Source organism: Actinoplanes sp. NPDC049548, from assembly GCF_040676695.1.
In the GTDB taxonomy this organism is placed as follows: domain Bacteria; phylum Actinomycetota; class Actinomycetes; order Mycobacteriales; family Micromonosporaceae; genus Actinoplanes.
This window is the reverse complement of sequence record NZ_JBFAPM010000003.1, coordinates 114,230-171,900: the sequence shown is the minus strand read 5'-3', so window position 1 is coordinate 171,900 and position 57,671 is coordinate 114,230. Positions and strand designations below refer to the sequence as shown.

Genomic DNA, 57,671 nt, shown 5'->3' with positions numbered 1-57,671 from the left:
GCGGCACGACGGGATGCTCACCGCCGCCGCCATCGCCGAGCGGGTGCGCTGGCAGCTCGACGGCTGGCTGACCGGTGCCCGCCGGGGCGCGCCCGCGCGGCCGACCGCCGGGCTGGTGCGGTTGCGGCTCGTCCCGGACGGGGTGCTCGTCCACCTCGGACTGCAGCCGGGGCTGTGGGGTGATGCGGGCGCGGAACGGGAGCGGGCGCATCGCGCGCTGAGCCGGATCCAGGGGCTGCTCGGCCCGGACTCGGTGGTCACTGCGGTCGCGGGTGGCGGCCGGTCCGCCGACGACCAGGTCCGGTTCGTGCCGTGGGGTGACGAGCGGGAACCGGCCCGGCCGGCCGCGGCGCCGGTGCGGATGCAGGAGCCCGTGGTGGTCGCGGTCAGCAACCCACCCCACGCGAGTCCGGAGACCGGAGAAGCGGGTGGGAAGGAGGGACCGGCCGGGAAGGAGGCCGCGAAGGAGGGATCGGCCGGGAAGGAGGCCGGGAAGGAAGGGGCGAGGAGAAGCGGAAGGCGCGCAGGGAAGGAGGCGGGTGCCAGCAAGCTGCCGCCCTGGCCGGGCCGGCTGCCGGCGCCGGCCCCGGCCCTGGTGCTTCCGCAGCCGGCGCCCGCGGTGGTGCTGGACGGGACGGGTACGCCGGTCGGCGTCAGCGCCCGCCTCGAGCTCACCGGCAGCCCGGCGGTGCTGGTGGTGGGCGACGAGTCCGCGGCGATCACCGGGTGGGCCGGGCCGTGGCCGGTGGACGAGCGGTGGTGGGCGCCGGGCGAGTCGCGGCGCCGGGCCCGGTTCCAGATGGCCGTCGCGGACGGGCGGGCGTTCCTGCTGTCGCTCGCGGCCGGGCACTGGGCGATCGAAGCGATCTACGACTAGGCGGGGGAGATGGGTTTCCACAATCCGCGGATGCCGTGGGGCGAGTTGGAGAAGACGCTGACGGGGGAGCGGCACCTGCATGTCGTCGACCCGCTCGCCGTCGACGGGGACGGCGGTGACTCGCCCGCCTGGAGTCGCAAGCGGGAGCCGTACGAGGCGCCCGCGTTGATCCGTACGGCCGCCGAGGTGCCGTACGCCGAACTGCACTGCCACACCAACTTCAGCTTCCTGGACGGCGCGAGCCACCCCGAGGAGCTCGCCGAGGAGGCGGCGCGGCTGGGGCTGACCGGGCTGGCCGTCACCGACCACGACGGCTTCTACGGGGTGGTGCGTTTCTCCCAGGCCGCGCGGGAGCTGGGGCTGCCCACGATCTTCGGTGCCGAGCTCTCCCTGGACCTGGCGAAGCCGCAGAACGGCGAGGCCGACCCGGAGGGCCGGCACCTGCTCGCCCTGGCGCACGGGCACGAGGGGTACGCCCGCCTCGCCCGGGTCATCTCCCGCGGCCAGCTCGACGGCGCGGAGAAGGGCAAGCCGGTATACGGCGACCTGGAGCAGATCGCCGAGGTGCTGCGCGACCACGTGCTGGTGCTGACCGGCTGCCGCAAGGGCAGTGTCCCGCTGGCGCTGGCGACCGAGGGGGTGCACGCGGCGGCGCGGGAGCTGGACCGGCTGGTGGAGCTTTTCGGCCGGGGCAACGTCGCCGTCGAGCTGACCGATCACGGGGACCCGTACGACGACGACCGCAACGACGTGCTGTTCGACCTTGCGAGGGGCCGCGGGCTGGAGGTGGTCGCGACCAACAACGTGCACTACGCGACCCCGGGGCGGCGCCGGCTGGCCACCGCGCTGGCCGCGGTCCGGGCCCGGCGCAGTCTCGACGAGATCGACGGCTGGCTGCCCGCGGCCGGCACCGCGCACCTGCGCAGCGGCGCCGAGATGAAGCGGCGGTTCGCCGCGTATCCGGGTGCGGTGGAGAACTCGGCGATGTTCGGTGAGGACCTGGCGTTCGACCTGAACCTGGTGGCGCCGCGGCTGCCGGACTTCCCGATCCCCGAGCCGGGGCACACGGAGATGAGCTGGCTGCGGGAGCTGACCATGCGCGGCGCCCGGGAGCGGTACGGGCCGCCGCAGGCGCATCCGAAGGCGTACGCGCAGATCGAGCACGAGCTGCGGATGATCGAGGAGCTGAACTTCCCCGGCTACTTCCTGGTGGTCTACGACATCGTGCGGTTCTGCCGCGAGGAGAACATCTACTGCCAGGGGCGGGGGTCGGCGGCGAACTCCGCGGTCTGCTACGCGCTGCGGATCACCAATGTGGACGCGGTCGAGTACGACCTGTTGTTCGAGCGGTTCCTGGCGCCGGAGCGGGACGGGCCGCCCGACATCGACGTGGACATCGAGTCGGACCGGCGCGAGGAGGTGATCCAGTACGTGTACCGCACGCACGGCCGGGAGCACACCGCACAGGTCGCCAACGTGATCTCGTATCGCCCTCGGTCCGCCGTACGCGACATGGCCAAGGCTTTCGGGTTCTCACCCGGGCAGCAGGATGCGTGGAGCAAGCAGATCGACCGGTGGGGGAGTGTCGCGGCGATCGACGTGGACGACATCCCCGAGCAGGTCGTGGCGTTCGCGAACGAGGTGCAGAACTTTCCGCGGCATCTCGGGATCCACTCCGGGGGCATGGTGATCTGCGACCGGCCGATCATCGAGGTGTGCCCGGTGGAGTGGGGGCGGATGCCGGGGCGCACGGTGCTGCAGTGGGACAAGGACGACTGCGCGGCGATCGAGCTGGTCAAGTTCGACCTGCTCGGCCTCGGGATGCTGTCGGCGCTGCACTACGCCTACGACATGATCGAGTCCGATCTGGACATCGGCACCATGCGGCTCGATGACCCCGAGGTCTACGCGATGTTGTGCAGGGCCGATTCTGTCGGGGTTTTCCAGGTGGAGAGCCGGGCGCAGATGGCCACCCTGCCGCGGCTCAAGCCGGACAAATTCTACGATCTGGTCATCGAGGTCGCACTGATCCGCCCGGGACCCATCCAAGGCGGATCAGTTCACCCTTATATAAGACGGAAAAACGGACTTGAGGAGCCGTCGGTTCCGCACCCGCTCATGGCCAACGCCTTGGCCAAGACCCTCGGTGTGCCGCTCTTTCAGGAACAGCTCATGCAGCTCGCCATCGACGTGGCGGGATTCGATCCGGCCGAGGCGGACCAGCTGCGGCGGGCCATGGGATCGAAGCGCTCGATGGAGAAGATGGAGCGGATCAAGAAGCGGCTCTACGAGGGGATGGCCGAGCGCGGCATCACCGGAGACCTCGCGGACGACCTGTTCCTGAAGCTGTCCGCGTTCGCCAACTACGGCTTCCCGGAGAGCCACGCGATGAGCTTCGCCTACCTCGTGTACGCGAGCGCCTGGCTCAAGCGCTACCACCCGGCTGCCTTCTGCGCGGCCCTGCTCAACGCCCAGCCGATGGGCTTCTACTCGCCGCAGTCGCTGGTGGACGACGCCCGGCGGCACGGCGTCGAGGTGCGCCGCCCGGATATCAACCTCAGCGACGCCGCCGCGACGCTGGAGTCGACGGCGGCCACCCGGTGGGGCTCGGCGCCCGGGGAGCCGCCGCACGCGTGGGGGCTGGGCGGCCCGGCCGTACGGATGGGGCTGTCGAGTGTCCGTACCCTCGGCGAGGAGCTGGCGAAGAGCATCGAGCAGGAGCGCCGCGCGCACGGACCGTACCGGGACATGGCGGATCTCGCCCGCCGGACCGGATGCTCGACCGCCCACCTGGAGGCCCTCGCCACCGCCGACGCCTTCGCGGGTTTCGGTCTCTCGCGCCGGGAGGCGCTGTGGGCGGCAGGGGCCGCCGCGCAGGACCGGCCGGACCGCCTGCCGGGCACGGTCACCGGCACCGAGGCGCCCACCCTGCCCGGCATGGGCGATGTGGACAAGCTGGTCGCGGACGTGTGGGCGACGGGCCTCTCCCCGGACTCGCACCCGGCGCAGTTCATCCGCGACGAGCTGACGCGGCAGGGCGCGCTGCCGATCGCGAGGCTGGGCCGGGTCGAGGCCGGCACCCGGATCCGGGTGGGTGGCATCGTCACCCACCGGCAGCGGCCGGCGACCGCGGGCGGGGTCACGTTCGTCAACCTGGAGGACGAGACCGGGATGCTCAACGTCACCTGCTCGCCGGGGCTGTGGCAGCGCTACCGCCGGGTGGCCCGGACCAGTTCGGCGCTGGTGGTGCGGGGGCGGCTGGAGAAGGCCGAGGGGGTGCTGAACCTGGTCGCGGACCGGCTCGACGCGCTCACCCCGCCGGTCACCCCCGCGTCCCGCGACTTCCGCTGAACGGACACTATATTTCCGATCTGCGCGTACGGCACCTTTTGTGGCGTACACCGGATGCGCACGGAAACGTACGACGGGGGAGCGACATCATGATCCGTACCATCGGCCTGTCCGCGGTCCTGGTGCTCGCCGCGGCGAGCCCGGCCGCCGCCGCGACGAAGAAGACCGAGCTCGAGCTCAGCTACCTGGCCGACGCCGGCTACGCGGCCGCCGTCGTGCTGCGCTGCGACCCCGCCGGCGGTCCGCACCCCAAGAAGGGCAAGGCGTGCGCCGCGCTGGCCAAGGCCGGCGGCGACCCGGCGAAGCTCAAGCCCGCGTCGGGGATCATGTGCACGATGGAGTACGCGCCCATCACCGCCGAGATCACCGGCCGCTGGCACGGCAAGAAGGTCGACTGGTCGCGGACCTTCGGCAACCCGTGCGACATGGCCCGCGCGATGGGCGTGGTCATGGCCTTCTGAGAACTGTCGGGTTCCGGTCAGTCATGCCCAGGACCCTTCGTCGATTCGCAAGCGTCTATGTAGCGCCGGGGTCGGGCCCGGCGTACATGGGGAGGACGCATGCGCAGACGAAGGTTGCCCGCCCTGCTGGTGGGCATGGTCACGATCATCGCGGGCGCGGCCGTCGCCGGGGCTCCGGCGGCACACGCGCTGCCCGCCAAGGTCCTCGCGGACCGGCCCGGTTCCGGCACCGCCACCTCGGTCACGTTGATCACCGGCGACCGCGTCACGCTGCTGGGCGACGGGAGCGCCGCCGTGCAGGCCGGGCCCGGGCGCAAAGGCATGCGGTTCATCAGCGAACGCACCGCGAAGGGCCGGACCGTCATCCCGTACGACGCGCTGCCACTGGTGCGCGCCGGCCGGCTCGACGCGCGGCTGTTCGACGTCACGGCGCTGGCCGCGAGCTACGCCGACGACCGGCTGCGGGAGTTGCCGCTGCTGGTCGCGTACCCGAAAGGAAACGCCCGGCAGGCCCGGACCGCGACCCTGGCGGCGGGCGCGCGGGTGACGCGCGACCTGCCCGTCGTGGGAGCGGTCGCGGTCCGTGCGGACCGGTCCGGCCGGTCGTCGCTCTGGCAGGCGCTGACCGGGGGTACGCCCACCGCCCGCAACCTGCGCCCCGGCATCGACCGGATCTGGCTCGACGGCACCCGCAAGGTCAGCCTCGACCGCAGCGTGCCGCAGATCGGTGCGCCCGCGGCCTGGCAGCGGGGCCTGGACGGCACCGGCGTCACGGTCGCGGTGCTGGACACCGGCATCGACGCCACCCACCCGGACTTCGCCGGCCGGATCGCCGAGGCGCGGAACTTCACCGACACCGCGAGCGCGGACGACGAGGTGGGGCACGGCACCCACGTCGCGTCCACCATCGCCGGCAGCGGCGCCGCCTCCCAGGGGCGTTACCGCGGCGTCGCCCCGGGCGCGCAGCTGCTCATCGGCAAGGTGTGCGGCACGGAGTTCTGCACGGAGTCCGACATCCTCGCCGGGATGTCCTGGGCGGCTCCCCGCGCGCCGGTGGTCAACATGAGCCTGGGCGGCACCGACTCCCCGGGCATCGACCCGCTGGAGGCAGCGGTCGGCGAGCTCACCGAGCAGTACGGCACGCTGTTCGTGATCGCGGCGGGCAACGACGGCGAGTACGGCACGGTCGGCTCGCCGGCCAGCGCCGACGCCGCCCTGGCCGTGGGCGCGGTGGACCGCGACGACCAGCTCGCGTTCTTCTCCAGCCGTGGCCCGCGCGTCGGTGACAACGCCATCAAGCCGGAGATCACCGGGCCGGGCGTCGAGATCGTGGCGGCCCGCGCCGCGCACGACGTGATCGGTGGTCCGGCGCCGCTGCCCGCGTACGCGAGCCTGTCCGGCACCTCGATGGCGACCCCGCACGTGGCCGGCGCCGCCGCGATCCTGACCCAGCAGCACCCGGGATGGACGCCCAGGCAGCGCAAGACCGTCCTCATGGGAGCGGCGCAGCCCACCGCGGGCGTCGACGTCTACGGCCAGGGCGCCGGCCGGGTCGACGTGGCCCGCTCGATCAGCCAGTCCGTGGCGGTCGACGAGGGAACCGTCGGCTTCGCCGGACAGCCGTGGCCGCACGACGACGACACCCCGGAGACCAGGACGGTCACCTACCGCAACGACGGCACCCAGTCCGTCACGCTGTCGCTGGCCCTGAACGGGCCGGCCGGCGTCTTCAGCGTGGCCGACGACACCGTCACCGTGCCGGCCGGCGGGACCGCCACCACGACGGTCACCGCGGACACCGGCGCCGACGTCGCCGACGGCTACCACAGCGGATACCTCACCGCTACCGCGGCGGGAGTCCGCGTCGAGACGCCGGTCGGCGTCTACCGCGAGCCCGAGAGCTACGACCTCGCGCTCGAGCCCATCGACCGGGACGGCACCCCCAGCGACACGATGTACGCGGTGTTCTTCAACCTCGCCACCGGGACGAGCTACGACGCGGCCGGCGGGGCCACCACCCGGCGGTTGCCCAAGGGCGAGTACGGCTTCTTCGCCTACATCGGCGACGACGAGGTGTCGATGCTGGTCCAGCCGCGGCTCGTCGTCGACGGCCCGGCCCGGATCCGGCTGGACGCCCGGTCCGCGAAGCCCCTCTCGGTCACCGTCCCCACCGCGGGCGCGGCGCCGACGCTGGCCGCCGCGAACAGCGACTGGACCGCCGACGAGTACGCGGTCACCGTCAGCATCGTCGGCGACGGTTTCGACGGGCTCTACACCGGACAGGTGGGCTCGCGCACCCCGGTCGCGAACTTCACCGGCTCGATCAACGCGTCCTTCGCGGCGCCCGGTGCGGACGGCCGGTTCCACAACAGCCCCTACACGTACGACCTCGGCTGGTTCTCGCCCGGCGTCATGTACACCGGGTTCACGAAGACGGTGCGGGCCCGTGACCTCGCGACGATCAAGGCCGCGTACGCCACCGAGGCCACCGGCGTGCAGGGGGTCAAGGGCAACTCCGCCCGGTACGGCGACAACGGCTACTGGTCGGTGTTCGTCCCGTTCGAGCTGCCGTTCCGCCGTACCGAGTACGTCAACGTCGACGGGCGCGCGCAATGGTCGAGCACCTTCGAGCAACAGGTGCCGCCGCACGGTGACGAGTGGCCGGTCGCGGTGAGCGCCGCCGGGACGCCGCCGGCCACGCTGCGCGCCGAACGCACGTACCACCAGGAGTGGAACCGGGCGGTGTTCGCGCCCACGGTCGCCGCGCCGGAGTACCCGTTCGACTACGTGACCCGCCTCGGCGACAGCATCGTCGTCCTGCTGCCCACGCACGGCGAGGGGCCGGGGCACCCCGGCTACAGCACGCTCGAGTCGGCGCGGCTGGCGCTGTACCGCGACGGCACGCTGGTCGGCGAGTCCGCCGCCGAGCAGGCGGAGTTCGAGGTCCCGGCCGGCACTGCCGACTACCGGCTCGAGCTGTCCGCCACACGCGGCGCGCCGCACACCCTGTCGACCCAGGTCAGCGGCGTGTGGACGTTCCGGTCCGGGCACGTCGACGGGGACGACCCGCAGAAGCTGCCGGTGTCCGCCGTGCGGTTCCGCCCGGCGCTCGACGAGCACAACGCGGCCCCGGCCGGGCGGGTGCTCGCCGTGCCCGTCACCGTGGACCGGCAGGTCGCCACGCCGGTGCGGAAGGTGACGGTGCAGGCGTCCTTCGACGACGGGCGCACCTGGCGGGCCGTGCCGGTCCTTGGGGCCGGCGCGCACCGGGTCGCCGCTGTCCGGCACCCGGCCGGTGCGGGATACGTCTCGCTGCGCGCCACCGCCACCACCGGTGCCGGCACGGTCACCCAGACGGTGATCCGGGCGTACGCGATCCGCTGACGGCGAAGCTCGGGAGTGGCGGGCATCGGCTCGCCGCTCCCGAGCTGCCGGGGGCGGATACGCTGCGCAGGTGGACACCGCATCGACGCGTACCCCCCGACCTCCCGTCACCGCGCGCACGGCCGCCGTCTGGGCCGTGCTGCGCCGCGAGCTGGACCGCCACGCCGGGCGGGAGCTGACCGTGCTCGACGTGGGCGGCGGCACCGGCGGGTTCGCGGTGCCGCTGGCCGAGGCCGGGCACCGCGTCACGGTCGTCGACGCGAGCCCGGACGCGCTCGCGGCCCTCACCCGCCGCGCCGCCGACGCCGGCGTGGCCGACCGGGTCAAGGCCGTGCAGGGTGACGGCGACGCGCTCGCCGGCCTGGTCGCGCCGGGCAGCGCCGACCTGATCCTGTGCCACGCCGTGCTCGAGGTCGTCGACGACCCGGCCGAGGTCATGGCCGCCGTCGCCGCTGCGCTGCGGCCCGGGGGAGCGCTCAGCCTGCTCGTCGCCGGACGCGCCGCCGCGGTGCTCGGCCGGGCCTTCAACGGCCACTTGGACGCCGCGTCCGCGCTGCTCGACGACCCCGACGGCCGCGCCGGCCAGCGCGACACGCTGCGCCGGCGCTACGACGCGGAGACCGCCGCGGCGCTGCTCACCGGGGCGGGGCTCACGGTCGAGGAGACCCACGGGGTACGGGTGCTCACCGACCTGCTGCCCGCCGCCGTGGTCGAGGCGGACCCCCGCATGATGGTCGACCTCGAGCTCGCCCTGTCCGCCCGGCCGCCGTTCCGCGACATCGCCGCACAGCTCCACGTCTTCGCCCGGCGCCCGTGAGCGCACTCGACGTCGTCCGGCCCGCGTACGGCTCCGGCAGCCTCGCCGACCTGCTGCCCAGCGTCGGCGCGGTGCTCGGGGTGCCCGGTGCCACGGACGTGCTGGGGCTGGGCGCGCGGCTGGGGGACGTCGACAGGGTGGCGGTGCTGCTGGTCGACGGGCTGGGGGCGTACCAGATCCCGGTCGCGGCCCCGCACGCGCCGATCCTGACGCAGCTCGCCGGCGGCACGCTGACCTCGGGTTTTCCCTCCACGACCCCGGTCAGCCTGGTGACGCTGGGCGCCGGAACCGCGCCCGGCGCGCACGGCATCCTCGGCTTCACGACCCAGCGGCCGGACGGCGGCGTCGTCAACCACATCAAGTGGGACAACGACCCCGATCCCGCCACCTGGCAGCCGGTCCCGACCTGGTTCGAGACGGCGAAGGTCCGCACGACCCTGGTCACGAAGCCGGAGTTCGAGGGCACCGGCCTGACCGTCGCGGCCTACCGTGGCGCCGGGTTCGCGGGGGCCGCCGACCCCTACGCCCTCTCCACCGCCATGGTCTCGGCGCTGGCCGAGCCCGGCGTCGTGTACGGCTACCACCCCGACCTCGACCACCACGGGCACGGCTCGGGGATCGACTCGCCGCCGTGGCGCGATGCCGCCGTGGCGGTCGGCGAGCTGATCACGCGCCTGGTCGAGGGGCTGCCGCCGCGGGCCGCGCTGCTGGTCACGGCCGACCACGGGCAGCTCGACATCCCGCCGGACACCCGCGTCGACCTGTCCGCCGATCCGGCGCTGAGCGCGGGCATCACCGGGGTCGCGGGGGAGCCGCGGGTGCGCTACCTCCACACGCGGGAGGGGGCGGCGGGGGACGTCGTGGACGCGTACCGGTCGGTGCTCGGATCGTCGGCGTGGGTGCTGACCCGCGAGGAGGCGGTCGACAGCGGCCTCTACGGCCCGGTGCCACCCGCGCATCTCGGCCGCATCGGGGACGTCGTGGTGATCTGCCTGGACCACACCGTGGTGCTCGCGAGCGGGTGGGAGCCGCCGTCGGTCGGCGCGCTGGTCGCCTACCACGGTTCGGTGACCGCCACGGAGATGACCGTTCCGCTGCTCAGTTTTGTCAGACCCCCTGGCTAGGCTGCCGGCGTGGGACGCAGCCAGGCCATCGGACGGGGGCGGGACCCGCGCTTCGGGCCGGAGGCCGACGACGCGGGCTGCCCGATCCTGCACGTCGACATGGACGCGTTCTTCGCCTCCGTGGAGATCCGGCGCCGCCCCGAGCTGCGTGGCAAGGCCGTCGTGGTCGGGGGAGCGGGCCCGCGCGGCGTCGTGAGCTCGGCCAGCTACGAGGCCCGCAGGTACGGCGTCCGCAGCGCGATGCCGGGGATGCGGGCCCGGGCGCTCTGCCCCCACGCCGTCTTCCTGCCCCCGGACTTCGCGGCCTACTCGGCGGCCTCCGACGCCGTCATGCGGATCTTCCGCGACGTCACCCCGCTGGTCGAGCCCTTGTCGCTGGACGAGGCGTTCCTCGACGTGGCGGGCGCCCAGCGGCTGCTCGGGCGGCCCGCGGCGATCGCCGCGGCGATCCGCCGGCGGGTGTTCGAGGAGCAGCGGCTGACCTGCTCCGTCGGGGTCGCCGCGACCAAGTTCGTGGCCAAGCTCGGCTCCACCCGGGCCAAACCCGACGGCATGATGGTCGTCCCGGCCGGTCAGGTCCTCGACTTCCTGCATCCGCTGCCGGTCGACGCCCTGTGGGGAGTCGGCGAGAAGGCGGCCGCCCAGCTGCACCGCCTCGGCCTGAGCACCGTGGGTGACCTGGCCCGCGCGCCGCTGAGCATGCTGCGCGGCGCCCTCGGCGAGGCCTCCGCCGCCCACCTGCACGAGCTCTCCTGGGGCCGCGACCCACGCCGGGTCGTCGCCGAGCAGGAGGAGAAGTCGATCGGCGCCGAGATGACCTACGACACCGACGTCACCGACCCCGCGGCGATCCGGCGCAGCCTGCTGGCCCTCGCCGACAAGACCGGAGCCCGGCTGCGGGCGGGCGGCAACGTCGGCCGGACGATCTCCATCAAGATCCGCTTCGCCGACTTCCGCACGGTCAGCCGGTCCCGCACGATGCAGACGACCACCGATGTGGCACGCGAGATCTTCGAGATCTCCTGGGCCCTGTTCCAGGCGTTGGGCCCGGCCGAGCCGATCCGGCTCGTCGGCGTCCGGGTCGAGGGCCTGGCCGCCGCGGCGACCGCATCACGGCAGCTCACGCTGGGCGAACCCGAGCGCGGCTGGCGCGAGGCCGAGGCCGCCGCGGACGCCGTAGCGGCTCGGTTCGGCCGCTCCATCGTCGGACCGGCCAGTCTTTTGGGACGAACTGATCTGCGCCGGACCGAAAATCACCCGCACTCGACGGTCGTCCCGCTTTCCGACCCGCCAACCCCCTCGTAGACTTGCGGTAAGGCAGCCGGTCGGCTGCCTCGCACCATCGGCCCGCCCGCATCCCGCCGGAGGGCCGGACATGCGCCCGGGGAGGAATGCCGTGCCGCTCTCGGAGCACGAGCAGCGGCTGTTCGATCAGATCGAGCGGTCGCTTGCCGAGGACCCCAAGTTCGCCTCGGCTGTGCGCAACAGTGACCCGCGTTTCCACGCCCGTCGCCGGCTGGTCGTCGCGGCGTTCGTGATCGTCCTGGGTCTCGCGCTGGTTGTCTTCGGCACGGTGAGCAGCAATACGCCGCTCGGCGTGGCCGGTTTCGTGGTCATGCTGGCCGCGGCCGCCTTCGCGATGCAGAGCCGCCGCAAGGGCCAGGCCCCCGACCTGCACGCCGTCGGCGGCACCGCGACCCGGCGCACCCGGCAGACCCGCAAGGCCGGCTTCATCGACCGGCTCGAGGACCGCTGGCGTCAGCGCCCCGAGGGTCACCGCTGACCCGGACAACCCACGGCGACAAGATGGCGGCCACCCGGCCGCCATCGCCGTATCCGCCCGCCGGTCACGCACGATAAGCCGGGCACCACGCAGCGGCGTCGTCCGCGTTCCGGCGCGTCGAGCGACGCCGTTGACCGCTGCGGCTCAAGGCGCGTCTCCGCAGGCCAAGGCGTGGCCTGCTTGTGCGGCTCCGCGCAGGATCGCGTCATTCCAGATCGAACGCCGCCAGGATCGCCTGGGTCAGCTCGGTCTCTTGCTCGGGCCTCAGCCGCCCGATGACTCGTCCCAGGGCGTCCGCAGGAACGGTGACGATGTTGTCGCAACTGACCACGCACTCCTTGTCCACGCCGTTGCGCTCCGGATCGAGTGCGACCTCGGTGGACAAGCCTCGTATCGTGCCGGTGATCGGTGCGACTGTGACCCGCGTCACGTAAGGACGCACCGCCTCGCGAGTCAGCACCAGAACGGGACGGGTCTTGTCCAGTCGTGCCAGGTGAATCGGACGCATCAATCGATGTCCATTGGCTGGGCCGCCGCGTAGGACGCAAGGGCGTCGGCGTCCGGGTCGGCTGAAGCTGCAGCGTAGATCTGCGCGTCACGTCGTGCCGCGATGGTGCGTTGCTCCCGCCGCAACGCAGCCGTGATGGCGGCGGCGCGGCTCTCGGCCGTTCCCTCCGCGACCTGACGGTCGACGAAGGCGGCAACGTCGTCCGGTAGGCGGACGGTCATCTGAACACTCATACCGCCACTATACCGCTTCGGTATGGCACCGGTATGGCATCGGTATGGCTCGAGGGTCAGCGGGCGCGGCCCGCCAGGAGGCGGCGGGGGCTGAAGCGGACCAGGACGTCGCGGCCCCGGCTCAGGGTGGTCATCCAGCGGGCCGACCTGTCGCCCAGGCTCATCCGCCAGCGCAGCATCACCGACGGCGGCAGCAGGACCGCGGTGAGGCGGGTGCGGCGGGTGGCCGTGCGGGCCAGGCCCTTGCGGACCTGGGTCAGCGCGTCGGTCAGGCCCTCGCCGCGGAGCGGGCTGCGGGCGTACCGGGCTCGTTCCTCCGCGTGGCCGAGCAGGGCGGCGCTCTGGGCCGGGGCGTCCGTCAGCTCGGCCTCGCGGACCAGGCGCTGGGCGGTGTGGCGGGGGGTCTCCGTGGGGTCGATCGGGACGCGGTAGTCGACCATCGTGTCGACGAGCTCGTCCCAGGCGGCGTGGGCGTCCTCGCGGGCGCGGGCCGATTCCGTGGTCACGGTGACCTCGCGGGTGCCCGGTGGTGACGGGCCCGAGGCCGTTGCCACCGTGACCGGGGCGGTGGCCGCGTGGCGGCGCCGGCGGAGCAGGATGCGGCGCAGGGCCGGGACCAGGAGCAGGGCTATCACCAGCGCGGCGATGCCCGTGGCGAGCAGGCCGGTGGAGGAGCCGTTCGACGGGGTGGCGGCGCCGGGGGCGCCGAGGTTGTCGGCGCCGGGGTCCCTGTCGGGGCGGTTGCTCGCTCCGGGGCCGGCCGAGCCCGCCGCGCCGGGGGCCACGGACGCCGTCGACGACGATGTCGGGGTGTCGACGCGGTCGTTGTCGGGGGCCCACTCGGAGCGGCTCGAGCCGACGACCGCGGCGGCCGGGGTGGCGTCGAACGGGATCCAGCCGAAGCGGTCGAGGTAGACCTCGGTCCAGGCGTGGGCGTTGCGGTTGGTGAGGATGTACGTGTTGCCCTCGCGGCCGCTGCCCCGGGTGAAGCCGAACGCCACCCGGGCCGGGATGCCGGCCTCGCGCACCATCCAGGCCAGCGCCGCCGCGTACTGCTGGCAGTAGCCGGTCTTGTTCTGCAGGAACGCCGAGATCGCCGAGGCGCCGGCCTTCGGGTCGGCCGCCTGCAGGCTGTACGAGAAGCCGTTCTCGCGGGAGAAGTAGCCGTAGAGCGCCGCCACCTTGTCGTACTCGGTGTCCTCGCCGCGGGTGAGGCGGGCGACCAGGGCCGCGACCTTGGGGTCCTCGGGCACGGTGGTGAACTGCGTGCGGATCGGGTCGTCGTCGGCGAGCGGTTCGGCCTGGCGCAGCTGGCCGGGCGTGAACTTGGCCCGGAGGTAGTCGAAGGAGTACTTCTTGCCCTTCGTGGTGGTGCGGTTGGAGAAGACCACCTGGGCGCTGGGGTCGTACGACCAGGCGCCGTCGAGGCCGTCGATGTCGATGGTGGAGGAGTAGATCGGGGCGAGGGTCTGGCCGAAGTCCTGAGTGATCTCCACCTCGGCGTGGTACTGCTGGAAGCTCCCGCCGTTGGTGTTGCCGCTCAGCCGCGGGTCGTTGATGCCGCGCGACAGCGGGCGCCCGGTCGGCGTGCGGTTGCTGAACCCTTCGGCGCTGAGCACGTCGGCCGTGCCGAAGCGCAGGTAGAACGGGTCCGGCTCGTTGGTGGTGACGCGGACGTAGTCGGTGGTCTGGCTCTGGTTGAGCTGGCCGCTCAGCGAGGCGAAGAGGTTGATGCGCCCGTTGCCGCCGCTGCCCGTACCGTTGCCGCCGCCGCCCGTGCCCACCTGGGTGAGCTGGTTGAGCAGCCCGGTGTTGAGGCCGGGAACGATCAGCGGGAGCAGGACCGCGGAGGCGACGCCGATGACGGCGAGCCGGCGGCCGGCCGCGGCCAGCGGCGACGGCTCCCACACGTCGACGTCGCGCCCGTCGCCGGTGAAGCGGCGGCCGAAGCGGCGGACCCGGTCGACGTTGTCGGCGACCAGCAGCCACAGGAAGCCGACCGCGCCGACGATGAACGGGACCACCGGGACGCTGTCGATGTAGACCGCCACCGGCACCGAGTAGATCGCCAGCATCGGCAGGCCCGCCAGGGCCGGGCGGCGGGCGACCACGGTGAGCAGGTCGACGGCGATCGCGACCGAGCCGATGCCCAGCGTGGCGATGAAGAGCAGGCCGTCGCGGTCGGGGACCGGTACGCCGTACGACCGCGTGTCGGTACCGGCCTCCACGAACAGCTCGCCGAAGTGGTTGAACGTCGCCGGTGACGGGATGAGCGACAGCAGCTCGTCGCCGCTGGGGAACATCCACGTCAGCGTGAGCAGCAGGGTGATCGCCATGCCGGCCGCCTGGGCCCAGGTGGGCAGGCGCAGGCTGCGCGTGAGCACCGCCGCGCCGGCGACCAGGCCGACGGCGAGGATGCACTGCAGCAGCCACGTCCAGGTGTCGAAGATCGCCGACAGTGGCGCCGCGGACAGCAGTGTGGCCGCGGCCGCCACCAGTCCGAGCCGTCGTCTCCCGGTCACAGCGGAACTCCCGTCACTACATGCCTGCCACGGTCTCGGCCATCGCCGCCCGGTAGGCGAAACCCTGTGATCCCCGCGCCGCCGCCGGCCAGAGCGCCGGCAGCGAGTCGCCGTGCGCGACCGGCACGGACCGCCAGCCGCTGCGGACCAGGGCCAGCGACGTCGCCGCGTGCTGCCGGTCCGCCTCCTGCCGGTCGGCGGGCGCCACGGTCATCCACGTCGAGCTGTCGATCGCGAACCCGATGCAGGTGGCACCGTTGCCGCGCAGCCCGGTCAGTACCTCGGCCTCGGCGACCGTCAGCGCCCCGAACAGCCCGATCACCAGCCCGCCGTCGGAGCGGCGGCGGACCATGTCGACCAGCCCGGCGATGTCGCCGGCCTCGGTCAGCTTCACGTCGGCGAGCGTGTCCAGGATCGCGCCCTCACCGCCGGCCTCGATGGCGTCGAGGTCGATGCCCGTACCCGTGACCAGGCGCAGCTTGTATCCGGCCTGGCGCAGGTGGACCGCGATGCTCGCGCAGGCCGACACCGCCCACTCGAAGCTGGCCGCCGGGCCCTCGCCGCGGTGGGCGTGGAGCCGGGTGTCCAGGACGACGGTGGCTCGCGACTCCCAGGGCTGCTCCTCGCGGCGCACCATCAGCTCTCCGGTGCGGGCGGTCGAGCGCCAGTGGACCCGGCGCAGGTCGTCGCCGCGGCGGTACTCGCGGGTGGCCGCGTCGTCCTCGCCGTGCACGGCCACCGAGCGGGCGCGGCTGTCGCCGGTGCCCGCGTACTCGCCGGCCAGCCGGACGGAGGGCAGCGGGACCACCTGCGGGATGACGGTGAGCCGGTCGACGCTGGGGAACGAGCGGGTCAGCTCGCACAGGCCGAACGGGTCGGTCAGCCGGATGACCAGCGGGCCGACCGGGTAGCGGCCGCGGACGTCGGCGCGCACCGTGTACGCCACCGAGCTGGCCATGTGCGCGCCCAGCCGCTCGAGCACGACGCGGGGGCGGCTGCCGAGCGCGTACGGCAGACGGTCCTCCAGCAGCAGCGTGCCGGTGGGCAGCCGGGACAGGTTCTGCAGGCGCAGCACGACGCGGGCGCTGGAGCCGACCGGTGCCCGGCCCGGTTCCAGCGTCCGCGTGCAGGCGAGCTTGTAGCGGCTGCGCCCCACGTACGCGGCGGCCAGCAAGGGCAGCGCCGCGAGCAGGATCGCGACCCGCAGCAGGTCCTTCTCGCCCAGGATCACGGCGGAGACCGCGGCGGCGGCCCCGGCGGCGAGGAAGGAGCGGCCCCGCGTCGTCATACCCCGCAGGGCTTCCCGCATGTCAGCGCCCCCGGGACTCGAACTGCGCGCGGCCGTCGCCGGTGGCGCGGGTGTCGTACGGCGAGCGGCTGCGGTCGTGCGGCAGCGGCAGCCGGTGCACGATCTCGGCCACGATCGCATCCGTCGTGCGGCGGTTGAGCTGCGCGTCGGCGGTCGGGATGATGCGGTGCGCGAGCACCGGGACGGCCAGCGCCTGCAGGTCGTCGGGGAGGACGTAGTCGCGGCCCTCGAGCGCCGCCACCGCCTTGGCCGTCCGCAGCAGCTGCAGCGTCGACCGCGGGGAGGCACCCAGCCGGATCTCGGGGGCCTCGCGGGTCGCTGTGACCAGGGCGATCGCGTACTGCTGGACGGCGTCGGCGGCGTGCACGTCACGGACCGTGGCGATCAGCCGGCGGACCAGCGCCGCGTCGGCGACGGCCCGCAGGCTGTTCAGCGGGTCCACGGCGCCGTGCCCGCCGAGCATGGCCAGCTCCGCGCGCGGGTCGGGGTAGCCCATCGCGATGCGCGCGGTGAACCGGTCGCGCTGCGCCTCGGGCAGCGGGTACGTGCCCTCCATCTCGATGGGGTTCTGGGTCGCGATGACCATGAACGGCGACTGCAGCTCGTACGTGGTGCCGTCGACCGTGACCTGCCGCTCCTCCATGCACTCGAGCAGGGCGGACTGGGTCTTCGGCGAGGCCCGGTTGATCTCGTCGCCCACCACCAGGTTGGCGAAGACGGCGCCCGGCTTGAACTCGAAGTCGCGCGTCTCCTGGTTGTAGACGCTGACGCCGGTCACGTCGCTGGGAAGCAGGTCCGGCGTGAACTGGATACGGCGCACGGAACAGTCGATCGAACGTGCCAGCGCCTTGGCGAGCTTGGTCTTGCCGACGCCGGGCACGTCCTCGATGAGGAGATGGCCCTCGGCCAGGAGCACGGCGAGCGCCAGCCGTACGGTCGCGCTCTTGCCCTCGATGACCTGCTCGATGTTCGCGATGATCGCCTCGCTGGCGGCGCGGAAATCGTCGTTCGGCAGCGGGCCGCCGGGCTCGTCCCAGGTGGGGGTTGTCACGGGCCTCCTCCATGTCGTTCAAGCGAAGGTTCGCGGGCGGCCGGGGTGTCCGTGGGCCTCCGGCGCCGCCGCCCGTTCCCCACAGGTTAGCCCGGTCACAGCAACTCGCCGAGTGGGGCGATGACCACCAATACGACACGTGGTCAACCAGACACACATATCGGATGCGTTACGAATAGCGGAGGGGTGATACCGGTCGCCGCGGCTCAAGCGGGGCGGGTACCATGCCGGTATGGCCCGTGCCTTCCTGCTTCTCGGCTAGCCGCGCTGCTCCACTACCAGCGCGGCGCCCCCTCCTGTGAAGGGGGCTTTTTTGTGTCCTCAGGAAGACGACGAGCAGGCAGGCCGAACGAGATCGAGATGGTGACGATGAGCGAGCCCGAGACCAACGCGGACGTCCCGCCGTACCGCTACACGGCGGCGATGGCCGCCGAGATCGAGCCCCGCTGGCAGGCGTACTGGGCGGAGAACGGGACCTTCCACGCGCCGAACCCGGCCGGCGAGCTGGCCGACCCCTCGCACCCGCGCGCGGGCGCGCCGAAGCTGCACGTGCAGGACATGTTCCCGTACCCGTCGGGTGCGGGGCTGCACGTCGGGCACCCGCTCGGTTACATCGGCACCGACTCCTACACCCGCTACAAGCGCATGGCGGGCTTCAACGTGCTGCACCCGATGGGCTTCGACGCGTTCGGCCTGCCCGCCGAGCAGTACGCGGTCCAGACCGGCACGCACCCGCGCACCACCACCGAGGCCAACATCGAGCGGTACCGGGGCCAGCTGAAGCGGCTGGGACTGGCGTACGACGACCGCCGCTCCTTCTCCACCACCGACCCGGAGTACTACCGCTGGACCCAGTGGATCTTCCTGCAGGTCTTCAACTCCTGGTTCGACCCCGACCTGCGCAAGGCGCGCCCGATCGACGACCTGGTCGCCGAGTTCGAGGCGGGCACCCGCGCCGTGCCGGACGGGCGTGACTGGGCCGGCCTGTCCCCGGTCGAGCGGCGCAAGGTGATCAACGAGTTCCGGCTGGCGTACGTCAGCGAGGCGCCGGTCAACTGGTGCCCCGGGCTGGGCACGGTGCTGGCCAACGAGGAGGTCACCCCCGACGGCCGCAGCGAGCGGGGCAACTACCCCGTCTTCCAGCGCTCGCTGAAGCAGTGGATGATGCGGATCACCGCGTACGGCGACCGCCTGGTCGAGGACCTGGACGCCCTGGACTGGCCGGAGCCGGTCAAGCTGATGCAGCGCAACTGGATCGGCCGCTCCCGTGGTGCGCACGTCGACTTCCCCATGGACGGCGATGACATCATCTCCGTCTTCACCACGCGCCCCGACACGCTGTTCGGCGCGACGTACATGGTGCTGGCGCCTGAGCACGCCCTGGTCGAGGCGATCGTGCCGGCCGCCTGGCCCGAGGGGACGAAGGACGCGTGGACCGGGGGGCACGCGACGCCGTCCGACGCCGTCGCCGCCTACCGTGCCGCCGCGGCCGCCAAGACCGAGGAGGAGCGGACCGCCGACGCCAAGGTCAAGACCGGCGTCTTCACCGGCGCGTACGCGACCAACCCGGTCAACGGCGCCCGCATCCCCGTCTTCATCGCCGACTACGTGCTGGCGGGCTACGGCACCGGCGCGATCATGGCGGTGCCCGGCCACGACGAGCGGGACTGGGACTTCGCGCAGGCGTTCGAGCTGCCGATCGTGCGCACCATCGAGACGCCGGAGGACTTCGACGGCGCGTACACCGGTGACGGCCCCGTGATCAACTCGGAGTTTTTGAACGGCATGGGCATGGCCGATGCCAAGGCGTCGATGATCTCGTGGCTGGAGGAGAAGGGGCACGGTCGCGGCGCCACCACCTTCCGGCTGCGGGACTGGCTGTTCAGCCGGCAGCGCTACTGGGGCGAGCCCTTCCCGATCGTGTACGACGAGACGGGCCTGCCGGTCGCCCTGCCCGAGTCGATGCTGCCCGTGGAGCTGCCGGAGGTCGACGACTTCTCCCCGCGTACCTTCGACCCGGACGACGCCGACAGCGAGCCGGAGACGCCGCTGTCGCGCAAGAAGGACTGGGTGCAGGTCGAGCTGGACCTGGGCGACGGGCCGAAGACCTACATCCGCGAGACCAACACCATGCCGCAGTGGGCCGGCTCCTGCTGGTACGAGCTGCGCTACCTGGACCCGCACAACGAGAAGGTGCTGGTCGACCCGGAGAACGAGGCGTACTGGATGGGCCCGCAGGGTCCCGGCGACCCGGGCGGCGTCGACCTGTACGTCGGCGGGGTCGAGCACGCCGTCCTGCACCTGCTGTACGCCCGCTTCTGGCACAAGGTCCTGTACGACCTGGGCCACGTGTCGTCGTTCGAGCCGTTCCGGAAGCTGTTCAACCAGGGCTACATCCAGGCGTACGCGTACCGGGACGCCCGCGGCGTCATCGTGCCCGCCGAGGAGGTCGTCGAGCGCGACGGCAGGTACTACTACGGCGACCAGGAGGTGGCCCGGGAGTACGGCAAGATGGGCAAGTCGCTGAAGAACGTCGTCACCCCGGACGAGATGAGCGAGCAGTACGGCGCCGACACCTTCCGCGTGTACGAGATGGCGATGGGCCCGCTGGACGTCTCCCGGCCGTGGGAGACGCGCGCGGTGGTCGGCTCTCAGCGCTTCCTGCAGCGGGTGTGGCGCCTGGTCGTCGACGAGGAGACCGGCGAGGTGCGGGCGACCGACGCCCCGCTGGACCCGAAGACCCGGCGGGCGCTGCACCAGACGATCGCCGGCGTCCGCGAGGACATGGACGAGCTGCGGTTCAACACCGCCATCGCCAAGCTGATCCAGCTGACGAACACGCTGACGCCGCTGGAGACGACGTCCCGCGAGGCCGTCGAGCCGCTGGTGCTGATGATGTCGCCGTTCGCCCCGCACCTGGCCGAGGAGCTGTGGCGCAAGCTGGGCCACGACGGCACGCTGGCGTACACGGAGTTCCCCGTGGCCGACCCGGCCCAGCTGGTCGCCGAGTCGGTCACCTACCCGGTCCAGGTCAACGGCAAGGTCCGCGGCCGGGTCGAGGTTGCGCCCGACACGGCGGAGGATGCCGTACGGGAGGCCGCGCTGGCCGCCGTCGCCGAGGTGCTGGCCGGCCGCGACCCCCGCAAGGTGATCGTGGTCCCCGGCCGACTGGTCAGCGTCGTCGTGTGATCCACCTGGTGGAACAGGGCCCGCCGCGAGTGATCGCGGCGGGCCCTTCGCCGTCAGAATGACCCCGTGCCTGATCTTCCGGATGTGCTGCCCGTCGCCCCGCTGAGCTCGCCGCTGGACGCCACGGTGCGTCCGCCGGGCTCGAAGAGCATCACCAACCGCGCGCTGATCTGCGCGGCCCTCGCGCCGGGCACCTCCACACTGTCCGGAGCGCTCTTCGCCGACGACACCCGCGCGATGATGGGCGCGGTGGCCGCCCTCGGCGCGCGCGTCGAGGGGGACGAGGACGCGCGGACGATCCGGGTGACGGGCATCGACCCGGGGACCGCGCCGACCTCCGGCATGATCGATGCCCGGCAGTCCGGCACGACCTCCCGGTTCATCCTGCCGGTGGCGGCGCTGCTTCCGGTGCGGACGGTCGTCGACGGCACCGCTCAGCTCCGGGCACGCCCCAGCGGCCCGGTTCTCGAGGCGCTGCGCGAGGTCGGTGCCGTGGTGGAGGAGCTGGACCAGCCCGGTTACCTGCCCGCCGCGGTGCGCGGGCCGTTGCGCGGGGGACCCGTCGAGATCAGCGGGCACATCTCCAGCCAGTTCCTGTCCGGCCTGTTGATGGCGGGGCCGCTGATGCGCTCAGGGCTGTCGGTGTCGCTGACCTCGCCGCTGGTGTCGGTGCCGTACGTGGAGATGACCAAGGCGGTGATGGCTGCGTTCGGGGTGCGGGTCGACGGCCTCTCGGTGGCCGCCGCGAGCTATCGCGCTGTCGCTTACGAGGTCGAGCCCGATGCGAGTGCCGCCTCCTACTTCCTCGGTGCCGCGGCGGTGGCCGGCGGGCGGGTCACCGTCGAGGGGCTGGGGACCGCCAGCCTGCAGGGCGACGTGGGCTTCGCGGACGTGCTGGAGCGGATGGGTGCTTCGGTGACCCGCACCGCCAGTTCCCTCACCGTGCGGGGGACCGGCCGGCTCACCGGCGTAGACATCGACATGTCTGATATTTCGGATACCGCGCAGACGCTCGCCATGGTCGCGGTGTTCGCCGACTCGCCGACGCGGGTGCGGGGCATCGGGTTCATCCGGCGCAAGGAGACCGACCGGCTCGCCGCCGTGGTGACCGAGCTGCGCAGGGCCGGGATCGACGCCGTCGAGGACGAGGACGGGTTCACGATCCACCCGGGGCGGCCCCGGCCGACGCGGTTCGCGACGTACGAGGACCACCGGATGGCGATGAGCCTGTCTCTGCTGGGGCTGCGGGCGCCCGGCATCGAGATCGAGGACCCGGGGTGCGTGGCGAAGACGTACCCGGACTACTTCCGGGACCTGGCCGCGCTGGCCTGAACGATCAGGCGGCGACCACGGCAGCGGCGCGGCGGGCGGCCAGGCGCCAGCGCAGCACGATCGCCGTGGTGAGGGCGAAGCCGATGACCGCGGGCGCGAGCGTCATCGGGCTCATCTGACCCGGGGACGTCACGGCGGCGCCGATCACGGCGTAGGACACCGCGGACGGGATCGCGGCAAGGGTGGTCCCGAGCAGGTAGCGCTTGCGGCAGACCGACGTCGTCCCGTACGCGTAGCCGATCAGGCCGTACGGCGCGAGCGGCAGGAACCGGACCAGCAGCACGGCCGCGAGACCCCGCCGGTTGAGCCACTCGTCGAGCCGGGCCATCCGGCCCCCGGCCTTGGCGCCCAGGGCACCCCGGCCGGCCCAGCGGCCCGCGTAGTACGTGGCGATGGCGGCGATCACGGCGGCGGCGAGGGCGGTCGCCGCTCCCGTCGCCGGCCCGAGCAGCATGCCGCAACCCATGGTGACCGCGGTGCGGGGCACGAGAACGGACAGCAGCAGGCCGCCCACCACCGCGATCGCGACCGCGGCGGCGGGGCCGAGGCTCACGACGGAGTCGGCGATCGACTGGATCGGCAGGACGGCGGCCGCGACGCCGAGGCCGGCGACGACCGCCGCGAGAATGCCGAAGCGGATGAGGCGGCGGCGCCACCCGACCGGAGCGTGGGTCTGCTGGCTGGCCTGAGGGTCCGCGGCGGGGGAGTTCGCGCCCCGCGGGGCGATCAGGGTGTCAGTCATGCAGGCGTACCGCCCCTACGTCTCGTCGGTCCAGGAAGGTGGAGGTCGTCTCGGGTCACGCGGCGCCCGCGGCGGCGAGCCGCTCGCCGCGGAGCCGGTCGGCCCAGGTGTCGTCGAGCGGTGCAAGCCTATCCGCGCCGGTCGCCCAACTCAGTAGCAGATCGGCTATCGCTGGGTTGCGGGCGAGCGCGGGCCCGTGGGCGTACGTGCCCAGGATCTTCCCGTGCCAAGCGCCCTCGGTGTGCCCGTCATTCCCGATGCCGGCGGTGACCCTGGCCAGCGGCGCCACGCCGGGGCCGAGGTGGGTGCGTCCGCCGTGGTTCTCGAAGCCGGTGAGGGGCGGCAGGCCCAGCCGGGGATCGATGTCGCCGCGGACCTCGCCGACCGCGCGCGTCTCGCCGCGGTCGGAGGTGATGTCGAGCAGGCCCAGGCCGGCGCACTGGGCGCCCTTGGCGAAGAAGGAGGCGCCGAAGAGCTGGTAGCCGGCGCACACGGCCAGGACCGCCGCGCCCTGGGCGACCGCCCGGTGCAGGCCGCCGTCGGCGATCAGCCGCTGGGCGGCCAGGGCCTGGGGGCCGTCCTCGCCGCCGCCGATGAGGTAGATGTCGGCGGTCGCGGGCATCGCCTGGTCGGAGCGGACCGAGTAGGTCTCCACCGGGATGCCCCGCAGCGCCGCCCGGCGGGCCAGGATCAGCATGTTGCCCCGGTCGCCGTACGTCGACAGCAGGTCCGGATAGATCCAGACGACCCTCAGGGTCTCAGTTGACACGGTCCAACTCCGCTCGGATGTCCTGGAACGCCGTGTAGTTCGCGATCACTTCGAGCCGGCCCGGCGGGGTGGCCCGGATCGCTTCCTCGAAAGTCTTAACGTGCCGGAAGGGCACATCGTTCACCTCGAGGCGTACGGCGAGGTCGTAGGCCCGGTCGCCGGTGATCAGGACGGGCCGGCCGCGCAGCGGCGAGAAGTCGACGTCGTAGAGCCAGGAGGTGTCGAACCCGTCGGGGTCGCGCGCGTTGATGGAGAGCAGTGTCGGCGCCACCTCGGCCATGTCGAAGGCCTCGAGCCAGCTCGCGGGGTTCTTGGCCAGCAGCAGTCGGATGTTGCGGCCGTCGCGGTCCACCTGGGCGTAGCGGCCGGCCACCGAGGCCACGCCCGCGAGCCGGGGCACCCCCTCGATGGGGCGTACGCCGAACTCGGCGGCCACCGCCAGCGCGGTGGCCGCGTTGCCGAGGTTGACCTGACCCGGCAGCTGCAGCTTGACCAGGTGCCAGTCGCCCTTCGGGTCGAGCACGCCCTCGTCCTCGACGGTCCACTGGGCCTGCGGGCGGCGCAGCGGGCATCCCGTGCACCACCAGTCACCCTGGGCGCGGTTGATGGGCGAGCCGCACTCGGGGCACACCCACGAGTCGTCGGTCCACCGCTGGCCGGCGCTGAACCAGACGACCTGGGCGGTGTTGACGGCCGCCCAGACCACCATCGGGTCGTCGGCGTTGGCGACCACGTGCACGTCGGGGTGGGCGGCGAGGGCGGTGCGCCACATCTGCGCCATCATCGCCACCTCCTTGGCCCGGTCGAGCTGGTCGCGGGAGAGGTTGAGCAGCGCCACCACCCGGGGGTTCGTCTCCTCGATGACCCGCGCGAGGTAGTGCTCGTCGACCTCGAGGACGGCGAACGGGGTGGCACCCGCCTTCGCCAGCGCGGAGGTGTGCCCGGAGGGCATGTTGGCGCCGAACGAGTTGGTGGCCACCGGGCCGAGGACGCCCAGCGCCGCGGCGGTGAACCGGGTCGTGGTGGTCTTGCCGTTGGTGCCCGAGACGAGGGCGATGGCCCGGCCGGCGGCGAGGTTGCGCAGCAGGTCCGGATCGATCTTGAGGCCGATCCAGCCGCCGATCACCGAGCCGTCGCCGCGTCCCGCGGCCCGCGAGAGGGCCGCGGCCGTGCGCGAGACGGAGCTCGCGACCTTGGCCCGCAAGGGCATCTTCCCGTCCGTCACGGCGACGAGGGTACCGGAAACGGACACTACGTCGAGTGGCGCCGGGTGCGGCGGCGGCACCGGGTTCGGGCGGCGTCGATGCCTCGGCCGAACGGATGATCAGGGTTCGTCGTCCGTCGCCGTGTTTGCGCCGGTCAGAATGTTTGCGAAGGCTTTCGCCCGATCTCGGAACGTCCCTCGATCAGCCCGCCTGCGGCTTTTTATGTGTTCTGTTTCACCCGTAACCTTCAGCTCTGAGTGATCGTCAAGGTGCATATCGTGGCGGCATTTGTCACGCGGTGGTAACAAACCGGACACCGTCCACTGTGCCAAATACGAAGAGTGATCGAGGGGGGTCCCACGGTGGATCGAGAAATCGGGTAGGCAGGGTGTGCCGGTGAGCGACCGCCCACCGCTCGTACCGCACGGACCACGCCGAGCCCTGCCCCGGTCCGGACGGGACGACCACGAAGCACGTGAACGACCACAAAGGCATATGGGGGCAGGGACGGGGGACCCATTTCCGGTCCGCCACCGGGTCGCGAGACCCGGCGGACCTCGGGGTGAAGCCGCCACGGCGGCCGGGCAACCTTCCCGCCCGAACCCGACAGCTAACCTCGCAGGCGTGCCGGAGGGATATCTCTACCGTGCACGAACGCAGTTCGAGCCGGGGCCGCCGCATGTCCGTCGGCACCGGAACCGTCGCACTGTCCCTGGGTCTCTGCCTCTGCGCCGGCCAGCTGGTCGCGACGCCGGCAGCATCCGCCGCTCCCGTCACCACGGCGGCCGCGGTCAAGACCGTCAAGCCCAAGCAGTCCGTCTCGTACAACAAGCGGACGGTGCTCTGGGGCTCGAAGGTCCGGGTGACCACCAAGCTGACCGACCCCAGGACCGGCAAGAAGGTCGTCAAGGGCTACGTCCGGCTGCAGTCCAAGATCAACGGCAAGTGGAAGACCTGGCAGAAGAAGCCGGTGCGAAGCGGCGCCGTCGTCTTCAACACCAAGCCGGGCCGCACGGTCTGGTTCCGGACCTACTACGGCGGCTCGTCGGGGCTCGCGCCGGCCGCGACCAAGAGCGTCAAGATCACGGTCAAGGCCAGCGGAGCGAAGATCCTCGCCGAGGCCAAGAGGCACAAGGGCGCGCTCTACAAGTTCGGAGCGGCCGGCCCGAAGCGCTTCGACTGCTCGGGTTACACGCAGTACGTCTACAAGAAGGCGGCGGGCAAGAAGCTGCCGCACAAGGCGAACTCGCAGCAGCACTACGGCAAGAAGGTCGGCAAGGGCAGCAAGAAGGCCGGCGACCTGCTCGTGTTCCGGTCCGGCTCGTACGGCACCCACGTCGGCATCTACGCGGGTGGCGGCTACATGTGGGCCGCGCCGCACACCGGTGCGCGGGTGAAGAAGCAGAAGGTCTACAGCAGCAACTACGTCGTCCGGCGCATCGTCTGACGCCTCGGCACGGCAGTGCTGTAGACAGCGGTACGACAGTTCAGTGGGGCGCGACCCGGTTCGGGTCGCGCCCCACTGTCGTCTGCGCCTGTGCGCGATTTTCCTCCACTTCGCTCCCGGCGATCCCTCCACTTCCCTCCCCGAGGCCCTTCCGGCCCGGGGAATTGCCCTTTTTCGGGGGAGTTTCGTGCCCGCCTGGGCGGCATGTCGGAAAGTGGACCTTGATCGGAGGCCCTCGGCCCTCCACTCCGGCCCCACCGTGTCTGACGTGCGCATTCATCCGCGAAAAGGGTTCATGGACGGGCCGATTCCGGTTGCGGGTGGAGGGAAGTGGAGTAGAGTGGAGCGCAGTGGCAGGCCGGATCGGACCTGCCGGCCCGAGCGAACCGGCGGACCGCGAAACCGCCACAGGGCAGGGGGGTTTGGCCGATGTTCCTCGGCACTCACACCCCGCGCCTGGACGACAAGGGCCGGCTGATCCTTCCGGCGAAGTTCCGGGACGAGCTGGCGGGAGGTGTCGTGATCACCAAGGGGCAGGAGCGTTGCCTGTACGTGTTCCCGATGCCGGAGTTCCAGCGGATCGCGGGGCAGCTGCGGGACCAACCGGTCACCAACAAGGCCGCCCGGGCCTACAGCCGGGTGTTCTTCGCCAGCGCGCACGACGAGATCCCCGACAAGCAGGGCCGGGTCACCATCCCGGGGCACCTGCGGGAGTATGCGGCACTCGACCGTGAGCTCGTGGTGATCGGTGCGAGCACGCGGGTGGAGATCTGGGACAAGCAGTCCTGGGAGCAGTACCTCTCGGCGAGCGAGGACGACTTCGCCGACATCGAGGAGGGGGTGCTGCCCGGCGGACTGTAGGCCCGGCTCAGCTGCCTGCCGGCCGCCGAGGTGGTCCGGACGTCGCTGCCGCCGTACTGCGAGATCTCCAGCCGCTCCCGCTCCTGGCGCCTCTTCCCCGGCGCCAGGCGTGTGTCCGGTGGGGCGCGCCCGATGGCAACGGGCACGAGCGGATGGGGATCTGGCGGTACGGAAGACGACCGGACGCCGATCGCGAACAAGCGGCCGGGTGGCGCGCGGGAAAGAGCAGGCGATGGGGGTCGACATGGGGGAGCTTCGCGGCACGCACGTGCCGGTGCTGCTCGAGCGCTGCCTCGAGCTGCTCGCTCCCGCGCTGGACCGTCGCGGTGCGGTGCACGTCGACTTCACGCTGGGCCTGGGCGGGCACGCCGAGGCCGTGCTCGAGCGGCACCCGGACGTGGTCCTCGTCGGACTCGACCGGGACCCGGAGGCGCTCGCGCACTCCCGGCACCGGCTCCAGCGCTTCGCCGATCGCATCCACCTGGTCCACGCGGTCTACGACGAGCTGCCGGCGGTCCTCGCGGAGCTCGGCTTCACCGAGTTCCACAGTGGGCTGTTCGACCTCGGAGTGTCCTCGTTGCAGCTCGACGAGGCGGACCGGGGCTTCGCGTACGCGAAGGACGCACCGCTGGACATGCGGATGGACCAGTCGCGGGGGATCACCGCCGAGGAGGTCGTCAACGGCTACGAGCCGGGCGAGCTGGTCCGCATCCTGCGGGTGTACGGCGAGGAGAAGTTCGCGCAGCGCATCGTCTCGGCGATCGTCCGGGAGCGGGCGAAGGCGCGGATCGTGTCCTCCGCCCGGCTCGCGGACCTGGTCCGGGACGCCATCCCGGCCGCCGCGCGGCGAACGGGTGGAAATCCCGCGAAAAGAACGTTTCAGGCGCTACGTATTGAGGTAAATGCGGAGCTCGCCGCGCTCGAGGCTGCGGTTCCGTCCGCTCTGGACTTCCTGGCGCCGAAGGGGCGCCTGGTCGTGATGTCGTACCAGTCGTTGGAGGATCGGATCGTCAAGCGCGCCCTGGCCGCGAGGGCGCGCAGCACCGGGCCGGTCGATCTGCCGGTCGAGCTGCCCGGGACCGGTCCGACCCTGCGCCTGCTGACGCGGGGATCGGAGCCGCCCACGGCGGCTGAGGTGGCGGAGAACCCGCGTGCGGCCTCGGTGAAGCTGCGCGCGGCGGAACGGATCGACGAGCAGGACCAGGGACGAGGGGCCGCCCGCGAACGGCCCCGGATGTCCGCGCACGGGGGACGAGGGCGGCGACGCCCGGGGGAACACCAGGAGGGGGAGGGGCATTGAGCGAGCGCATGACCACCGCGCCGCGGTCGGGGGGCCGGACCGCGGATCGGGCGGAGAAGGGCCGGCGCACGCCGGCCGGCACGAAGGGGACGGCGCGGGGGGCGCGCCAGTTCCCGATCCAGGGCACCACCGCGCTGAAGCTCAACTCCGAGCAGCAGCGGGAGACGGTCGCGACGCCGCGCCTGCGGGTCGCGCCGCCCGCGCCGGTCAACGCGCCGCGGGCGCCGTTCATCGCGCTGGTGGTCGGCGTCGTGGTGGCCGGGGTGCTGGGCATCCTGCTGATCAACACGAAGACGGCGGAGAACTCGTTCGAGCTGGACTCGCTGCAGAAGCAGCAGGCCGATCTGGACGCGCGCCAGCAGTCGCTGGAGAACGAGATCGCCGCCAGGAACATGCCCGGCAGCCTGGACGCGGCCGCGCGCCAGCTGGGCCTGGTCAAGGCGGACTCGCCGGCGTACATCCGGCTGCCCGACGGCAAGATCATCGGTGTGCCGAAGCCCGGCCGCGGCGAGCCGGCCGTGACCGCGCAGGACCCGGCCGAGACGGCGCGCGCGGTGGAGAAGGCGAAGGCCACCGCGACCCAGGACGCGACCACGCAGGACGTGACCGGGGACGCCGCGACGGTGCCCGGCACTGCCACCGCCGGCGTCCCGGGTCCCGGTACGCCTCCCGCAGGGCAGTAACGCGGTGACGCCGCGTTCGGACGAGACGCCGCGCCGGGGCCAGCAGCCCCGGCGCGGCGCTTCTGCGCAGGACCAGCCCGTCGCCGACGAGGAGCGTGGCGGCGGCTTCGCGGGGATAGGAGCCGCGCGGGCGTACACCCCGCGCGGGCGTACCGTGCGCGAGGGTGACCAGCGCACCCGGTCGCCCCGGACCGGCCGGAACGTCGATCCGCTCCGGCCGTCTCTGCAGGTTCTCGACGGTGGCCGGCCGGTGCGCGAGCGCCGCCGCGACACCGACGACGACCTGCCGCCGCAGCGCCGTGGCAAGGCGGGTGCCGAGGCTCCGGGTCGACCGGGCCGGGACCGCAACGACCGGGACGAACCGAGCCGTGGCCGGGGCCGGGCGGGTGATGGCCGCGGCGGCCGGGACCAGGCGGGCCGGGGCGGCAGTGGCCGGGATCAGCCGGGCCGGGACGGCAGCGGGCGGGGCCGGACGGGTGATGGCCGCGGCGGCCGGGATCAGGCGAGCGGGGAACGGCAGGCACGCGGCGACCGGACGGCGCAGGAGCGCGGCCGGGTGCCCGCAGGACGCGGTGAGCCCGCACGTGCGACACGCACGACCGCGGGGGCCGGGCGCGGTCGATCGACCGCCGATCCGCGGCGCGCCGGCTCCGGGCGTACCGAAGCGGGCCGGCCCGGCCGGGACCGCAGGGTCGCCGCAGCGCCCGGCCCACGACGAAGCGTCGGCGTTCGGCCCGCAGCCGCGCCGCCGCGGTCCGGTAGCCGCCGGCCCGCGCCGGTCGTGCCGGCCGAGCCGCCGAAGCTGGCCAACAGCACCAGGCGGTTGCGGCTGGGCACGGTGCTGGCGCTGTCGCTGTTCGTGATGATCGGCGTGCGGCTCGTCGTGCTCCAGGTCATGGACTCGCCGGACGCCGCGGACACCCTGGCGGAGCAGCGGCAGAACCGCCTCACCGAGGTCGTGCTGCCGGCACCCCGTGGCAGCATCCTGGACCGCTCGGGCGCCGTGCTGGCGCACAGCGTCGAGGCGCGCTACATCTACGCCGACCCCGTGCTGGTCAAGGACCCGGCCAAGACGGCCGCCCAGCTCTCGCCGCTGCTCGGCATCCCGCAGTCGCAGCTGGTCGAGCTGATGACCAGGAAGAAGCGTCCCGGCGGCGGCGAGTCCCGCTTCGAGTTCCTGGCCCGCGGCGTCGACATCGCGGTCGCCGACAGGATCAAGCAGCTGAACCTGGCCGGCATCGGGTCGCGCCGCGACGAGCGCCGCGACGTGCCCGGCGCCGACCTGGCCGCGAACCTGATCGGCTTCATCGGCGACGACCACACCGGGCTCGAGGGCATCGAGGCCCGCTACGACGAGCTGCTGCGCGGCGTCAACGGCGAGAAGGTGTACGAGATCGGCCGCGGCGACCTCGCCAAGGAGATCCCGGGCGGCTACCACCGGGAGACCCAGGCCGCACCCGGCTCCTCGATCCAGCTGACCATCGACCGGTTCCTGCAGTTCGAGGTGCAGCGCTACCTCGGCTACTACATGAGGAAGGTCGACGCGACGGTCGCCGGCGCCGTGGTGCTGGACGTGCAGACCGGCGAGGTGCTGGCACAGGCCAGCTACCCGCCGTACAACGCGCAGAAGCCGTTCGACTTCAAGCCGGCCGAGCGCGACGACGCGGTGTCCAGTGTGATCTCCGACCCGGGCTCCACGCACAAGGCGTTCACCATCGGCGCCGCCATGCAGGAGGGGGTCGTCGACAAGAACTCCGAGATCGTCGTGGGCCCCGCCCTGCGGCTCGGCGGCGAGCCCTTCGTCGACCACCACGTCTTCCCGAAGGGTACGAAGCTGAGCATCCCGCAGGTGCTGGCGTACTCGTCGAACGTCGGCACGATCCGGATCGGGCAGAAGCTCGGCAAGGAGAAGCTGTACGAGTACCAGCAGAAGTTCGGCCTCGGCCGCCCCACCAACGAGGGCATGCCCGGCGAGGCGTCCGGCCGGCTGCTGGCACCGGACGAGTGGAGCGGGTCGGCGTACGGCTCGGTGCCGATCGGGCACAGCGTCGATGCGACCCTGCTGCAGATGGTGGCCGGCTACGGCGCGATCGCCAACGACGGCGTGTACATCCAGCCGCACCTGATCAAGAGCACCATCTCGGGTCGCGACGGCACGGTGACGCCGTCCGCACCGCCGGAGACGCACCGGGTGCTCGACACGCAGGTGGCACGGGACCTGCGCGAGATGATGGAGGCCGTCGTCGACGCCAAGGGCGCCACCGGCACCGCGGCCAAGGTCGAGGGCTACCGCGTGTCCGGCAAGACCGGCACCGGCAAGATGCTGGTCGACGGGAAGTACACCAGCCACAACGCCGGCTCGTTCATCGGCATGGCGCCGGCCGAGAAGCCGCGCTTCGTCATCGGTGTCTTCGCCGACGTGCCCAACGGCACCGGCGGCGAGGTGGCCGCGCCGGCGTTCAGCAAGATGATGGGCGACGCCCTGTTGCGTTACCGCGTGCCACCGTCCGGTACCAAGCCGCCGACGTTCGCGTGGAAGGACTGAGCCACGCGGATGGCGTGCGCAGCCGGGTCGCCGACACCGGGTAGGGTCTGACGCCGTGTCCGGCATTCCCCGTCCCCAGACCCTCCGGCCGTCGCGGCTGAGCGACCTCGCGGCGCCGGCCGGCGCCCAGGTCGTGGGTGAGGACGCCGAGGTCACCGGCGTCACCCACGCCAGCGGCGACGTGCGGCCCGGCGATCTCTACGCCGCGCTGCCCGGCGCCCGCCGGCACGGTGCCGAGTTCGTCGGTGCCGCCGCCGAGGCGGGCGCCGTCGCCGTCCTGACCGACCCGGCCGGGCGCGACGCCGCCGTCGCCGCGGGGCTGCCCGTGCTCGTCGTGCCGGACCCGCGTGCGGTGCTGGGCGTGGTCGCCTCGGCCGTGTACGGCGACCCGACCGCGAAGCTGACCATGATCGGCCTGACCGGCACCGCCGGCAAGACCAGCACCGCGTACCTGGTGGAGTCCGGGCTGCGGGCGGCCGGGCTGACCACCGGGCTGATCGGCACGGTGGAGACGCGCCTCGGCGACCTCGTGGTCGGCAGCGCCCGCACCACTCCCGAGGCCACCGACCTGCACGCCATGCTGGCCACCGCGGTCGAGCGCGGGGTGAGCGCGGTGGTGATGGAGGTGTCCAGCCACGCGCTCGCCATGGGCCGCGTGGGCGGCGTCCGCTTCACCGTCGGCGGGTACACCAACTTCGGGCTCGACCACCTGGACTTCCACGCCGACGTCGAGGACTACTTCGCGGCCAAGGCGAAGCTGTTCGACGGCCGCTGCCGGTTCGAGGTGCTCAACGCCGACGACCCCGCGCTGAAGCCGCTGTTCAAGCCGGCCACCCTCAGCTACTCCGCGGCCGGGGACAGCGCCGCCACCTGGTCGGCGTCCGGCATCAGCGGCGACGCCTTCGGCCAGCGTTTCACCGCGCACGGCCCCGGCGGCGACGTCCGGGCCGGGGTGGCGCTCCCCGGGCGGCACAACGTCGCGAACGCGCTGCTCGCCCTCGCCTCGCTGGTCGCGGCCGGCATCGACGCCCAGGTCGCCGCCGACGGCATCGCCGCCTGCCCCGGCGTTCCCGGCCGGCTGGAACGGGTGGCGTCGCCGGGCGACGTGCTGGGCGTCGTCGACTACGCGCACAAGGCGGACGCGATCGTGGCGGCGCTGGCCGCCCTGCGCGAGCTGGCCACCGCCCGTCACGGACACCTGCTGTGCGTCATCGGCGCCGGCGGGGACCGGGACAGGGGCAAGCGGCCGACGATGGGTGCGGCCGCCGCGCGCGGCGCCGACCTCGTCGTCGTGACCGACGACAACCCGCGCACCGAGGACCCGGCCGCCGTGCGCGCCGCGGTCCGGCAGGGCGCGGAGCAGGCCGGGACGCCGGCGAAGATCATCGAGGTGGCGGGCCGCCGGGCCGCCATCGACGAGGCGGTACGGCTGGCCGGTCCCGGCGACGTCGTGGCCGTCCTCGGCAAGGGACATGAGCGGGGCCAGGAGGTGCACGGCGAGGTGCTGCCGTTCGACGACCGGATCGAGCTCGCCGCCGCACTGGCCGCGCGCGAGGGTGGTGCCGCTTGATCCGCATGACGCTGGACGAGATCGCCGCGGTGACCGGGGGGCGTCTCGTCAACGCCGACCCGGCCGCGACCGTCACCGGGCCGGTCGAGTACGACTCCCGCGCCCTGCTGCCCGGCGGCCTGTTCGTCGCGTTCGCGGGCGAGAAGGTCGACGGGCACGACTACGCGGCCGCCGCGGTCGAGGCCGGCGCGGCCGGAGTGCTCGGCTCCCGCGACACCGGGCAGCCGGGCGTCGTGGTCGCCGACCCGCTGGAGGCGCTGGCGAAGCTCGCGCACGTGGTGGTCGGCCGGCTGCGGGAGCTGACCGTCGTGGGGCTCACCGGCTCGTCGGGCAAGACCACGACCAAGGACTACATCGGGCAGCTGCTCACCCGGCTCGGGCCGACGGTGGCGCCGGCCGGGTCGCTGAACAACGAGCTCGGCTTCCCGTACACGGTGCTGAAGGCGACCACGGAGACCCGGTTCCTCGTGCTGGAGATGGGCGCCCGCGGCATCGGGCACATCGCGCACCTGACCGGCATCGCCGCCCCGCGGATCGGCGTGGTGCTCAACGTGGGCGCCGCGCACATCGGTGAGTTCGGGTCGGTGGAGGGCACCGCGCGGGCCAAGGGTGAGCTGGTGGAGAGCCTGCCGGCCGAGGGGCTGGCGGTGCTCAACGCCGACGATCCGCTGGTGTCCGCGATGGCGTCGCGTACGCAGGCCCGGGTGATGCTGGTGGGCGAGGCGGAACAGGCCGGCATCCGGGCCGCCGACGTGACCCTGGACGAGCGGGGACGTGCGGCCTACACGCTGGTCACGGAGGCCGGGAGTGCGCCCGTACGCCTCGCCGTGACCGGCCGCCACCAGGTCGCCAACACGCTCGCCGCCGCGGCCGTGGCGCTCGAGGCCGGGATGCCGGTCGCGGACGTCGCCGCCGCGCTGGGCGAGGTGGGCATCGTGTCGAGCCGGCGGATGGACGTCTTCGACCGCCCGGACGGCGTGACGGTGATCGACGACTCGTACAACGCCAACCCGTCCTCGACCGCCGCGGCCCTGCGCGCGCTGGCGGCCCTGGGGGAGGGGCGGCGCACGATCGCGGTGCTGGGCTACATGGCCGAGCTGGGCGAGTACGAGACGTCCGGGCACGAGGACGTCGGGCGCCTCGCGGCCGAGCTGGGCGTGGACCGGCTGGTGGCCGTCGCACAGGCCACGCCGGTGCTGGACGGTGCTGCGTCCGTACCGGACTGGAAGGGTGAGCCGATCGCCGCCGCCGACCAGGCGGCCGCCATCGCCGCGGTGACCGGGGACCTGCGCCCGGGCGACGTGGTGCTGGTGAAGGGATCGCGGTACCGCACGTGGGAGGTGGCCGATGCGCTGCGCGCGGATTCGGCCGCCGAGGAGGTAAGCCCGTGAGGGCAGTCATCGTCGCGGCCGCGGTCGCGTTCATCATCTCGCTGTTCGGCACCCCGGTCGCCATCCGCGTGTTCACCGCGCTCAAGGCCGGTCAGCCGATCCGCGCGGTCGGGCCGGCCAGCCACCAGGGCAAGAAGGGCACGCCCACGATGGGCGGTGTCGCGTTCGTCGTGGCGACGGTGCTCGCGTACGTGGCCGGCCATGTGGCGCTGACCACGCTGCCGCCGGGGCAGATCGCCCAGGTGAAGCCGACGATGACGGCGCTGGTGCTGCTCGGGCTGTTCGTCTTCTGCGGCGCGGTCGGCTTCCTCGACGACTTCCTCAAGGTGCGCAAGCGGCACTCGGGCGGCCTGAGCGCCAAGGGCAAGCTGCTCGGCCAGCTGCTGGTCGGCGGCGGTCTCGGTGTCGCGGCGCTCTATGTGACCAGCACCAACGGGCAGACGGTGGCGAGCGAGCACATCTCGTTCATCCGCGACATCAGCTTCCTCGACGTCGGCAAGGTCGGCTCGGTCATCGTGTTCGTCTTCGTCATCATGTCGATGTCGAACGGCGTGAACCTGACCGACGGCCTCGACGGCCTGGCGACCGGCGCCTCCATCCTGGTGCTGGGGGCGTACGCGCTGATCGGCTTCTGGCAGTACCGCCACTGGTGCGGCGACCCGGCGTACACGGGTGACTACTGCTACCAGGTGCGCGACCCCCTGGAGATCGCCCTGATCGCGGCGGCGGCGGCCGGCGCCTGTGTCGGGTTCCTGTGGTGGAACACGTCACCGGCGCGGATCTTCATGGGTGACACCGGCGCGCTGGGCCTGGGCGGCCTGATCGGCGGCCTGGCGATCGCGACCCGGACGACGCTGCTGTCGATCATCATCGGCGGCCTGTTCGTCATCATCACGATGTCCGTCGTGATCCAGATCATCTCGTTCAAGACCACCGGCAAGCGTGTCTTCCGGATGTCGCCGCTGCAGCACCACTTCGAGCTGGCCGGCTGGAGCGAGGTCAACATCGTGGTCCGCTTCTGGATCGTCGCCGGCATCTGCGTCGCGATCGGCCTCGGCCTCTTCTACAGCGACTTCCTGCGCGTCATGGGATAGATCTCCCGCGACACGCCACGGGGGAACGCGAGGCGTGGCGTGTCGCGCCACCATGATGGGGGCATGGGGGAGGACAAGCCTGAGGCCCGGACCACGGTCACCGTGTCGCCGGCGGCGACCGTGCAGCCCGCGCCGCCACCGGTACGCCCGAGAACGCTCAGCCAGCAGCTGCTGCCGGGTGTGCACGGGATGCTGGCCCGGCCGCTGTCCTCGTACTACCTGCTGATCGCCGGCTCCGGCCTGCTGCTGCTCATCGGCCTGACCATGGTGTTCTCGGCGACCAGCGTCAAGGCGTACGCGGAGGACGGCAGCGCCTTCACCGCCGTGCGCAACCAGCTGGTCTTCGCGGTCCTGGGCCTGGTCGGCTTCTGGGTGTGCCAGCGCCTGCCCGCGACCACGCTGCGCTTCTTCGGCGTCTACATCCTCGGCGGCGCCGTCGTGCTGCTGGGCATCCTGGATCTGCTCCAGGCCATGGGCGCCGTCGGCATCCTGCACATCGCGCAGGACGGCAGCGTGTCGCTCGGGCCGCTGCGCGCCAACCTGCTCTGGCTCTACATCGGCCCGGTCGGTCTCCAGCCGTCCGAGTTCGTCAAGATCGGCGTCGTGCTGTGGGGCGCGGACATCATCGCGCGCAAGGGCGCCGACCTCGGCTACTGGCGCGAGCTGTCGATGCCCATGTTCCCGATCATCGGCCTGCTCTTCGTCCTGGTCGGCTACAACGACCTCGGGACCATGCTGGTGGTGCTGGCGCTGATCGTCGGGCTGCTGTGGGCCGCCGGTGTGCGTACCCGGGTCTTCGCCGCCCTCGGCGTGCTGGGCCTCTCCGGCATCGGCCTGCTGATCGCGGCGGCCTCCCGCGGCGCCGGATCCGGTACGCAGGGCGAACCCAACTACCGCCTGCTGCGCATCACCACCTGGCTGAGCGAGCCCAAGGACTGCGCCGCCGACCTGTGCTACCAGATCCTGCAGGCCCGTTCGGCGATCTACGAGGGCGGCTGGTTCGGCGTCGGCCTCGGCAAGGGCGCCCTGAAGTGGAACTGGCTGCCGGCCGCCGACAACGACTTCATCTACGCCGTGGTCGCCGAGGAGCTCGGTGTCGTCGGCTGCATGGTGATCGCGGTGCTGTTCGCCGTGCTGGCGTACACGGGCTTCCGGATCGCCCGGCGCGTCGACGACCCGTTCCGCCGCCTGGCCGCGACCGGCATCACCACCTGGCTGGTCGCGCAGGCGGTCATCAACATGGGCGGCGTGATCGGCCTGCTGCCGCTGACCGGCGTGCCGCTGCCGCTCATCTCCGCAGGCGGCAGCGCCCTGGTCGTGACGATGGCCGGGGTCGGCATCCTCGCCTCCTTCGCCCGCGCGGAACCCGATGCGGCACGAGCCCTGCACGCCCGTCCGCCCGCTCGGTGGGTGCGACTAGTGTGGGCCCCGCTGCCGCCGCTCCCCCCGCCGCGGCGGCCCGCTGGCAAAGGGGGTGTTGGGAGAAGGTGATGGCTGTGCTGCGGTCCGTCGTGCTTGCCGGAGGAGGCACCGGCGGTCACATCTATCCGCTGCTCGCCTTCGCCGACGCGCTGCGCCGGCACTACCCCGAGGTGCGCATCACCACGCTGGGCAGCCCGAAGGGGATGGAGAACGACCTCATCCCGCCGGCCGGCTACGACCTGCGGGTGATCCCGGCGTTCCAGCTGCCGCGTTCGATCAACCTCAACCTGCTGCGCACGCCCGACCGGATGTACAAGTCCGCGGCCGCCGCTGGGAAGATCATCGACGAGGTCCAGGCCGACGTGGTGGTCGGCTTCGGCGGGTACGTGTCGGTGCCGGCGTACCTGGCGGCGTGGCGGCGCGAGCTGCCCATCGTCATCCACGAGGTGAACGTGCCGCCGGGCGTGGCCAACCGGATGGGCATGAAGTTCACCAAGAACGTCGCCGTCGGCTTCCCCAGCCAGCCGAAGGCCGCCGAGTCGCTGCGCGACGCCAAGGTGGTGGGTGTGCCGCTGCGTACGGCGATCGCCCGGATGGACCGCGCCGCGCTGCGCCCGCAGGCCCTGCACCACTTCGGTCTCCGCCCCGACCTGCCGGTGCTGTTCGTCTCCGGCGGGTCGTCCGGCGCCCGGACCATCAACCTCGCGGTGGCGGAGGCGGCCAAGAAGATCACCCACGCCGGCATCCAGGTGCTGCACGTGCAGGGCGGGCGCAACGACCCGTTCGAGGTGCCCAGCGACCTGCCGGTGCCGTATGTCGTGGTGCCGTACCTGTCGGACATGCAGCTCGGCTATGCCGCCGCCGACCTCATGCTCTGCCGCGGCGGGGCGATCACGGTCGCCGAGACCACGGCGATCGGCATGCCGGCCATCTACGTGCCGTACCCGCACAGCAACCAGGAGCAGAAGCGCAACGCGCTGCCGGTCGTCGAGTCGGGTGGCGGGCTGCTGGTGGACAATGCCGAGCTGACTCCGGAGTGGATCGAGCGTACGGTCATCCCGCTCGCCCGTGACCCGCAGCGGCTCGCGGCGATGGGCCGGGCGGCGGGCGCGTACGGCCGCCGCGACGGCGACGAGGCGCTGCTGGACTTCGTGTGTGAGGCGGTCGCCCGCCGATGAACGTTTCTGCGACTAGGGGAGTGACCGCGTGAGCACCGCGGAGCTGAAGCCGGCCGGCGGGCTGACCGCCGAGGACCTGGGCACCGTCCACCTCATCGGCATCGGCGGCGTCGGCATGGGCGGCCTGGCCCGCCTGCTGCTGACCCGCGGCGTGCCCGTCTCCGGCAGCGAGCTGCGCGAGTGGCCGGCCCTGGCGGCGCTGCGGGCGCTCGGCGGCACGGTGCACATGGCCCACGAGCCGGCCAACCTCGACGGCGTCGACACGGTCGTCTACTCCACCGCGATCCCGCAGGACCACGTGGAGATCGTCGAGGCGCGCCGGCGCGGCCTGCGGGTGCTGCACCGCTCCGAGGCACTGGCCGCGGCGATGACCGGGCGCCGCACGATCGCGGTGGCCGGCACCCACGGCAAGACCACCACGACGTCGATCATGACCGTGATCCTGCAGCACGCCGGGGAGGACCCGTCGTTCGTCATCGGCGGGGAGATCTCGGCGGCCGGCTCCAACGGCCACCACGGCTCCGGCTCGTACTTCGTGGCCGAGGCCGACGAGAGCGACAAGTCGTTCCTGGTCTACCGCCCGCACGTCGCGATCGTCACCAACATCGAGGGCGACCACCTCAACAACTGGGGCGACCTCGAGGGGCTCAAGGCGGGCTTCCTGGAGTTCGCCGAGCTCGCCGACCCGGACGGGTTCGTGGTCACCTGCGCCGACGACGAGGGCGTGCAGGACCTCATCGCGGCGCTGCGCGCCAAGGGCAGGACCGTCTACACGTACGGCGAGAGCGAGGGCGCCGACCTCCGCCTCACCGACGTCGTCTCCTCCGTGCAGGGCGTGCGCTACCAGGCCACCCTCGACGGCAAGCCGCTGGGCGAGATCGCGCTCGCGCTGCCCGGCCGGCACATGGGGCTGAACAGCGCCGCCGCCGTGCTGACCGCGCTGCGGCTGGGGCTGCCGCTCGACAAGATCACCGAGGCGCTGGGCTCGTTCCCGGGCGTCCGGCGGCGGTTCGAGCGCAAGGGAACGGTCGCCGGGGTCCGGGTCTACGACGAGTACGCGTACCACCCCACCTCGGTCAAGGCGGCGCTGCGCACCCTGCGGGAGGTCGCCGGCGACGGGCGGCTGGTCGTGGTGTTCCAGCCGTACCGGGTCTACCGGACGCGGGACCTGCAGGCCGAGCTCGCCGAGGGACTGGCGATCGCCGATGAGGTGATCGTCATGGAGGTCTTCGGCCCGGGCGAGACCCGCGGCCCGGGGGAGGGCGGCGTCGCGCTCACCGCGGCCGTCGACCTGCCTGCCGACCGCAAGGTCTTCGTGCCGTCGTGGGAGGACGTGCCGGCCGAGGTGGTCCGCCGCAGCCGCCCCGGCGACGTGGTGGTGACCATGGGCGCGCCGCCGATCTCGCTGATGGGCGACGAGCTGCTGGCCGCGCTGGCGGAGAGCTGAGCCGGCGGTGAGCGACGGGGGCGGGCGCAACTGGCGGCTGGTACGGGCGGACACCGACGCGGTGCCGCCGTCGGTGCGGCGGTTCATGGCCCGCGCCCGGCAGCGCCGGCTCCGGGCGGCGCTGCCCTGGGCGGTCGGCCTCGGCGCCCTGCTGGTGGTGGGCGCCCTGGTGTGGACCGTGTACGGCACCTCGGTGCTCGGCGTCCGGGACGTCCGGGTGGTGGGCACCGACACGCTCACCACGTCGCAGGTGGAGCAGGCCGCTGCCGTGCGGATGAGCGAGCCGCTCGCCCGGGTCGACGTGGACGCGATCCGGGACCGGGTGCAGGCCCTGCCGGCCGTCGAGCGGGCGATCGTGTCGCGCAGCTGGCCGGGCACCGTGGAGGTGCAGGTCGTGGAGCGTACGCCGGTGGCCGCCGTGCCCGCGGGCAAGGAGTTCTCGCTCATCGACGCGCAGGGTGTCGCCTTCCGCACGGTTGCGGACCGGCCCTCCGGCCTGCCCGTGGCGAAGCTCGCGGCGCCCGGACCGGAGGACGTCAACACCCGGTCGGCGCTGGTGGTGCTCTCGTCGCTGACCGCCGAGCTGCGCGAGCAGCTCGTGTCCGTCTCGGTGCCGGCGCCCGCGCAGGTGAGTCTGGGGTTGCGCAAGCACCGGACGATCATCTGGGGCGACGAGACGCAGAGCGAGCGGAAGGCTCAGGTGGCGACGGCGCTGCTGGCGCGCAAGGGCGACACGATCGACGTCAGCGCGCCGACGGTCGTGACGATCCGCTGACCGCCTGCCAACCGGACAAGACACGCCAAACGGCGCATTAGGTTCGAGGTTACGGCTGAGTCGGATAGTCGCCTCATCAGCGGACGCCGACACGCCGCGTTGGTCCTTGGATCGGGCGACACGTCCGCTTACGTTGCCTCGAGAGGTTCAGTAGTTGACATAGCTCTAAGCCTCTAGTAGAGGGTGAGGGTTCTCCTCGCCCTCCCTTGTACGGAGCGGACGTCGATGGCGGTTCCTTGGCCGGACCGCTGGGGCCTCGACGTCCGCCAACCCTGGAAGGGAAGGCTGAGCCCGATGACACCTCCGCACAACTATCTGGCGGTCATCAAGGTCGTCGGCATCGGTGGCGGCGGCGTGAACGCCGTGAACCGCATGATCGAGGTAGGGCTCAAGGGAGTCGAGTTCATCGCGATCAACACCGATGCCCAGGCGCTGCTGATGTCCGACGCCGACGTCAAGCTCGACGTCGGCCGCGAGCTGACCCGCGGGCTCGGCGCCGGCGCGCAGCCCGAGGTCGGCAAGAACGCCGCCGAGGACCACCGCGACGAGATCGAGGAGGTGCTCAAGGGCGCCGACATGGTCTTCGTGACCTGCGGCGAGGGCGGCGGCACCGGTACGGGCGGCGCGCCCGTGGTCGCGAACATCGCCCGCAAGCTGGGCGCCCTGACCATCGGCGTGGTGACGCGCCCGTTCTCGTTCGAGGGCAAGCGCCGCCAGGTGCAGGCCGAGTCCGGCATCGACGAGCTGCGCAACCAGTGCGACACGCTCATCGTGATCCCGAACGACCGGCTGCTGGCCCTCGGCGACCGCGGCATCAGCATGATGGACGCGTTCCGCCAGGCCGACCAGGTGCTGCTCTCCGGCGTCCAGGGCATCACCGACCTGATCACCACGCCGGGTCTGATCAACCTGGACTTCGCCGACGTCAAGAGCGTCATGAGCGGCGCGGGCAGCGCCCTGATGGGCATCGGCAGTGCCCGCGGCGACAACCGCGCGGTCGAGGCGGCCGAGAAGGCGATCTCCAGCCCGCTGCTCGAGCAGAGCATGGACGGCGCCCGCGGCGTGCTGCTCTCCATCGCCGGCGGCTCCGACCTGGGCCTGTTCGAGATCAACGACGCGGCGCAGCTGGTCACCGACGCGGCGCACCCCGACGCCAACATCATCTTCGGCGCGGTCATCGACGACGCGCTCGGCGACGAGGTCCGGGTCACCGTGATCGCCGCCGGCTTCGACGGAGGTACGCCCTCCTACAAGCCGTCCGAGCCGGCCCGCAAGGTCGTCCAGCAGCCGACGGCGCCGCCCGCGGTCACGCCCAGCGTGCCCGCGCCGGTGAGCCCGGCGGCGGTGACCCCGCCCGCCGCGACCACCCCGCCGCCGCGCCGGGTGCTGTTCGACGACGTCGACGTGCCGGACTTCCTCAAGAACGGCTCCTGACGTTTGCCGGACCAGGCGCGCCGCGCCCAGCTGGCAGCCTCGCTGGTCGAGGTACGCCGGCGGATCGCGCGCGCCTGTTCGGCGGCGGGACGTGACGAGGGCAGCGTAGAGCTGGTCGCGGTCACCAAGACGTACCCGGCCGAGGACGTCGTGCTGCTGGCCGGGCTCGGCGTCACCGACGTCGGGGAGAACAAGGACCAGGAGGCCGCGGCGAAGGCGGCCTCGGTGGCTTCGGCGGGGGCGGCGGTCCGGTGGCACTTCGTCGGGCAGCTGCAACGCAACAAGGCGAAGTCGGTGGTGCGGTACGCCGACGTGGTGGAGTCGGTGGACTCGCTGCGGCTGGCGTCCGCACTGGACGCCGCCGCCGGCCGGCACCGGAACGCGCCGCTGGACGTCCTGATCCAGGTCAGCATCGACGGTGACCCGGCGCGGGGCGGGGCGATCGACCCGGTCACCACGGCGTCGCCGTCCGATCCGGAACGTGATCTCGGACGCATCGCCGAGGCCGTGGCGGCTTCGGGATCGCTGCGCCTGCGGGGCCTGATGGCCGTGGCCCCGCGTGACTGGGAGCCGGGCCGGGCCTTCGAGTCGTTGGCCGCCACCGCGGAACGGCTGCGGGCCGACCATCCGGACGCGACGGTGCTGTCGGCGGGCATGAGCAACGACCTTGAGCAGGCCGTCCGGCACGGGGCGACACACGTACGGATCGGCACTTCTTTACTCGGGATGCGAAACCCGCTGCGGTAGCCTTGCGGCGGGCAGCAAACTACATAGGTGTTGTTTAGCGCGACGTGCTCGTATGACGCCGCGTCCGACGACGCAGCGTCGTTAGCGGGCGCCGGGGTCCGAAGGTTTGAAGATCACGGAATCCGTGCAAGGGGGGAAGCGGCACGCCCGGGGGAGTGGGCCGCACACGGATGGAGGTGGGGGGCATGGACGAGCGGTTCGGCGCCGAGCAGGGTCTGGTGATCGCATGAGCGCACTGCGCAAGGCCGGCGTGTGGCTGGGCCTGGTCGAGGAGGACGACCAGTACGACGAGCGCGGCTACCGCGACGGCGGCTACCGCGAGCGGGAGCGCGACCGTGACCGGGACCGCGACTCCGGATACCGCTACGCCGACGAGTACGCCGACGACGAGGACGACGTCGACGAGGCGCCGTCGCTGCCGCGGGCCCGGGTGTCCGAGCGGGGCAGTGGCCGGCTGGAGCGGGCCGCCGCGGCACTCGACCGGGAGGAGCAGGAGCGGGCCGAGCGCAGCGAGCGCGGAAGTGTGCGCTCCATCACGCGTCCGGCGGCGCCGGTGAGCGAGCCGGCCGCCCCGCTGTCGTACTCCACCCGCGACAATCTGGCGCTCGCGCCGCAGACGCAGGTGCACCAGCGGACGGTCGAGGAGGAGCAGCGCTACCAGATCACGACGCTGCACCCGACCACCTACCGCGAGGCCCGCACCATCGGTGAGCACTTCCGCGACGGCGTGCCGGTCATCATCAACCTCACCGAGATGGACGAGGGGGACGCCCGCCGGCTCGTGGACTTCGCCGCCGGGCTGGCCTTCGGCCTTCGCGGTACGATCGAGCGCGTGACCAACCGGGTTTTCCTGCTCTCACCGGCCAATGTCCAGGTCACCGCGGAGGACAAGGCCAAGATCGCCGAGGGCGGCTTCTTCACCCAGAGTTGACCCCTAACGAGGGACGCGCCGGACGTGCTGTCGATCGTGTTTCAGATCATCTATCTGTTGGTCTACGTGTTCTTCCTGACCCTGCTGGCCCGGTTCGTGCTGGGTGCGGTGCTGCAGTACGGGCGCCGGTGGCAGCCGGGAAGGGGCGCGTCGGCGGCACTCGAATCCGTGTGGAGCGTCACTGATCCACCCCTCAAGGCGTTGAGGCGTGTGATCCCACCGCTTCGAATTGGTACCGTGAGCTTGGACCTGGCGTCCCTGGTCCTGCTGGTTATCCTGTTCGTGCTTTTGAACTTCGTGTTAGCGCGTCTGATCCTGAGGTTCGCCTGACCGCGACCCTCTCGATCGGCTGCGCCCCACGCGGCCGCAACTGACCCGAGGAGTTTCGATGCCGCTGACCCCGGCCGACGTGCACAACGTCGCCTTCAAGAAGCCCCCGATCGGCAAGCGGGGGTACGACGAGGAGGAGGTCGACGCCTTCCTGGACGAGGTCGAGCGTGAGCTCGCCCGTCTGATCGAGGAGAACAACGAGCTGCGTGCCCAGGTGGAGCGCGGCGGACGGGGTGGCGCACCGGCCGGCCCGAGCGCCGACCCCCGCCTCGCGGCCGAGCTCAACGACATGAAGGCGCAGCTCGATCGCGTCCAGCGCGACAAGACCGCTGCGGAGCAGGCGGCCCGGCAGATGCAGGCCGAGCTCGAGCAGGTCCGCGCCCAGGGCCCGGTCGGCGCGGGCGCGTCGGCGTCCGGCAGCGGCGACGGCGAGCAGCAGGCGCTGCGCGTCCTGATGATGGCCCAGCGCACCGCCGACGACCACGTGTCCGACGCGCGCCGCGAGGCCGACAAGCTTCTCTCCGACGCCCGGTCCAAGGCGGAGGAGGTCACCCGCGAGGCCCGCGCCAAGGCGGACGCCCTCGAGCGGGACGCGCGCCAGCGGCACCAGGAGGCCATGGGCGGCCTGGACGCCAAGCGGTCCGCGCTGCAGAAGCACATCGAGGAGCTCAAGCAGTTCGAGCGGGAGTACCGCACGCGACTGAAGGCGTACCTCGAAAGCCAGCTGCGCGACCTCGACGGCCGCGGTCAGGGCCTGGAGGCCGAGATGACCCGCGCCGACGCCAACCGCGCGGTCGGTGGCTCGGGCGGTCTCGCCGCGGCGGGCCTCGCCGGCTCGTACGGCGGCAGCCGGGCCAACTCGATCGAGACGGGCCGCTGAGCCCTCGCGTCACCCCTCTCGGACGTGTTCACTGCGGCGGGGATGAGCCATGATCGTTGTTAGTCTGCTGCTCATCCTCGTCGCCGTGACGCTGCTCGTCCTCGGCCTGGCCGGTGGCTCGAGCACCCTCCTGATCAGCTCCATCGTCGCCAGCCTGCTGGCAGCGGTGGCCCTGGTCGTCGGCGCCCGCCATGCAGGCGCCGGCCGTCGCGCCGTCGGCGAACCCCTCCCCGCCGACACCGACGACACCCTCCCCGCCACCGACGCGGCGTACGCCGGAGCCCCGGCCCACGCCGGCGCCTCCCACCGCGGTGCGGCCTTCCAGGATCCCGACCAGGTCTATGGCGGACCGGCGGAGCGGGCGCACCCCGTGCCGGAGTTCCCCGACGAGGCGGATCCCGACCGGATCATCCGCGAGGCCTTCGCCGGTGCGGCTGCGGGGAGCACCACAGCCGCCACGGACCGCAATCCCGAATCGGCGCCCACGGGCACCGATAGCACCGACAGCGAACCGGACCGCGCCGCCGCGTACGCCGCGGGTCAGCGCGACACCGAGGCGGGCCTCACGGACCCGTCCCGGGCGGCGGCCGGTCCGGGCCCCGACGTGACCCAGCGGGTCGAGCCGGATCCCGGCCTGCCCACCGAACCGGCACTCGACGGCGCCGACGCCGGTGCGGACCGCGCCCCGTACTCGGGCACGGACGCGGACCGCACCGCCCCGGGCACCGGAAACCGCCCCGGCGACGACTACGACCAGGCATCGTCGCTGATCGGTGGTGCCCGCGCGACCGACGACGAGTCCTGGCGGCGTGCCGGTGCGCTCGACCGCGAGGACCAGACGGGCGGTGCCGGGGCAGCCGGGGAGTTCGGCGAACCGGATCCCGACGATCCCGACGACGAGCCGCTGCCGCAGAAGGTCCGGCCCGCGGACGCCGTCCGGGTGGCGCGGCTGGACGCCGAGGTCGAGGTGGTGGACGGGCGGCCGCGCTACCACATGGGCGACTGCGCGCACCTCAACGGCCGGCAGACCGAGTCGCTGCCGGTGGCGGAGGCGGTCGAGCTGGGCTTCAGCCCGTGCGGGCTGTGCCGGCCGGTGGACCGCCTGGTCGCCGCAAGCGTGCGCTGACCCGGGCCCTCCGGCGGCAGTTGCGCTCCGTTGTCGGCTGACCCCGCTACGACGGGGGAACGAAGATCGGCACAATGGGGCATGGCCAAGCGGCGCGCGCCCTCCGACCGGCCCGGTTCCCCGGACCGGCCCGGAGGCGCCGCCGCGGGTCCCACCGGTCCGGCGGGCGGGTCCGGGACGCGTACGGGTGATCCACGCCCGCACGGATCGGCCTGCTCCGTCGCCGTGCGGGTGCGGCCCGGCGCCGGACGGGACCGGGTCGGCGGGCGGTATGACGGACCGCACGGGCCGGCCCTGATCGTGGCCGTCGGGGCGCCCGCCGTCGACGGCAAGGCGACCGAGGCGGTGCGGCGGGCGCTGGCCGCGGCGCTCGGCGTCCGTCCGGCCGCCGTGACGCTCAAGGTCGGTGCGACCAGCCGGGACAAGGTCTTCACCGTCGCCGGGGACGTCGCGGGCCGGCTCGTGGAGCTCCGCGACGGGACCTCGTGACCGGCGGGCTGGACCTCGCTCTGCTCCTCGGGGCAGCAGTCCTGCTCGTCGCCGTGGCGGCGGTGCGGCTGTCCACCCGGCTCGGACTGCCCAGTCTGCTGGTCTATCTGCTGATCGGCATGGCGCTGGGCGAGTCGGGGCTCGGCATCCGGTTCGATGACGCCGAGCTCACGCGTACCCTCGGCTTCTGCGCCCTGATCATGATCATCGCCGAGGGTGGGCTGACCGCGCGCTGGACCACCCTGCGGCCCGTGCTGGGACTTTCGGCGATCCTCGCCACGCTCGGGGTGGCGGTCAGCATCGCGGTCGTCGGCGCCGTCGTGCATTTCCTGCTCGGGCTCGACTGGCGGCTCGCCCTGCTCTACGGGGCGGTGCTGTCCTCGACCGACGCCGCGGCGGTGTTCGCCACCCTCCGGCGGTTGCGGCTGCCGCCCCGGCTCGTGGCGACGCTCGAGGCCGAGTCCGGCATGAACGACGCCCCGGTGGTCCTGCTGGTGGTGTTGCTGTCGACCGCCCGGTTCGCTCACCCGTGGTGGTACGAGCTGCTGGTCGTCGGGTACGAGCTGGCCGCCGGCGCCGCGATCGGGGTCACCGTGGGCCTGGCGGGGCGGTGGCTGCTGCGGCACGCCGCGTTGCCGTCCGCGGGGCTGTACCCGATCGCCGCGGTGGGGCTGACCGTGCTGGCGTACGCGGCCGGGGCCGTGGCGCACGCGTCCGGGTTCCTGGCGGTCTACGTGGCCGGCGTGGTGCTGGGCAATGCCCGGCTGCCGCACCGCCGGGCCATTCTCGGGTTCGCCGACGGGCTGGCGTGGCTGGCACAGATCGGCCTGTTCGTGCTGCTCGGGCTGCTGGTCTCGCCCCACGAGCTGCCCGCCGCACTGGTGCCCGCGCTGGTCGTCGGCGCCGCCCTGGTGTTCTTCGCCCGGCCGCTGTCGGTGTGGGCGTCGGCCGTCGCGGCGCGCAGGTCCCGCCGGCTCGGCTGGCGCGGGCAGGCGTTCCTGTCCTGGGCGGGGCTGCGCGGCGCCGTCCCGATCGTCCTGGCGACCATTCCGCTGTCGAGCGCCACGCCGGGGGCCGACGGGCTGTTCGACGCGGTCTTCGTCCTCGTGATCATCTTCACCCTCGTGCAGGCCGGGACGCTGGCTCCGGCCGCGCGCCGGCTGGGGGTGACCGCGCCCGCCGAGGCCGCCGAGATCCACGTGGAGACCGCGCCGCTCGAGAGCATGCGTGCCGACCTGCTGCAGATCGACGTCGCGCCCGGGTCGCTGCTCGCCGGGGTGCACATCGACGAGCTGCGCCTGCCGGCCGGGGCGAGCGTCACGCTGGTCGTCCGCGAGGGGGCCGGTTTCGTGCCGGGACCGGACACCCGGCTGCGTACGGGGGACAGCCTGCTGATCGTCGCCACCGCAGACGTCCGCGACATCGCCGAGCGTCGCTTGCGGGCGGTGAGCCGCCGCGGACGGCTGGCGCGCTGGTTCGGCGAGGACGGCACCGAGCAGCGCTGAGCCGCGCCCGGATGCGCAGGCGTCGGGTATCCGACGCGGCGTACGGGCCGATTCCTCCGGGTTGCGCCGGAGCCCGGGCGGTGCGCCTTGTTGTCGCTGCTCCTCACGTTACGTATCCTTGCGAGCCTCCGGGGTGCGCGGCGGAAACGGCCGCGCCGTTTGTGCACTTGGGGCTGTGCACCTGGTCGCGCGGGGGCGTGACCTGACGCCGGCCGGGTGTGGTGGTCGGCCGCATCCCGGTCCGACCGACACCGCCGATTTCGCCGCGCCCGGCGCGGCTCAGGGGAGCGACGATGGCCAAGGCAACCGAGAAGGCTGCGCCCGAGCGGTCCCGCAGCGAGGCGGAGACCGAGAAGATCCGCGTCGCGCTCGTCGAGCGCCGGGACGAGCTGCAGGCGGAGTACGACCAGTCGCTCAGCGAGATCACCGAGCTGCAGCGCGAGCGTTTCGCCGACTCCGCGGGCGACGACCAGGCGGACACCGGCACGAAGACGTTCGAGCGCGAGCAGGAGATCACGCTGGCGAACAACCTGCTGGAGCGCATCAACCAGGTGGAGCGCGCCCTCGAGCGTCTCGGCGAGGGCAACTACGGTTGGTGCGAGCGATGCGGCAACGCCATCCCGGTCGAGCGGCTGGCGGCTTTCCCGGTCGCGACCCTCTGTGTGTCCTGCAAGCAGCTGGAGGAACGACGCTGAACGCCGACGAGGCAGCGGGCGGCACCCCGGAGACCGGCGCCGGGCGTCCGGCCCGGTCCGGGTTCGCGGGTACGGCGGTGACGGTCCTCGGGATCACCGCGGTGCTCGCCGTCGTGCTCGACCAGCTGGTCAAGGAGCTCTGCACCAACGGGCTGACCGAGGGTGAGCCGGTCCGCATCCTCGGCGGCCTGGTCTATCTGTCCCTGCTGCGCAACAGCGGTGCCGCCTTCAGCCTGGGCAGCGGGTACACGTGGGTGTTCCCGCTGGTGACGCTGGCCGTGGTCGGCTGGATCGGCTGGATGACCACCAGGCTGCGCTCGGTGCCGTGGGCGGTCGCGCTGGGCCTGGTGCTCGGCGGCGCGCTCGGCAACCTCGGCGACCGGTTGTTCCGGGCCCCCGGGGTGTTCCAGGGGCACGTCGTCGACATGATCAGCCTCTTCGGGCCGTACGGGGAGTACTTCGCGGTGTTCAACATCGCCGACAGCTGCCTGAGCGTCGGGGTGGTCCTTGCCGTGCTGCTCGAGCTCACCGGCCGGCAACGTGACGGTTCGCGGGCGGTCAAGACCAGGGAGAAGACCTCAGCATGACGGCGCGTTCTCTGCCCGTACCGGACGGTCTGGACGGGATGCGTCTCGACCAGGCCGTGTCGCGTCTCTTCGGCCTGTCCCGGACGGCGGCCGCGACGCTCGTCGAGGCCGGGGACGCCCTGGTCGACGGGGTGCCGCGGCCGAAGTCCGACAAGGTGAGCGCGGGCGCCTGGCTCGAGGTCACGCTGCCCGCGCCGGTCACCGCGCCGGCGGTCGTGGCGGAGCCGGTGCACGGGATGACCGTCGTCTACAGCGACGATGACATCGTGGTGGTGGACAAGCCGGTCGGCGTGGCGGCGCATCCGAGCCCCGGCTGGACGGGCCCGACCGTCATCGGCGGCCTGGCCGCGATGGGACAGAACGTCGCCACCAGCGGCGCCGCGGAGCGCCAGGGCGTCGTGCACCGCCTCGACGTCGGCACGACCGGGCTGATGGTGGTCGCCAAGAGTGAGCTGGCCTACAGCGTCCTCAAGCGCGCCTTCAAGGAGCGCGAGGTGGACAAGCGCTACCACGCGATCGTGCAGGGCCACCTCGACCCGCTGCGCGGCACCATCGACGCGCCCATCGACCGGCACCCCACCGCCGACTACAAGTACGCGGTCGTGTCCGGCGGGAAGCCGTCCGTGACGCACTACGACACGCTCGAGGCGTTCCGCTCGGCCAGCCTCATCGACGTGAAGCTCGAGACCGGGCGCACCCACCAGATCCGGGTGCACTTCTCCGCCATGCGGCACCCGTGCGTCGGCGACCTGACGTACGGCGCCGATCCGACCCTCGCCGCGCGCCTGCAGCTGGGCCGGCAGTGGCTGCACGCCCGCGAGCTCGGCTTCCTCCACCCCCGGACGCAGGACGAGGTCCGGTTCGTCAGCGACTACCCTGACGACCTGGGGTACGCGCTCGACGTGCTCCGCGACGCGACCTGACCACGTCCGCGGCGAGGGGGAGTCGCCCATGAGGCCCGGGGACCGGATGATGCCACCGGCGGCGCGCGCCCTGCTGCGCGCCGGCTGGGGACCGGTCCGGCTGCGGTTGCTGACCGGGCTGACCCTGGCGTCGGTCGTCGCCGTGCTGGTCACCGTCGTGCTCATCACCGACCGCGGGCCCGACGGGCGGAGCCCGGCCGGCGACGTCGTCCGGGTCGGCGTGGTCGAGGGCCAGTCCGTCTCCGGCTACCTGCGCTCGAGCCAGAACGAGCTCGCCGCGCTGCTGCCCGCCTCCGGGGCGCCCACCGCCGGGCAGACCTGGGCGCTGGTGAGCCTGGCGGACTACTACGCGCCGGACAAGCTGGCCGCTCCGCTGGACGGCGCAGCGATCGCCCAGGTGTACGCGCGGGCCCCGCTGCCGAACGTGCGGACGCCGGTGGTGCGGATCCCGGTGTACCGGATGCCCCAGGACGTGGTCGCCGGGATGCTGAACGCCGCCGTGGCCCGCGACCAGGAACAGGCGGACTACCGCAAGCTCAGCGAGGAGCTGAAGGGCGACGGCGTCAACGAGGTCCGGCTGCGGGGGGCGTACGACAGCGCCGCGCAGACGGCCGCCGCGGAGGCCGCCGCCTACCGGGCGCACTGCGCCTGCATCTTCGCCGCCGTGATCCGCGCGGACCCCGCCGTGCTGGAGCGCATCGCCGGGCGTCCCGAGGTACGCGTCGTCGACCCGGCGCCGGAGGTGCGGCAGCTGGACCGCACGGAGTTCCGCCCGGTGCTGCCCGAGCAGACCACCACCGTGCCCGACGACGACACCTCTGTGTCGCCCGTGCCATCGCAGCTTGTGACTGTTGCCCCCGCGGACCCCGCGCCACTACCCTCATCGTCCGGGACCGGTGTGACGTCGGCCTCACCCACCGGATCCGCGCGGGCGCCCGGGTCCTCGGCCACGGCACCGGAGGAGAGCGCTGCCGTACCTTCTGCCCCGCCCGCGGATCCGGGTCCTGACGTGCCGTCCTCGGCCGTGGGAGCATCCCGGGGCGCGCCCGGGCGTTAATTTTTCCGTCGGCGTCGACCAGAACGGCCTCCCGAGCCGTATGGACGAGTGGATGCACGTGCGTGAGCGTTGTGCCAGCAGGTGATCAACTGAGCGCGCATTTGCGGCTGCCAGGTGTGGCCCGAATAGGGTTGGCGTCCGTAGCCTGTTGCAGGGCGACGACGCCCGCCGAGGAGAGCGATCGGACTTAGATCGGGATAGCGCTGGGAGGACGAGCCGTGGACGGGACCGAGACCGGCTGGGGCCGGCCTGCGGAACCAGCGCCGCGTTGGCGGGCGCTGCTCGACCGTGCGCGGCATGCATCCCGGACCGCCGAGGAGGCCCACGAGGCCGAGCAGCAGGAACGGGAGGCCGAGGCCCGCCGTCCGGCGGGCGCGCCACCGCTGCCGAGCCGCCCCGTCGGCCGGCCCTTCAACCCGCTCGACCCGCGCCAGCGCGAGCAGGCCGGCAGCAACGGCTACGGCCCGCCCGAGCCGCCCCGGCTGCCGCCGGTCAACCCGCTCGACCGCCGTCCCGGCCGGGCCACCCTCGGCGAGCGTCTCGGCGCCACCGAGCCGCTCGCGCCGCCGGCCGAGCCCCGGCCGGCCGACCCGCGCCCGGCCAACCCGCTGGAGGCGCGGCGCCAGTCGCGGATCGGGGAGGGGTTCCAGGCGCGTCCCGACGCGGAGCCGCACAGCTTCTTCAACCCGGCCACCCGCGCGGTCCCGCCGTCGATCGGCCGGGTCGCCCCGGAGCAGGCCGTCCCGCACAGCAGGGGTGCGGCCTCGGTCGGCTCGGCGTCCGTGCTGCCGCCGCCCGTCGTGCCGCGCGCCGCTCCGCCGCCGCCCGTTGCGCCCCCGGCCGCGGCGCCCGCTCCGGTCCCGCCGCCGCTGACGGCGCCCGCGGTGTCGCCGCTGTCCCCGGCACGGCCGCCCCGGTCCGCGCCCGCGGCCCCGTCGCCGACCTCGCCCGCCCCGGCGCGCATCGAGTGGCGTCAGACCCGGCCGGAGCCCGAGGACCGCGCCGCCGGGATCCTGCGCCGCAAGCTGGGCAAGCCCCGGGTGATGGCGTTCGCCAACCCCAAGGGCGGGGTGCACAAGACCACCGCGACCGTGCTGGCGGCGGCCACCATCGGCAGCGTCCGCGGCCGTGGCGTGCTGGCCTGGGACGACAACGAGCTGCGCGGCACGCTGGGCCTGCGCGCCGGCAGCGCCCGCCACGCGCGCACGATCCGGCACCTGGTCGGCGACCTGCTCGAGATCGAGAACATGCACGGCAACGACCTGATGCAGTATTTCGACGGCTATTTGCGGCACGCCTCCGACGGGTCTTACGACGTGCTCGCCGGCGAGGAGAACCCGCGCTTCGCCCAGCGGCTCGACCAGAGCACGGTGCGCCGGGTGATGGACCTGCTGCGGCGTACCCATGACGTGATCTGTGTGGACACCGGCAACAACGTCGAGAGCGTCAACTGGCAGACGGTCATGCGCAGCGCCGACCAGCTGGTCATCACGACGGTCCCGCGCGAGGACGCCGCGTTCACCGCCGACTGGATGCTGGACGTGCTCAACGAGACCGGCATGGAGGACCTCGTCGCCAACGCGGTGACGCTGATCTCCTGCCCGTCGCCGGGCAAGCTGCCGCTGCTCGACGACCTCGCCAAACACTTCGCCACCCGGACCCGCGCGGTCGCCGTCGTCCCCTACGACCCGGCGCTCGAGGTCGGCTCGTCGATCGAGTATTCGGTGCTCCAGCCGGAGACCCGGCAGGCGTGGCTGCGGGCCGCCGCTGTGATGATCGAGCCATTCGCCGAATAGGCGGTGTCGTGTGTGCCGCCCACCGCGGCCGAAGGACTAGGCTCTCAGGGCCGGATCCGCCGCGGGAGTAAGGGGGCCCTGGGTGTCTGACTCGTTCGTGCACCTCCACGTGCACACCGAGTATTCGATGCTCGACGGAGCGGCCCGGCTGAAGGACCTGTTCGCCGAGGCCAACCGGCTCGGCATGCCGGCGGTGGCGATCACCGACCACGGCAACATGCACGGGGCGTACGACTTCTACACGCAGGCGACGGCGGCCGGTGTCACACCGGTGATCGGCATCGAGGCGTACGTGGCTCCCGAGTCGCGGCTGCACAAGGCGCGCGTGAAGTGGGGCCGACCGGAGCAGAAATCGGACGACATCTCCGGTAACGGTGCGATCACCCACAAGACCATGTGGGCGCGCAACGCCCAGGGGCTGAAGAACCTGTTCCGGCTCAGCAGCCGTGCGTCCATGGAGGGCCACTACGTCAAGTGGCCCCGGATGGACATGGACATCATCGCCGAGCACGCCGAGGGCATCATGGCGACGACGGGCTGCCCGTCCGGCGCGGTGCAGACCCGGCTGCGGCTGGGGCAGTTCGACGAGGCGTACAAGACCGCCGCGCAGTACCAGGAGATCTTCGGCAAGGACAACTACTTCCTCGAGATCATGGACCACGGTCTCGAGATCGAGAACCGGGTCCGCGACGGCCTGCTCGACATCAGCCGCCGGCTCGGGATCCCACCGCTGGTCACCAACGACTCGCACTACACCCACGAGGCCCAGGCCGAGGCGCACGACGTGCTGCTGTGCGTGCAGACCGGCAGCAACATCGCCGACCCCAACCGGTTCCGCTTCGACGGCGGCGGCTACTTCATCAAGTCCGCCGACCAGATGCGCGCGGTCGACTCCTCCGACGCGTGGCTCGAGGGCTGCCGCAACACCCTCCTGGTCGCCGAGAAGGTCGACACCGAGGGCATGTTCACCTTCAAGAACCTGATGCCCCGGTTCCCGGTGCCGGAGGGCCACACCGAGGAGTCGTGGTTCCGCCACGAGGCGTTCGAGGGGCTCAAGCGCCGTTTCCCCGCCGGCATCCCGGAGACCCACATCAAGCAGGCCGAGTACGAGCTCGGGGTCATCATCCAGATGGGCTTCCCGTCGTACTTCCTCGTGGTCGCGGACTTCATCCAGTGGTCGAAGCGCAACGGCATCGCGGTGGGGCCGGGCCGCGGTTCGGCGGCCGGCTCGCTGATCGCGTACGCGATGGGCATCACCGACCTCGACCCGCTGCCGCACGGCCTGATCTTCGAGCGGTTCCTCAACCCCGAGCGCGTCTCCATGCCCGACGTCGACATCGACTTCGACGAGCGCCGGCGCGGTGAGGTCATCCGCTACGTCACGGAGAAGTGGGGCGAGGACAAGGTCGCCCAGATCGCGACGTTCGGCACGATCAAGGCGAAGGCCGCGATCAAGGACTCGGCCCGGGTGCTCGGCTACCCGTTCGCGGTGGGTGACCGGATCACCAAGGCGCTGCCCCCGGACGTGATGGGCAAGGGCATCCCGCTGTCCGGCATCTTCGACAAGGACCACAAGCGGTACAGCGAGGCCGGTGAGGTCCGGGCGCTGTACGAGCAGGACCCCGACGTCAAGAAGGTGATCGACACCGCGCGGGGCATCGAGGGCCTGATCCGGCAGACCGGTGTGCACGCCGCCGGCGTCATCATGAGCGCCGAGCCGATCATCGACCACATCCCGCTCATGCGCCGCGCCACCGACGGCGTGATCATCACGCAGTTCGACTACCCGACCTGCGAGACGCTCGGCCTGCTGAAGATGGACTTCCTCGGCCTGCGGAACCTGACGATCATCGACGACGCCGTGAAGAACATCGAGCTCAACCACGGCAAGGGTCTGGACCTGCTGGCGCTGCCGCTGGACGACAAGCCCGCCTACGAGCTCCTGGCCCGCGGCGACACGCTGGGCGTGTTCCAGCTCGACGGCGGGCCGATGCGGTCGCTGCTGCGTCTCATGAAGCCGGACAACTTCGAGGACATCTCCGCGGTCCTGGCCCTCTACCGGCCCGGCCCGATGGGTGTCGAGTCGCACACCAACTACGCCCTGCGCAAGAACAAGCTGCAGGACATCACGCCGATCCACCCGGAGCTGGAGGAACCGCTGCGGGAGATCCTCGAGCCGACCTACGGCCTGATCGTCTACCAGGAGCAGGTGCAGCGCGCGGCGCAGATCCTCGCCGGATACAGCCTTGGCCAGGCCGACCTGCTGCGGCGGGCGATGGGCAAGAAGAAGAAGGAGATCCTCGACAAGGAGTTCATCCCCTTCCGCGACGGCTGCCGTGAGCACGGCTACAGCGACGAGGCCATCCAGGCGGTGTGGGACGTCCTCGTGCCGTTCGCCGGGTACGCGTTCAACAAGGCCCACTCGGCCGCGTACGGCCTGGTGTCCTACTGGACGGCGTACCTCAAGGCGCACTACCCGGCGGAGTACATGGCCGGCCTGCTGACGAGCGTCGGCGACGACAAGGACAAGATGGCGATGTACCTGGCCGAGTGCCGGCGCATGGGCATCCACGTCCTGCCGCCCGACGTCAACGAGTCCGCCGGACCGTTCACCCCGGTCGGCCGGGACATCCGGTTCGGGCTCGCCGCGATCCGCAACGTCGGGCACAACGTGGTGGAGGCGGTCGCCCGCTGCCGCGACGAGAAGGGCAAGTATCAGGACTTCTACGACTTCCTGTCCAAGGTGGACGCGGTCGTCTGCAACAAGAAGACCATCGAGTCCCTGATCAAAGCCGGTGCCTTCGACTCGATGGGGCACAGCCGCAAGGGCCTGCTGGCCGTGCACGCCGAGGCGATCGACGCGTACGCCGACGTCAAGCGCAACGAGGCCGCGGGGCAGTTCGACCTGTTCGGGGCGTTCGGGGACGAGGCCGGCGGCAGCTCCGCGACGGTGGCGATGCCGCCGATCACCGACGGCGAGTGGGACAAGCGCGACAAGCTCGCCTTCGAGCGCGAGATGCTCGGCCTCTACGTCTCGGACCACCCCCTCGCGGGCCTCGAGCAGGTCCTCGCGAACGCCGCCGACACCACGATCGCCGCGCTGAACGAGGAGGGCTCGGTCCCGGACGGGCAGGTCGTCACCCTCGCCGGCATCCTCACCGGCGTCCAGCGGCGGATCACCAAGCAGGGCCGCGCCTGGGCGTCGGCCACCCTGGAGGACCTCGCCGGCGGGGTGGAGACGCTGTTCTTCCCGAACACCTACGAGGTGATCGGCCAGTACATCGCCGAGGACGCGATCGTGGTGGTCAAGGGGCGGGTCGACCGCCGCGACGACACCCCGCGCATCATGGCGATGGACATGTCGATGCCCGACGTGACCCACAACCCCGACTCGAAGCCGATCACGCTGACGATGCCGATCACCCGGTGCACCCCGCCGCTGGTCTCCGAGCTGAAGGAGATCCTCGTCAGCCATCCCGGCGACAGCGAGGTGCACGTGCACCTGCTCAACGGCAGCCGCAAGACGGTGATGCGCCTCGGCGGGTTCAAGGTCGCACCGACCCCGGCGTTGCGCGCCGACCTGAAGATGATCCTCGGCCCGTCGGCGGTCGCTTGATGGCGACCGGTCAGGAGCCCGTCTACCCGTACGGGCCGCCGGAGGCTTCCGGCTGGGAGGTGCCCCGGTCCCACCGGCCGTGGGGCCGCGCCGTGATCGTCACGATCTCGATCATCGCGGCGATGGCCGTGGCCGGCGCGCCGCTGGGCCTGCTGTGGTCCTGGCTGGCGCCGTCGGTGCCGGTCGTCAACGCCGGCCAGAACGGCATCGTGGTCAACGACCCGTCGCCGGAGGAGTACATCGCCGCCGACGGCTGGTTCACCCTCATCGGCTTCGCCTTCGGCCTGGTCGCCGCGATCGTCGCGTGGCTGGTGCTGCGCCGCGACCGGGGGCCGGCGGTGCTGCTGGGAGTGACGCTCGGCGGCCTGGCGTCCGCGCTGACGATGTGGGTGACCGGGCGGTCGGTCGGGCTCGGCGCGTGGCACGACTGGCAGGAGACCTCGGCGGCGGGCGCCTCGTACAGCAAGCCGCCGGACCTGCACGCCTACGGGGCGCTGCTGGTCGCCGCGTTCGCCGCCGTGATCGTCACGACGCTGCTGGCCGGCTGGTCGAACGATCCCGACCTGGACAAGCCGGGCGCGAAGCCCGGCTACGGCCACGACCTCGGCGCGGACACCGGCGGGCCGCATGACCTTCTCGGCGGCCCGGAGAGCCTTCCGGGCGGGCCGGTCAGTTCGGGCTCACCGGCCGGGCCAGATCCGACAGCGGCACCGGCACCGCCCGCACCTTGGCCAGCAGACCCGCCTCGCGGTTGAGCAGCCGCAGCTCGCTGCGCAGCCGGACGGCGGTGTCGGGCGCGGCGAGGAGCTCCTGCCGCTCGTCGATGGTCAGCTGGGCCGTCGCGGCGATCAGGTGGGACAGCACGGTGGGGTCGTCCGGCACCTGGTCGAGGACCTCGGAGTTCGGTCGCAGCAGGTCGAGGTAGGTGCGGAAGGCGGTCAGCACCCGCGGCGCGAGCAGCTGCGCGGTCTCGTCGTCCGGCTCCTCGTCGGGCAGCCACTCGACCTCGGCGGTCAGGTACGGATGCGTGTCCGCGGCGATGCTCAGCACCCGGAACCGCCGCCGCCCGACCGTGACGATGTCGAAGCGGCCGTCCGGCAGCTCGGTCACCTGGCGCAGCTCCGCGGTGCAGCCCACGTCGTAGAGCTGGGCGAGCACGATCGGCGGCCCGTCGGACGGCTCGGC

45 protein-coding genes, 1 pseudogene and 1 riboswitch (2 of these 47 running past the window's edge) are annotated in these 57,671 nt (G+C 72.5%); of the genes and pseudogenes, 37 read left to right on the top strand and 9 right to left on the bottom strand.

The features are described 5' to 3' along the window. The 8 genes from AB0J80_RS07935 to AB0J80_RS07900 form a co-directional block, all read left to right on the top strand. Positions 1–877 carry the final stretch of a DNA polymerase Y family protein gene (locus AB0J80_RS07935; RefSeq protein WP_364701639.1) on the top strand. 881 nt of this gene lie to the left of the window's left edge, so only the last 877 of its 1,758 coding nucleotides appear in the window; the start codon falls outside the window, past its left edge; the stop codon is at positions 875–877. Positions 878–886: 9 nt separating this feature from the next. Further along, positions 887–4,228 carry an error-prone DNA polymerase gene (locus tag AB0J80_RS07930; protein ID WP_364701636.1) on the top strand — a complete coding sequence of 1,114 codons (3,342 nt, stop codon included), beginning with the start codon at positions 887–889 and terminating at the stop codon, positions 4,226–4,228. An 89-nt stretch (positions 4,229–4,317) separates the two neighbouring features. Continuing rightward, positions 4,318–4,689: an SSI family serine proteinase inhibitor gene (locus AB0J80_RS07925; protein WP_364701633.1), complete on the top strand. Its 372-nt coding sequence runs from the start codon at positions 4,318–4,320 to the stop codon at positions 4,687–4,689. A 99-nt stretch (positions 4,690–4,788) separates the two neighbouring features. Further along, entirely contained in the window at positions 4,789–8,073 is a 3,285-nt protein-coding gene (locus AB0J80_RS07920; protein WP_364701630.1) for a S8 family serine peptidase, read from the top strand. 70 nt (positions 8,074–8,143) lie between these two features. Then, entirely contained in the window at positions 8,144–8,890 is a 747-nt protein-coding gene (locus AB0J80_RS07915) for a methyltransferase domain-containing protein (RefSeq protein ID WP_364701627.1), read from the top strand. Next, positions 8,887–10,014: a nucleotide pyrophosphatase/phosphodiesterase family protein gene (locus AB0J80_RS07910; protein ID WP_364701624.1), complete on the top strand. Its 1,128-nt coding sequence runs from the start codon at positions 8,887–8,889 to the stop codon at positions 10,012–10,014. The genes AB0J80_RS07915 and AB0J80_RS07910 overlap by 4 nt, the downstream gene beginning before the upstream one ends. A 9-nt stretch (positions 10,015–10,023) precedes the next feature. Then, complete coding sequence (locus AB0J80_RS07905) at positions 10,024–11,319, top strand: DNA polymerase IV (RefSeq protein ID WP_364701621.1); 1,296 nt, start codon at positions 10,024–10,026, stop codon at positions 11,317–11,319. A gap of 91 nt (positions 11,320–11,410) precedes the next feature. Then, entirely contained in the window at positions 11,411–11,797 is a 387-nt protein-coding gene (locus AB0J80_RS07900; RefSeq protein ID WP_364701618.1) for a DUF3040 domain-containing protein, read from the top strand. A 205-nt stretch (positions 11,798–12,002) separates the two neighbouring features. Here the strand turns inward: AB0J80_RS07900 and AB0J80_RS07895 are convergent, their stop codons facing one another. Genes AB0J80_RS07895 through AB0J80_RS07875 form a run of 5 tightly spaced genes read right to left on the bottom strand, consistent with a single transcriptional unit; the run spans position 12,003 to position 17,420 of the window. Beyond that, a complete protein-coding gene (locus AB0J80_RS07895; protein WP_364701615.1) occupies positions 12,003–12,305 on the bottom strand; it encodes a type II toxin-antitoxin system PemK/MazF family toxin in 303 nt (100 codons plus the stop codon). Beyond that, on the bottom strand, positions 12,305–12,538 hold the full coding sequence (locus tag AB0J80_RS07890) for a ribbon-helix-helix domain-containing protein (protein WP_364701612.1): 234 nt from the start codon (positions 12,536–12,538) through the stop codon (positions 12,305–12,307). The genes AB0J80_RS07895 and AB0J80_RS07890 overlap by 1 nt, the downstream gene beginning before the upstream one ends. A 56-nt stretch (positions 12,539–12,594) precedes the next feature. Then, the gene (locus AB0J80_RS07885; RefSeq protein ID WP_364701609.1) at positions 12,595–15,060 is read right to left on the bottom strand and encodes a DUF3488 and transglutaminase-like domain-containing protein; all 2,466 of its coding nucleotides are present in this window, start codon (positions 15,058–15,060) and stop codon (positions 12,595–12,597) included. 16 nt (positions 15,061–15,076) lie between these two features. After that, positions 15,077–16,369: a DUF58 domain-containing protein gene (locus AB0J80_RS07880; RefSeq protein ID WP_364701606.1), complete on the bottom strand. Its 1,293-nt coding sequence runs from the start codon at positions 16,367–16,369 to the stop codon at positions 15,077–15,079. 1 nt (position 16,370) lies between these two features. Continuing rightward, on the bottom strand, positions 16,371–17,420 hold the full coding sequence (locus AB0J80_RS07875; protein ID WP_364701603.1) for a MoxR family ATPase: 1,050 nt from the start codon (positions 17,418–17,420) through the stop codon (positions 16,371–16,373). A gap of 369 nt (positions 17,421–17,789) precedes the next feature. On the opposite strand from AB0J80_RS07875, the gene leuS reads away from it, so the two are divergent. Both leuS and aroA read left to right on the top strand, forming a co-directional pair. Continuing rightward, entirely contained in the window at positions 17,790–20,609 is a 2,820-nt protein-coding gene (gene leuS, locus AB0J80_RS07870) for a leucine--tRNA ligase (protein ID WP_364701600.1), read from the top strand. 66 nt (positions 20,610–20,675) lie between these two features. Continuing rightward, a complete protein-coding gene (gene aroA, locus AB0J80_RS07865) occupies positions 20,676–21,941 on the top strand; it encodes a 3-phosphoshikimate 1-carboxyvinyltransferase (RefSeq protein WP_364701597.1) in 1,266 nt (421 codons plus the stop codon). A 4-nt stretch (positions 21,942–21,945) separates the two neighbouring features. Here the strand turns inward: aroA and AB0J80_RS07860 are convergent, their stop codons facing one another. The 3 genes from AB0J80_RS07860 to AB0J80_RS07850 are packed head-to-tail and all read right to left on the bottom strand — an operon-like array spanning position 21,946 to position 24,662. After that, the gene (locus tag AB0J80_RS07860) at positions 21,946–22,683 is read right to left on the bottom strand and encodes a VTT domain-containing protein (protein WP_364701594.1); all 738 of its coding nucleotides are present in this window, start codon (positions 22,681–22,683) and stop codon (positions 21,946–21,948) included. Between the two features lie 55 nt (positions 22,684–22,738). Next, the gene (locus AB0J80_RS07855; RefSeq protein ID WP_364701591.1) at positions 22,739–23,452 is read right to left on the bottom strand and encodes a glutamine amidotransferase; all 714 of its coding nucleotides are present in this window, start codon (positions 23,450–23,452) and stop codon (positions 22,739–22,741) included. Beyond that, positions 23,442–24,662: a MurT ligase domain-containing protein gene (locus AB0J80_RS07850; RefSeq protein WP_364702603.1), complete on the bottom strand. Its 1,221-nt coding sequence runs from the start codon at positions 24,660–24,662 to the stop codon at positions 23,442–23,444. Before AB0J80_RS07850 ends, AB0J80_RS07855 begins: the two co-directional genes overlap by 11 nt. Before the next feature lie 513 nt (positions 24,663–25,175). Beyond that, positions 25,176–25,297: riboswitch (cyclic di-AMP (ydaO/yuaA leader) on the top strand. 6 nt (positions 25,298–25,303) lie between these two features. Between AB0J80_RS07850 and AB0J80_RS07845 the strand changes: the two genes are divergently transcribed. The 27 genes and pseudogenes from AB0J80_RS07845 (at position 25,304) to AB0J80_RS07715 (ending at position 57,241) form a co-directional block, all read left to right on the top strand. Then, complete coding sequence (locus AB0J80_RS07845) at positions 25,304–26,104, top strand: NlpC/P60 family protein (protein ID WP_364701588.1); 801 nt, start codon at positions 25,304–25,306, stop codon at positions 26,102–26,104. Positions 26,105–26,533: 429 nt separating this feature from the next. After that, complete coding sequence (gene mraZ, locus AB0J80_RS07840; RefSeq protein WP_041833368.1) at positions 26,534–26,965, top strand: division/cell wall cluster transcriptional repressor MraZ; 432 nt, start codon at positions 26,534–26,536, stop codon at positions 26,963–26,965. Between the two features lie 232 nt (positions 26,966–27,197). After that, a complete protein-coding gene (gene rsmH, locus AB0J80_RS07835; protein WP_364701584.1) occupies positions 27,198–28,265 on the top strand; it encodes a 16S rRNA (cytosine(1402)-N(4))-methyltransferase RsmH in 1,068 nt (355 codons plus the stop codon). 8 nt (positions 28,266–28,273) lie between these two features. Beyond that, a pseudogene (locus AB0J80_RS07830) lies at positions 28,274–28,777 on the top strand (hypothetical protein); the annotation flags it as partial. Positions 28,778–28,952: 175 nt separating this feature from the next. Continuing rightward, positions 28,953–31,493 carry a penicillin-binding transpeptidase domain-containing protein gene (locus tag AB0J80_RS07825; RefSeq protein WP_364701581.1) on the top strand — a complete coding sequence of 847 codons (2,541 nt, stop codon included), beginning with the start codon at positions 28,953–28,955 and terminating at the stop codon, positions 31,491–31,493. A gap of 55 nt (positions 31,494–31,548) precedes the next feature. Then, complete coding sequence (locus AB0J80_RS07820; RefSeq protein ID WP_364701578.1) at positions 31,549–33,063, top strand: UDP-N-acetylmuramoyl-L-alanyl-D-glutamate--2,6-diaminopimelate ligase; 1,515 nt, start codon at positions 31,549–31,551, stop codon at positions 33,061–33,063. Then, complete coding sequence (gene murF / locus AB0J80_RS07815) at positions 33,060–34,454, top strand: UDP-N-acetylmuramoyl-tripeptide--D-alanyl-D-alanine ligase (RefSeq protein WP_364701576.1); 1,395 nt, start codon at positions 33,060–33,062, stop codon at positions 34,452–34,454. Before AB0J80_RS07820 ends, murF begins: the two co-directional genes overlap by 4 nt. Beyond that, positions 34,451–35,548, top strand: a complete 1,098-nt coding sequence (gene mraY, locus AB0J80_RS07810; RefSeq protein WP_364701574.1) for a phospho-N-acetylmuramoyl-pentapeptide-transferase — start codon at positions 34,451–34,453, stop codon at positions 35,546–35,548. Before murF ends, mraY begins: the two co-directional genes overlap by 4 nt. A gap of 189 nt (positions 35,549–35,737) precedes the next feature. Next, entirely contained in the window at positions 35,738–37,039 is a 1,302-nt protein-coding gene (locus AB0J80_RS07805; RefSeq protein WP_364702600.1) for a putative peptidoglycan glycosyltransferase FtsW, read from the top strand. Then, a complete protein-coding gene (gene murG / locus AB0J80_RS07800; protein ID WP_364701572.1) occupies positions 37,039–38,148 on the top strand; it encodes an undecaprenyldiphospho-muramoylpentapeptide beta-N-acetylglucosaminyltransferase in 1,110 nt (369 codons plus the stop codon). Before AB0J80_RS07805 ends, murG begins: the two co-directional genes overlap by 1 nt. Positions 38,149–38,176: 28 nt before the next feature. Then, the gene (gene murC / locus AB0J80_RS07795; RefSeq protein WP_364701570.1) at positions 38,177–39,595 is read left to right on the top strand and encodes a UDP-N-acetylmuramate--L-alanine ligase; all 1,419 of its coding nucleotides are present in this window, start codon (positions 38,177–38,179) and stop codon (positions 39,593–39,595) included. A gap of 7 nt (positions 39,596–39,602) precedes the next feature. Next, positions 39,603–40,370: an FtsQ-type POTRA domain-containing protein gene (locus tag AB0J80_RS07790; RefSeq protein WP_364701568.1), complete on the top strand. Its 768-nt coding sequence runs from the start codon at positions 39,603–39,605 to the stop codon at positions 40,368–40,370. Positions 40,371–40,664: 294 nt separating this feature from the next. Continuing rightward, complete coding sequence (gene ftsZ / locus AB0J80_RS07785; RefSeq protein ID WP_364701566.1) at positions 40,665–41,804, top strand: cell division protein FtsZ; 1,140 nt, start codon at positions 40,665–40,667, stop codon at positions 41,802–41,804. A 3-nt stretch (positions 41,805–41,807) separates the two neighbouring features. Further along, the gene (locus tag AB0J80_RS07780) at positions 41,808–42,551 is read left to right on the top strand and encodes a YggS family pyridoxal phosphate-dependent enzyme (RefSeq protein ID WP_364701564.1); all 744 of its coding nucleotides are present in this window, start codon (positions 41,808–41,810) and stop codon (positions 42,549–42,551) included. A gap of 226 nt (positions 42,552–42,777) precedes the next feature. Next, positions 42,778–43,482, top strand: a complete 705-nt coding sequence (gene sepF / locus AB0J80_RS07775) for a cell division protein SepF (protein WP_364701562.1) — start codon at positions 42,778–42,780, stop codon at positions 43,480–43,482. Positions 43,483–43,506: 24 nt separating this feature from the next. Further along, positions 43,507–43,812 carry a YggT family protein gene (locus AB0J80_RS07770; RefSeq protein WP_364701560.1) on the top strand — a complete coding sequence of 102 codons (306 nt, stop codon included), beginning with the start codon at positions 43,507–43,509 and terminating at the stop codon, positions 43,810–43,812. 58 nt (positions 43,813–43,870) lie between these two features. Next, positions 43,871–44,692, top strand: a complete 822-nt coding sequence (locus tag AB0J80_RS07765) for a DivIVA domain-containing protein (protein ID WP_364701558.1) — start codon at positions 43,871–43,873, stop codon at positions 44,690–44,692. A gap of 49 nt (positions 44,693–44,741) precedes the next feature. After that, the gene (locus AB0J80_RS07760; RefSeq protein WP_364702640.1) at positions 44,742–45,818 is read left to right on the top strand and encodes a phage holin family protein; all 1,077 of its coding nucleotides are present in this window, start codon (positions 44,742–44,744) and stop codon (positions 45,816–45,818) included. 225 nt (positions 45,819–46,043) lie between these two features. Further along, positions 46,044–46,307, top strand: a complete 264-nt coding sequence (locus AB0J80_RS07755) for a DUF167 domain-containing protein (RefSeq protein ID WP_364702598.1) — start codon at positions 46,044–46,046, stop codon at positions 46,305–46,307. Then, positions 46,304–47,812 carry a potassium/proton antiporter gene (locus tag AB0J80_RS07750; protein WP_364701556.1) on the top strand — a complete coding sequence of 503 codons (1,509 nt, stop codon included), beginning with the start codon at positions 46,304–46,306 and terminating at the stop codon, positions 47,810–47,812. The genes AB0J80_RS07755 and AB0J80_RS07750 overlap by 4 nt, the downstream gene beginning before the upstream one ends. Before the next feature lie 293 nt (positions 47,813–48,105). Continuing rightward, positions 48,106–48,507 (top strand): TraR/DksA family transcriptional regulator, encoded by a 402-nt coding sequence (locus tag AB0J80_RS07745; protein WP_364701554.1) that lies wholly within the window; start codon positions 48,106–48,108, stop codon positions 48,505–48,507. A 77-nt stretch (positions 48,508–48,584) separates the two neighbouring features. Next, positions 48,585–49,094: a signal peptidase II gene (gene lspA, locus AB0J80_RS07740; RefSeq protein WP_364701552.1), complete on the top strand. Its 510-nt coding sequence runs from the start codon at positions 48,585–48,587 to the stop codon at positions 49,092–49,094. After that, positions 49,091–50,017, top strand: a complete 927-nt coding sequence (locus AB0J80_RS07735; protein ID WP_364701550.1) for an RluA family pseudouridine synthase — start codon at positions 49,091–49,093, stop codon at positions 50,015–50,017. The genes lspA and AB0J80_RS07735 overlap by 4 nt, the downstream gene beginning before the upstream one ends. A 28-nt stretch (positions 50,018–50,045) precedes the next feature. After that, entirely contained in the window at positions 50,046–51,074 is a 1,029-nt protein-coding gene (locus AB0J80_RS07730; RefSeq protein WP_364701548.1) for a hypothetical protein, read from the top strand. Between the two features lie 218 nt (positions 51,075–51,292). Further along, entirely contained in the window at positions 51,293–52,870 is a 1,578-nt protein-coding gene (locus tag AB0J80_RS07725) for an AAA family ATPase (RefSeq protein ID WP_364701546.1), read from the top strand. Positions 52,871–52,952: 82 nt separating this feature from the next. After that, positions 52,953–56,486 (top strand): DNA polymerase III subunit alpha, encoded by a 3,534-nt coding sequence (dnaE, locus tag AB0J80_RS07720; RefSeq protein WP_364701544.1) that lies wholly within the window; start codon positions 52,953–52,955, stop codon positions 56,484–56,486. Beyond that, positions 56,486–57,241, top strand: a complete 756-nt coding sequence (locus AB0J80_RS07715) for a hypothetical protein (protein ID WP_364701542.1) — start codon at positions 56,486–56,488, stop codon at positions 57,239–57,241. Before dnaE ends, AB0J80_RS07715 begins: the two co-directional genes overlap by 1 nt. Here AB0J80_RS07715 and AB0J80_RS07710 read toward each other — a convergent pair. Further along, positions 57,156–57,671 carry the 3' portion of an LON peptidase substrate-binding domain-containing protein gene (locus AB0J80_RS07710; RefSeq protein WP_364701541.1) on the bottom strand. Its footprint extends 192 nt past the window's final position, so the window shows 516 of its 708 coding nt (coding positions 193–708); the start codon falls outside the window, past its right edge; the stop codon is at positions 57,156–57,158. The two genes, AB0J80_RS07715 and AB0J80_RS07710, sit on opposite strands and share 86 nt — an antisense overlap.

What these genes read in the sequence shown, in the direction of transcription:
- murG (WP_364701572.1), top strand. Translation starts at nt 37,039, where the DNA reads ATGGCTGTGCTGCGGTCCGTCGTGCTTGCCGGAGGAGGCACCGGCGGT.
- AB0J80_RS07930 (WP_364701636.1), top strand. Translation starts at nt 887, where the DNA reads ATGGGTTTCCACAATCCGCGGATGCCGTGGGGCGAGTTGGAGAAGACG.
- sepF (WP_364701562.1), top strand. Translation starts at nt 42,778, where the DNA reads ATGAGCGCACTGCGCAAGGCCGGCGTGTGGCTGGGCCTGGTCGAGGAG.
- AB0J80_RS07765 (WP_364701558.1), top strand. Translation starts at nt 43,871, where the DNA reads ATGCCGCTGACCCCGGCCGACGTGCACAACGTCGCCTTCAAGAAGCCC.
- AB0J80_RS07730 (WP_364701548.1), top strand. Translation starts at nt 50,046, where the DNA reads ATGAGGCCCGGGGACCGGATGATGCCACCGGCGGCGCGCGCCCTGCTG.
- AB0J80_RS07735 (WP_364701550.1), top strand. Translation starts at nt 49,091, where the DNA reads ATGACGGCGCGTTCTCTGCCCGTACCGGACGGTCTGGACGGGATGCGT.
- AB0J80_RS07890 (WP_364701612.1), bottom strand. Translation starts at nt 12,538, where the DNA reads ATGAGTGTTCAGATGACCGTCCGCCTACCGGACGACGTTGCCGCCTTC.
- leuS (WP_364701600.1), top strand. Translation starts at nt 17,790, where the DNA reads ATGAGCGAGCCCGAGACCAACGCGGACGTCCCGCCGTACCGCTACACG.
- AB0J80_RS07715 (WP_364701542.1), top strand. Translation starts at nt 56,486, where the DNA reads ATGGCGACCGGTCAGGAGCCCGTCTACCCGTACGGGCCGCCGGAGGCT.
- AB0J80_RS07880 (WP_364701606.1), bottom strand. Translation starts at nt 16,369, where the DNA reads ATGCGGGAAGCCCTGCGGGGTATGACGACGCGGGGCCGCTCCTTCCTC.
- ftsZ (WP_364701566.1), top strand. Translation starts at nt 40,665, where the DNA reads ATGACACCTCCGCACAACTATCTGGCGGTCATCAAGGTCGTCGGCATC.
- AB0J80_RS07920 (WP_364701630.1), top strand. Translation starts at nt 4,789, where the DNA reads ATGCGCAGACGAAGGTTGCCCGCCCTGCTGGTGGGCATGGTCACGATC.
- AB0J80_RS07760 (WP_364702640.1), top strand. Translation starts at nt 44,742, where the DNA reads ATGATCGTTGTTAGTCTGCTGCTCATCCTCGTCGCCGTGACGCTGCTC.
- AB0J80_RS07860 (WP_364701594.1), bottom strand. Translation starts at nt 22,683, where the DNA reads ATGACTGACACCCTGATCGCCCCGCGGGGCGCGAACTCCCCCGCCGCG.
- AB0J80_RS07925 (WP_364701633.1), top strand. Translation starts at nt 4,318, where the DNA reads ATGATCCGTACCATCGGCCTGTCCGCGGTCCTGGTGCTCGCCGCGGCG.
- AB0J80_RS07805 (WP_364702600.1), top strand. Translation starts at nt 35,738, where the DNA reads ATGCTGGCCCGGCCGCTGTCCTCGTACTACCTGCTGATCGCCGGCTCC.
- mraZ (WP_041833368.1), top strand. Translation starts at nt 26,534, where the DNA reads ATGTTCCTCGGCACTCACACCCCGCGCCTGGACGACAAGGGCCGGCTG.
- AB0J80_RS07745 (WP_364701554.1), top strand. Translation starts at nt 48,106, where the DNA reads ATGGCCAAGGCAACCGAGAAGGCTGCGCCCGAGCGGTCCCGCAGCGAG.
- AB0J80_RS07850 (WP_364702603.1), bottom strand. Translation starts at nt 24,662, where the DNA reads ATGCCCTTGCGGGCCAAGGTCGCGAGCTCCGTCTCGCGCACGGCCGCG.
- rsmH (WP_364701584.1), top strand. Translation starts at nt 27,198, where the DNA reads ATGGGGGTCGACATGGGGGAGCTTCGCGGCACGCACGTGCCGGTGCTG.
- AB0J80_RS07895 (WP_364701615.1), bottom strand. Translation starts at nt 12,305, where the DNA reads ATGCGTCCGATTCACCTGGCACGACTGGACAAGACCCGTCCCGTTCTG.